Raw genomic sequence first — 57,671 nt, forward strand, 5'->3', positions numbered from 1 at the left:
TGAGACTAAAAAATTAACTACCTTTTCTGATTCACCTGATTTCACGCGCCACATTTGAAATTCGTCAATCACCAAAATACCAATATTGAAGCGAACAACAGCAGCTTGCATCTTCTCCAGCATTGTTGCTGGGCTTTCACGTCGCTCAAACCAAACGGTATTGGGCTTCTTAATAGCTTTGTTAAGCGCATTAAAAAAATTGATACAAAGTCTTTTGCTACTGCCATCGTGTGGAAAATTAATATACAAACTCGTGATTTGTGTAATATTCCATTTTTCATGATGCAGTACTTGAGGGTAATGTGATAACAAGCGCTTTAGGGAAGTTGTTTTTCCAAGACCCGCAACGCCGTAAACACTTCCAGACATCGGAGTATCAAATACTTTACTTGGCTCCAGACGCAAGGTCATATCGCCGTTAAGCATCTTTTCATAGTTTGCTTGCAGTAACTTGGGGTTTAGTTTCAAATTGGGATTTCGAGGAACATAACCTTGCTTGATTTTATTATCGATGAACACGGCCAAATCATGATGTTGAGGAAATCCCACAAATATCGCAGATAGTGCAGAAACTAACTCTGATGCTCGCACTCTGGCAGGAGCGCTACGCAAAACCGTTGTTGGAAAACAATTAAGTCGTTGTATTACTTCTGTTGCTGTACCAAGATTCGGTAAACACTCAATGAGTGGGTTCCCCTTATAGGAAGGTACATTTGTACTTCGGTAAGCAGCCTTAACACTACCTTCAATTTTACTACTCATCATCAATTCCATTTGTTTCATTTTTGACATCCTTGCCGTTTCTTAAGTTAAATAATTCATCTAATTCTGGATTACCAAACTCATCCTGAGTTGATAATTGACCAAGATCTGTTTCATCCAACAATACTTCAAATTGCTGTGGTGAAAAGTCTTCAATCAGTTTTTGTCGCTCTTCATTACGCGCTAACTCTTTGTTGCGCGGTATATCTCGCTTCGTCTGAGCAGCTGACTTTTTATTTGTTTGTTGTTTTTTTCGCTTTTCAGCATTTTTTTGTATGGAAAGTGCTTTTTCCTCAATTACTCGTCTTGCTTCCTCATAATTTTCAGTATTGTAAGCCGTATCTGCTTGCTTTGACGTTCGAAGCTGAACTTCTCGAAACGAGCAGTCTTTAAACTGGCGTGACTGCGGTTTTAAAAGGCAAGTAATCGTTTTTGTACAGCCGTCGGGCAAAATCAAATATATTTGATTAACTGTCATGGGATCAAAATGTACTTCAACCTTATCCGGACGTGCTCGATTGTTTCTTATTCGTATGAACCACGAGAGATTTTCAAGTTCTTCTGAAAAGTAAAATAGCTTTTTAAAGTACACACCTTTTTGACTTACGCTCGCAGTATCCTTCGGTAAAACTGCTATTTTTAAGTTTTCTTCATCAACTTTTGTTAATTGGCCTGAGCGATTTGCTATTCCCCAGTTCCACACATTTATTGGTGTCCGAGGTAGATCATCCGGCAAATCTTTTTCGCAATCATACTCCTTCATTATTCTGCAATTGTTTATCAGAATTATTTCCGATACGACAATTTCTTCAAACTCCGGAAGCGTAAGTACAGCATTAAGTCTACCGTCGATTGCGCCTGCTTTCTTGTTTGTCACTTTATTTGACTTGCCTGGATAACTGCCTGAAAACGGTTGTTGTATCAACCCTAGGTAGCGTTCACAGAATGGCTTCATGTCTGAGCGCCCACTGCCAGTGTTTTCCATTCGAATGCCTGTCGCCTCGACAAGATGACTTCCGCTTTCTCCGAAGAATTCAGCCTTATCGCTCAAAAGAGAAGATGGGAGTCCTGTGCCAGGCCATTTCGAACATATTTCGGGAGCTATATTGTATTTGTCTAACAAGTGAGTTTTGTCTTGGACTGCACTAAGAAGTGCAATACTGCCAGTACGATAAGAAGGCGCATGAAGCCCGATATAGTAGCCCGTTATAAGGTGAGAAAACACATCGACAACGATGTACACATGAGGCTTGCCTATTACGTTTGATGTGTCGTAAACAGAAACAAGGTGTACCTCAAACAATGTCGCATCGATTTCGTATTTATCAGCCTGGTCCGGAAACAGAAGCGGTTGCAGACCCTCTTAGAGTTCGTTTGTCCTTTTTATAAACCCTTGCATCAAATGTACCCCGCGTGTATTGCTCTACAGAGTAATGTTTTTGTAATAGGTTTTTTAAGCTATTTATCGATGGAATGTCATTACTGTCTTGGCTTGCTAAGTTTTCTTTACAATGTGTTACAAACCTTCTGTATGTATAAGCTAATGACTTTTTTTGCGCGAAGTAATGTACTGCTATTACTCGATGCATAATAGCTATGTGATCCGACGTTCTTATCGCATTTTGCTTTTTCCCATTCAGGTTTTTCGGCCCTGGTTTGCTTAATTTAAGATGCCTTATTTTTCCTTTAGCTCCACAATTTTCATACCTAGTAGCTAATGCTTCTAAGCATTGGCCATGGGTCCAATACAGCCTTAATAATCTATAAATATTAGCTTTCGATACACCTAATTGAGCAATTTGTCGGTTTACTAACTTCCCTCTATCAGCAGAAATTAAGTATCCGTCATCTTCAATAATTGGACGTATGATCTCAAACCGGCTGCGTGCTTCTGCCATTGCATCTTCGCGATTAGATAGCAAAATAGAAGGTACTGAGTATGAATGGGCTTCGAGAAAACTTATTTCTCCAGCAAGCATGTGTGATTCAAGCTCTACGCTATTAAAAGGACGGGGGAATCCTTTGTCTCTTCCAAGTTCAAATAGAAAAATTTGCTGGGAGTCGACATTAATTACTCGGTATTTTGTTGTGTTCCAATCCAATACGTCATTCTTAATAAAGATTGGTAGATTCGAAAATGAAGGTGCTGACAACGACATCATTTTGCCTAGCCCTTTGTGCCCGATATTTTTCGAAACCCAATATCACCTGCAAGTATGTCGAAAAATGGAATACTAAGATCGAATTGAGCTACTTTTTTACTGCACAGAAGTCGAATCTGGCCTAAGCTCGTGCCGGGCTCTTGATTTAGCTGTACGTCAATATCGGTGCATAGTTGTATAAGTCTCATGCTACCTTTTTGTTCCATTATAGGACTCCACCAATCAGCTAGTTGTTCCAAAACTTCCAAAGATGTGAGTTTTGAAAAACAAGAAGCAAACCATTTGATATTTTCAACTTTGATTTGGTCGTGAGAGTGTTCGGTGACAATTTGAAAAGGTACATTAAGGTCTTTCCAGTATTGCTCCTCGATGGCAAGTTTTTCTCGAACTCTTAATTTATCCAACTCACCTGAGGGCTTAACTTGAAGTGCTAAAAGTGGATGGGTTGATGATGACATGGAAACTAAAAAGTCAGTTGTCATGACAATGTTTTCACCTCTAACCGCAGGATGTCGAAATCCAAGAGTTTTAGCGATCTGCAATGTTGTCGTCAGGTCTAGTGGGAACTGCTCTCTGATGTCTACAACAGCTTCAGACCATTCGAGCAGTAAAAATGTTGATAACTCTAAGTCAGACATGCAATGTACTACTCGCCCAATCTTCGCTGACCACGGGCGGCTTGAGCGACCGGAGGATGGAACGTTATAAACCTGTAGCCAAGGTTTATAGTTTTCTAACCTACCTTGTCCTCGACCTCCTTTAAGCCACTTTGTATACACTTTTGCATTCTGATCGTATCGTCCCATGAACCCGACTCCCTTTTTTAAACTGACTGCATAATAATCAAATTATTTCGCAAGTCAATAGTCTAAGTAACTGATATAAAAGGGAAATAAATAAAATGATTGACAAAACTATCAGAATGAAGATTTTTGTTTATGGTTTATTTTTTTGAGAAATTCTAAATATCGGGCTATTACAGAGAGTATGAGGCCTACAAGGTATTTTTGTGTTTCCTATATCACATACTGCAAAAAAGTAGAAAAAATCGTAACGAAATTCAACTATTTTAAATTTGAGGCGACCGCATGCTCTCTGGAGTATAAAAAACAACCAAAAATGACGCTGTTGAATATATAGGACTTCTTAAACAGTACTCTAATTAAAGGTGCGGCAACAAGTCTGGCAAACAATCTTTGTGGCGACGTTGAATGCGTGTGATATCTTTAACGATCACTTCATTTCCAGTCAATATTGCAGCCATCACGGCAGTCATGGTCAATAAGCCATTGGATGATTTAATAATTTGTTCAACAAGTTGAATTGGATAGCCACTTCCATGGCGTTGGAGCGCATGAATACCACCATGAACATATGAGTTTAAGCCTTTCCACTGCACATCTCTGAATTCACTAAACATAGCCACAGCTTGCGCTGGTGCTTTGCCTTCTAGAGCTTTAATCATTTCTGCGTTATTTGGTTTTTGATCTGCGCTCTGTGAAAGCTCACTTAGGGTAGAAAAAGTATTTTCGACCTTCTGGTCACTCGCGGCATAAAATAACCAAGCTGCTCGCGTAAGTGCTTCAAACTGAGAACGAATAATACATATTGCTGAAGTATAGTTTCCGCACATAGCCAGTTGTCGCAAACTACTGGAGTGTTCCAGTGCGACTAAGCACATTATCCAACTCGCATTTACACGTTTACTATCACCAGCAGGTCCGAATTCAAAAATACGACTAAACTCGCTGTTTAGGCCTTCAGACTTTTCTAATAGTTCATCCACAATTTCCTACCTTTGAAATCAGTCTAATGTTGCTAACGTTTCTTGCACTTTGCTTGCGAAACAAACTGTTCGTCTTGAGCTATCCGTTTAACAAGCTCAGTTATTGCCTCTTCTGAATACTGATGTCGATTAGCCAATTTTCCAAAGTAATGGTACTTATTGTTATTTTTCTTCCACCCAAGCTTATTGATGCATGCTTGCAAACAATGTCTATTCAATGCAGGAGAGCCATGAACATCAGTCTTAGGCAACGCCCGACCTAGTTTATTAGCGTCGAAGTCTTTCGTTAAAGTATCATTCAAGAGCTTCAGCAAAACACCTTGGCTGTGAGGATGAGTCTTATCCGGATCAACTGGCTTTTCAATAACAAGTGCTTGTCTTAGCTTCTTCAAATCTTCAGTACTACCGTTAGCTTTTGCTATGACAATTTGTGCATCACCTTCTTCCTTTGCAAACACAAGTGACACCCTGAGCGGGATTGCAAAGGAGATGTCATCGGCAGCCTCGATTTCTGATTCTACTTCTTGTGCCAATTCAAGAATTTCATTGGCAGCTGACCCATATAGTGTTTTGAGCAGGGATGCCGGAGGTAGTTTAAATTCCCCGACTAGTGACATCATTCCTGTATGCTGGGACGAAATAAAAGCGGTATCTGTAAATGATTCAAATTCTGAAGAATAATTCAACACACCAGACTGGAATATGCGGGAAGCGATAGATTGGATTTCAGGCATCAGAAGGTGAGCCGCTTTGTCTCGCCAATCAGCAACGACTTCAATGTTTCGTCTTATATTGTTCTTAGGCTCATATAGGCGGTCTAAGCAAGCTCGAAGAGGAATAGTGCGACGCGTCCCTTTTTTTACATTTGGCTCGAAAATACTATCTTCACCGTCTCTCTCGATAAGCCTTGATTTACAAAGCTGCTCCCAAGCAGTACAAAACAGTAAAACAAATCCATCTAGCTTATTTTCCAAAGAGGGACGATTATAAAGCTCTAAAGCTAACATCATATTATCGCGAGACTTCTTCAAAAGCGCTTTCGCTAAATTTGATTTACATTTATGTCCTAACTCTTGATAGTGTTTACTTTGCGAAAGTCGCTTTTTAAACTCGACGAAATCAATGTCAGTTGTGTTTATTGCTTCGAGCTTATTTGCACCAATTTCAACTACAAATTGAGTGATCTGTCCTTTGCCAAAATAAGTGTTGAATGTAGCTGGCTTCCAACCTGTTGCGTCAATGACTTGTTGCTTTGTAAACTTTTTTCCATTCCGTTCACACTGTTGAAGAAAGTCGAAAAACTTTTCTTGTCCCTGTTTTTCTGCCATTCACTGTCCTTATAATATCTAAGTTAATTAAACCTAATTTATCTGTTATCTATTCTTCTTAAAATTCTCAGCTTGCATAAATATCTCTTGGTACACTTCATCTCGGCTTACTGGCGGATATTTAAACTTGGCTAGTAACATGATGAGGTCAACCTTCAGCTCTGCTTTAATGTCGTCGCGTTGGCTCCAGTCTGTGTATTTGGCTTTGTCGTCTACGACTTCTTTTACTGCTCTGGCGAGTTCTAGTAGTTGGTCTTCTGGGTAGCTAAAGTCATATTTCGCTGCCAAGCGTTTTAGGATGTCGTAAAAGGCTTTTTCTTCAAAGCTGATGTCTAAATCGTCGTGTGCGCCGTACTCTTCGCGCAAGTCGTCCATCATTTTGATTAGCTCGTCTGAAAAGTCTTCAAGTACGCCACTTACCAATACATCGTCTTCTTTGCGTTCGTTGTATTTATCTACCAGTGCTTTAAAGCGTTGACTAAAGTCTATGCCTTGAGCCAAGTTCACTTTTTTCATGTCGCCTATGGCTTTTGCCAGTAGTTTTTGTAGCATCATGATCTTGGTGTTGGGCTGCTTCATTTTGCTGATTTTGTTGATGTAGTCTTCATCAAAAATGTCTATCTCGCCCTGTGAGTCATCCATTTTTAGAATCTCTTCAACACCATCGCTTTTTAACGCTTCGGCTATCATCTCGCGCACTTTGGCATTCATTTGCGCAGTATCGGGGGCTTCACCTTTCGTTAGCTTGTAAATAATGGAGCGTACAGCCATATAAAAATGAATTTTATCTCGCTCTAATTGACTGATCTTTTCACTGCCACAGCAGACGTCGTAAGCGGCCTTTAAACGTTTGACTAGTGCCATAAAGCGCTTTTCACGTTTGCCTAACTGCAAAATAAATTCAGAGGCTTGGTTCAAGCAATTAAGCTGTGCTAGTGGCTCACCAGTAAAGTAAGCCGTGGAATCAAAGGTATGAAACACATGACCTAGCAACGCTAGATGGTCTTTTACCGTAACCACCGATTGATTGATATCTTCAAAATTGGTTTCGTCGGTTTTACTAAACTGGGCTAAGGCTTTATTCATTGCTGATTTAATGCCGATGTAATCCACCACTAAACCTTTGTGCTTACCTGCAAACTTGCGATTTACCCTTGAAATAGTTTGAATAAGATTATGTTTTTGTAGCGGCTTATCAATATAGATGGTATCCAAAAACGGTACATCAAAACCTGTAAGCCACATATCTACCACTATGGCTATTTTAAAGTTGGAGTGCTCAATCTTAAATTGCCTATCTAACTCTTTACGATAATCTTTGCTGCCTAGCAGATTAAACATCTCTTCTGGATCGTCTTTGCCTCGGGTGATCACTAGCTTCACCTGTTCTATAGGCATACCCAACTTACCTGCTTTTATGGCTAACTCTTTTTCATCATTGGTAAGCGTGGCAGCATGTTCCGATTCTTTTACTTCAAACCATTGTGGGCGTAAGGCTTTTATTTCTATATAGAGAGCATAGGCAATGTCACGCGAACTACATACAAACATAGCTTTACCACAAATGGTGGTGCCTTCTTCAATGCGGGTTTCGTAGTGTTTTACAAAATCTGCGGCTAAAGCCCTTAAGCGATCTGGGTCACCCAAGATAGAGTTCATTTTGGTTGTGGCTTTTTTGCTTTCTTCTATTTGGTGTTCGTTACTACCATCTTGCTCGCATTGTTTGTAGTAGGCCTCAATCTCTTCAAGCTTTTGATTATTTAGTACGATTTTGGCAGCACGGCCTTCATACACAATACGTACTGTAATTTCGTCTTTTACCGATTCGGTCATGGTATAGCTATCAACCACTTGGCCAAACACATCTAAGGTGGCGTCTATAGGAGTACCGGTAAAGCCTACATAAGTAGCATTAGGTAATGAGTCATGTAAATACTTAGCAAAACCGTAGGTGCGTTTAACGCCTTTTTCAGTAATACGTAGTTTTTGATCAAGGTTAATTTGGCTGCGATGGGCTTCGTCCGAAATACAAATTACATTGCTACGCTCGGTTAATAACTGCGTGTCTTCGGTAAATTTATGAATAGTGGTTAAAAACACCCCGCCGCTGTTACGGCCTTTTAGTAATTTGCGCAGCTCAGCGCGGCTTTCAACACTTACAATGTGATCATCACCAATATAGGTCTTGGCATTGGCAAATTGATTGGCCAGTTGGTCGTCTAAGTCAGTACGGTCGGTAACCAACACTATGGTTGGGCTTTCAAACTCAACGCTTTTCATCAACAAGCGCGATAAAAACTGCATGGTAAAACTTTTACCACAACCAGTAGCCCCAAAGTAAGTGCCACCTTTACCGTCTCGTTTTTCATCATCTGCACCAGCCATACCTGCTGGCAACTTGCGATGCAGCTTTATGTTTTCAAATAACTTTCTGGCCGCGTAATACTGAGGGTAACGACAAGTGATTTTTACCTCACCTTTGGTTTTATCCGGGAAGTAAATAAAGTTACGTAGCACATCACAAAGCCGTGACTTATCAAACAGTCCTTGCAGCATGGTATGAAGCGAATTGATGCCCTCTTCGGCCATAGGTTCGTTGCCTGTTACTTTACGCCACGCATAATAAAAGTCGTAACCCGCAAACACCGTACCCATTTTGTTGTTTACGCCATCGCTAATCACGCATAGTGCGTTGAATACAAACAACTGGGGGATATCACGGCGATAACGATTCGTTAACTGCTTGAATGCATCATGAATGCTGGCCTGCTCTTCACGAATTGCGCTTTTAAATTCGAACACTACCAAAGGCAAACCATTGATATAAATAATGCCATCGGGAATACGTTTGGGGTAATCGGGGTTCAAACTATCAATTTCGAGTTGGTTTATAATCTTATAAATGTTGTTATCTATATAACCGGGGCTTACCTCTTGTACTTTGCCGCCAACAACAATATCAGCCGCTTGCAATGCACTACGCACACCATCGTAATCAATCAGTTGGATATACAGATCTTTTTTGGAAGGCTGACCAGCCACAGCTTCGCGCTTTAATAAAAAGCCATCGCTTAGCCACTTACAAAAAGTTTTGTTGCTCTCGTATAAATCGCTGGCAGGTAGGGTTTCAAGCTGTTTAACAATATTATCTATTTCGCCCGTAGTGATATCGTCATTGGCGTATTTGGTAGATAGGTACTGGCGAAGATCAGCTTTAATTAAAACCTCGTCACCACTACTGCGTAATAGCTGGTCTCCAGTAACATGCGGATAACCCTGCTCAGTTAAGAGTTGGATGATGGCTGCTTCTAATTGTGCTTCGGTGAATTTCATAAGTTCCTTTTACGTACTCTTATGCGTCATTATCTATTGCTTCGAGCAATTCTAATTTTAATACTTCTGGATACTCATCATCCATAATCAAAGACGTTATTAGTTTTTGAAGTAATTCCTTGTTCACTTTATTTTCTGCAACCCAAACAACTATATTTTCCATTTCTAAAGCAAATTTTTGAACACAAAAGTCGTAACCATTGATTTCCAAAAAGTAAGCCCCTAAAACGAGACTGGAGCGTTTGTTGCCATCATTGAACGCATGAAATTTATTTATTGAAAAAACCAAGTGGGTCAGCTTATCTTCGAAGCAGGGGTAATAAAGGTCATTTTTAATGTGTTCTAAGACACTCTCTAATCGACCAATATCTTTTGTTCCAGCAAATCCACCTGAGGTTTCGATAATCCAATCATGAACTTCAATTGCATGCAAAGCATTAAAGTATAGAAAACTAATCCCCATACTATCTATCCTTCAAACGCTTAAGCATTGCCATTGTTTTTTCATCTGATAGTTGCCCTTCTAAGCTTTTGGTTTTTTCACCCAAAAAGCGTTCGAAGTCACCAGCAGGTACAGATTGTATATAATGTTCTAGTTTTTCATGTAGCGCATCTCTAAAGCCTAAATCTCGGCTAGCCATTCTTATACGGGCATCCTCAATAGCTGGCTTTAAAAATGGATTTTGTTCCGCATCATGTAATATGTCATCCAACTCCCTAGGTGATAGTTTACGACCCAGTTTTTCAGATTCGGATTGCATTTGTACCGCTAAACCATGCTCGAAACTAGCGATAGCCTTTAAGACTTCTGCATACATGGTATCTCTTGTTTTTTCTTTGTCAGCTAGTTTTAGTACTTTTTTGTATTCAATAGCATTCTCTAGAAAGACAGCTTTATAAATTTTATCAGTGTATACAGCATACTTGTGATTACCCATTTGCAGATAGTCACGCAAAGCATCAGTAAATTGTTTACGATAACTGTCTTCCTGATATGCAGCAGGCAAATAATCTTGATCTCGTTGATTTATGTACTTTGTCTTGCCACCTGATTTTTCAGCTATTACATCGATTACAATGTCTAACATTCGGCTACGAATTGCTTTAGCTCTGTCACTTTCCGTGACTAGCATCGCAATATTTAAAAGCGCTCGAAAAGTAAATACCCCTAAGCTTGGTGACTTAGGATTTATGTCGACGACATTAGTGTCGCCAACATACATTTTTTTCAGTGATTTCAAGGCCTGTCCCTTAAGGATCCTATAACCACTAACTTTCAATTCATCGCCATGACTGCTTAAATATCGATCAACAGTCCTTTCATCTATAGCTAATATTTCAGAAACTTGGTCTTTCGTGAACAAAGTTTCATTTTCAAGAGCTATTCCTCCTAACGCGAGGTTATCCTCTAACTTGGATAGTGCGTATGGATTGTTCAGCACATTATTTCGTGCTACAGGAGACTCAGTTAAATCCGTATTCATGGTCATCCTCCCTTAGAAGTTATTATTAAATGAGGTTCAGGCAAACGTTTCAAGATTTGACATCCTTTTCAAATCGTTACCTCACCTGAGATGAGTTTTGGTAACAAATAATCTCGGGTTACAGCTAAATGTCGCGAATTGATATTGTTTAACTCTTTCTTAGCAGTAAAGTTCTTTATGTAAAACTCAAATATAGGTTCAATAACACCACGTGAATTAATTACTTTATGTTTCAGTATTTTTGTTGGCGATGTATGTTTAACAGTCGTGCCAGTTGCTGTTGCAACTATAGAGCTGCGATACTCTCTCGAGCATAAACACCTATAAATAAATTCAGTTCCAAATTTTATTCTGTCTTTGAATTCTACTTTACCCAACCGTTGATTATGATGAAAAGTTAACCCAGCGACATATGGAACAATTGCAGGATAGCCTAATGCATCACCCGCTTTACTCAGATCTGTCATTGTTATAAATAAGTCACCTTCATTGAAAATGTAATTATCCATAACCGGACCATTATAAAACTTAAATTTATCGCCTTTAAAGCCTCCGCCAATAGCTACATTACCCGGTGTAAGTAAAACGTCATCAGTAGGTTCATTACAAAAATATTCACCTTTGTAAGCATAGCCATGTTTAACACCGATAAACTCTGCTAACTCAGAATACTCCCAACCTTTGGGTATCCAGCCTTGGATGCCGAGGGTGTTGTCGCAGCAGTGTTCGAATTCGCTGGGGAATAGGCGTTGGGTGGCTTCGTGGAGTGGTTTGATGTTGGGGTTTTGTTTTTGCAGAGCGTGGGCTTTTTTGCGTATCTCGACACGGTGTTGTAGTTGGTCGGGGATAGCGTTGCCAGCCGCAAGGGCGTTGTCGATAACCGGGTCAAAGTCCACAAACCAGCTTTTAAACAGCGCCTGCGCCATTTCTTCGAGGGTTTGGTTGGTTTGTTTGTTTTGTTCAATTCTTTCTTCTATGCGATTAAGAACTTTGGTGTTTTGTCTTTGTTGCTTCAATGGTAATAAAGCTATTTCAATGCTTTTAAAGGCCGAATGATTCAAGTCTTTTTGTACTGACCCTGAAGCAATATCATTCGCGAGTTTAACAATGTGTGGTTGCTTCAAAAACCAATAAAGATAATCAGGCTCAATAAAATCGCGGTTAGGTATAACTTTGAAACAATTATTATGTACTACGCCTACTTTTCCCCTAAAAACTAAACCTACTTGTCCTGTACGGGTAAATATTAATTCGTCTTTGCTTGCAATACATTTCTCAGGAGCGGTTTCTTCTTTTAAGTATTGTGAGTAGTTTCCACTAATTAAATCAGTTATTCTTAAAAGAGGTAATCCACTTTCAGACATTAAATGTTTCGATTTGGAGTTAACAGCAAAACCCTGTGACAAATTGACGACTTCACCAATTCGAATTTTATTTGCCATAACCTAACTCCTCAAGGCTCTGGCATATCAAATTATCCAATGCTTTCCCATCTGCCATTTGCTTAAAAAGTGTTTGAGATAGTTCATTCATCTTTTCTTCAAAAGGAATGCCATCATCAGCAATATCCGCAGCGCCCACATAGCGCCCCGGCGTAAGCACATAATCGTTTGCTTTAATATCTTCGAGAGTGGCTGACTTGCAGTAACCAGAAATATCTTCGTAAGCTCCGTCTTTGTCTTCGCCTCTCCATGCATGGTAAGTTCGAGCGATGTGGGCAATATCATCGGTGGTTAGTTCTTTATTTACCCTGCTTATCATTCTTCCCATTTCGCGGGCATCAATAAACAAAGTTTCACCTTGTCGGTTGCGTCTTTTAGCAAAGTCTTCGCTGGCATCAACTGCTTTTTTGTTTTTACTGATAAACCATAAACACACTGGGATTTGAGTGGTGTAAAACAGTTGGCCGGGTAAGGCAATCATACAGTCTACTAGGTCTTTTTCGATGATTTTTTTACGTATTTCGCCTTCGCCGCTGGTGTTAGAACTCATTGAACCGTTAGCTAGTACAAAACCTGCGGTGCCGTTTTCACTCAATTTACTGATCATGTGCATGATCCACGCATAGTTAGCGTTACCCGTTGGCGGCACATTAAAGCCAGCCCAGCGGGGGTCTGCAACTAATTCGTTTTCACCACGCCACTGCTTTTGATTAAATGGCGGGTTGGCCATAATGAAATCGGCTTTTAAATCGGGATGCTGATCTTTAAAAAAACTGTCGCCTGCCACTTCGCCCAAGTTAGCCGCTATTCCACGAACAGCTAAATTCATTTTGGCTAATTTGTAGGTAGTATTGGTGTACTCCTGCCCATAGATTGAGATATCTTTTTTATTACCCTTGTGGCTGTCGATAAATTTAAGCGACTGGACAAACATGCCGCCACTACCGCAGCATGGATCATATATTTTACCTTTGTATGGCTCAATCATTTCAGCTATTAAGGCAACAATGGATTTAGGCGTGTAGAACTCTCCTCCACCTTTGCCTTCACTGGCGGCAAATTTACCTAAAAAGTATTCATACACTCGGCCAACTAAGTCTTCCTCACTTTTTATGTCATCAGAGCTGCATTCGTTGGCACTGCTCTTGGAGGTATAAGTATCGATGTTATTAATAGTATCGATTAACGAACCAAGCTTACTTGGCACCAAACCTAAACGAGAAAAGTAGTTATCTGGCAATGCGCCTTTTAACGACGGGTTGTTCTTTTCGACAGTGTGCAGTGCAGAATCAATTTTGACTGCAATATCATCTTGCTTCATCTGTTGCTGGATATAAGACCAACGGGCTTGTTCAGGCAAAAAGAATACATTGTCTTTGGCATAAAACTCGATTTGCTCAACATAGTCACCCATGCCCTGATCAATCAAACTTTTACGCTGCGCTTCAAATTTGTCGCTAATGAATTTTAAGAAGATAAGACTAAGTACAACATGCTTGTACTCTGAAGATTCAACACTGCCGCGAAGTTTGTTAGCGGTATCCCATAAATGTTGTTCGAAACTGGTAGTTGATGATGAATTCGTGTTTTTAGCCATTTACTTCCATACCCCATGAGCAAATTAAGTTACTCAATTTCTTATTATTTTAACAAATAATCCTTTTACGCATTATTCCACTATTTTAGTGATTTGAGCAACCAATCCGACTAAAAGACAAAACCCGCAGAACTGCGGGTTAATGTTATTGGCTTAGTTTCAAACTTTAATGTCTAGTTTCAAACTTTAATATCCAGTTTCAAACATTAATGTACTCGCACAATAACATCTAAAACCTACACCATTTATTCCACAGTTACGGATTTTGCTAAGTTCCTTGGCTGATCTACATCTGTGCCTTTTATTACGGCCACGTAGTACGACAACAATTGTAGCGGGATCGTGTAGACGATAGGCGCTATGGCCGCTTCGCAGTGAGGTACGTTAATAACTCGCATGCTGTTGTCGCTTTGAAAGTTGGCTTGTTTGTCGGCAAATACATACATAATGCCGCCTCGGGCGCGTACTTCTTCTACGTTTGACTTGAGCTTCTCTAATAATTCATTGTTAGGTGCCACCACAATTACCGGCATTTCTTCGTCGATTAGGGCTAGTGGACCGTGCTTTAGTTCGCCTGATGCATAGGCTTCGGCGTGGATATACGAAATTTCTTTTAACTTAAGTGCGCCTTCCATTGCAATGGGGTATTGGTCGCCACGGCCTAAAAATAAGCTGTGGTGTTTGTCGGCAAATTCTTCGGCTAGGTCTTTAATGCCGTCGGTAAGTTGTAAGGTTTCTTCTAACTTTTCTGGTAGAGAGTGCAGTGCACTAACAATGCTGTCGTGGTCTGCTTGAGCCATGTTGTTATGTTGACCTAATGCTAGTGTTAGCATAAGAAAACCGGTCAGCTGAGTGGTGAAGGCTTTGGTCGATGCTACGCCTATTTCGGCGCCTGCTAGGGTCATAAAGGCTAAGTCAGATTCACGCACGAGTGAAGAGCCGGGGACATTACAAATGGTTAAACTTGCGGCGTAGCCTTGTTCTTTAGCTAGTCTAAGCGCAGCTAATGTATCGGCTGTTTCACCAGATTGAGAGATGGTAACAATTAAACTATTGGGGTGAACATAAGACTTTCTGTAACGAAATTCAGAGGCGATTTCGACATTGCAAGATACGTTGGCGTATTGCTCTAGCCAGTAACGGGCGGTCATGCCTGAGTGATAGCTGGTCCCGCAAGCAATAATTTGTACGTGTTTTATACCTGCTAGTAGTTCATCTGCACCGTGGCCAAAGATATTCGCGCTAATACCATCTTCACTTAGACGACCGTTTAGTGTGTTGCGTACTACTGCTGGTTGTTCGTGAATTTCTTTTAGCATGTAGTGGCGGTAACCACCTTTGTCGCCGGCATCGTGCTCAACGTTAGATTCGGTTATTTCCCGTTCTACAGGTTGTCCATTTGCAGCATACACTTTAATGCTGGTGCGAGTAATTTCGGCAACGTCGCCTTCTTCTAAAAACATAAAACGTCGGGTAACGGGTAACAGTGCCATTTGGTCAGACGCAATAAAGTTTTCGCCTATTCCTAGGCCAATTACCAATGGGCTACCAGAACGTGCCACTATGATGCGTTCTGGATTTTGTTTGTCCATGATCACTGTGCCGTAAGCTCCGCGAAATTTTTTCACAGACTGTTGTACGGCTGCTAGTAAGTCGTTGCATTGATCTAGTTCAAAATGCACTTGGTGAGCAATGGTTTCGGTGTCGGTGTCAGAGCTAAATCCGTAGCCTTTAGTGGTTAGCTCGCTACGTAAGCTTTGATAGTTTTCGATTATGCCGTTGTGGACTACGGCAATGCGTTCGGTAGAAAAATGTGGGTGAGCGTTAGCTTCGGTAACACCACCATGCGTTGCCCAGCGTGTGTGGGCTATGCCGGTAGTGCCTTTGATTGGTGTCTCATGTAGGGCGTCGGCCAGTTCTTTCACTTTACCAATTCGGCGCGTTCGGTTGAGGTTGCCTTGGTCGTCAAGCAATGCAACACCAGCTGAGTCGTAGCCTCGGTATTCGAGTCTTCTTAGTCCTTCAAGTAAAATCTCTACTACATTTCGTTCGGCTATGGCGCCAACTATCCCACACATATTCTTCTCTCCGAGTTTATTGGGTTGAGGCGCACATGACTGTGACACCTTGTTGTTCAATTCTTTGTTTACTGGCTAAATCTATTTGATCGTCGGTAATCAGTATCGAAATAGACTGCCAAGGTAATTCCACGTTAGGAATTTTTCGCTGTAATTTTTCTGATTCGGCCATCACTATAACTTGATTCGACACTTTTGCCATAACTCGACTTAAGTGGGTCAATTCGTTAAATGTGGTTGAGCCTTTTTCCACATCTAATCCGGCCGCTCCCAAAAATGCCTGGTCAAAATTATATGCGGCTAACATTTGCTCGGCCATTTGCCCTTGAAAGGAGTGTGACTGGCTATCCCAAGTACCACCTGTCATAAGCATTTTGGGTTCGTTTTCTAGTTCGAGCAATGAGGTTGACACATGCAATGAATTCGTCATCACGACTAGGCCTAGTTTACTTTTAAGCTCAGGAATTAATGCTGAGGTAGTGCTGCCGCTATCAATAATGATGCGGTTATGATCTTTAATTAGGGTTACGGCTAATTTGGCAATCGCTTTCTTTCGAATTGAAACCGTTTCACTTGATAATTCTGATGATTCGGTGGGCAATAAAACTGCGCCGCCATATTTTCTAAGTAGAAGGCCGTTGTTTTCTAATTCTGCGAGATCTTTACGTATTGTTACTTCTGAAGTGGCAAAGGCTTTGGATAGGGTGTCTACAGAAACTTCGCCTTCTTTATTTAGGCACTCAATTATTGCTCTGCGCCGTTGTTGGGTATTTCGTTTTTGCACTTTAATGATACTCTATCTTCCGAATCGAAAGGGATGTTACGGATTTGCTTGGCACTATTCAAGTATAAGTTACGATTCGTAAGTATTTAATTGTGTACCTGTGCGTGCTCACTAGCCCAAATGGGAGTTAGGTTAGTGCGGTAGGGAAATAGCGAGAAGGCCAACTATAGTAGTAGGGCTGCAAGATTACTTATGCAGCCCCTTAAAAGAGAGGATGTTAGTTTAGTGTTTATAATTTTTATGACTATTAACTAGTCTATAGAAAGACGCTTGCGTGTAGTCATTAGGATCGCCAGTGTTGTTTTGATTATACACTCCCGCTTTGAAATACATGTATTGGTCCTTCTTGTCGTAACCACTTTTCTCCATATTTACCACATGGGTTATATCTGGTTTGCCCACTCGGCTGATAGTAACGGTTAATGTGTGCCCTTTTACATCGATGATATAACTGAACTTTTCATTAAGTGCTACGCCGTCTTCGGGATCTTTGGCATTGCTGGCCCGAGACCCAACAAACTCGTAGTATTGATCGTCGCCACCTAGTGGTTCATGGGCTAAATATAGTGAACCTTTTGTATTATTGGGTAATTTGCGATAGTAGAGCCTAGCGGGTTCATCATCTTTGGCATGAATTTGGCCTACGATAACCCGTCCTACTTGCTTAGGATCGCCAGTAGTGGTGACCGCGTTGACCGCGAGCGTGGCTTCTAGCCTGCCGTCTATTCCTCCTACTTTTTTGTGTTCACGAGAAGACACAGTGCTAAATAACCAGTTGTTCTTGCTTAACCCTTTGGTTGCAACCGTTGTTTTTCCCCGTCGTAACATTTCTCTTAATTCGGTGCGCGAATATTTAGTGTTTTTAGAGGTTTTTGCGCCGCCGACATGACTCATAAAAACCATAGCACCATCTTGTCCGGTATAGAAAAAAGGCTTAATGGTGAATCCCTTAGCAAGATATTTTTCAGGCACGGTATCGGCTTTGCCGTCTTTATTGCTGTCGATTGGAATACTGATGTTCCAATCTGTTAAGTCGAAGTTACTGGATGGGGGTTGGGTAGGGTCGAGTGTGTTTGCTTGAGCGGTTGTGAACAAGCAAGTGGAAATGAGGGCAAGTGACATTTTCAAAAAGAGTTTAAGCATGTACAAATTCCTATATTGGTATTACCAATTTTTGAGTTTATTTCAGATAAATACCCTTTGGGGTTATATTTTTTATCTAAACTCAAGGTTGTTGTCATAAAAATGTTACGTATTGGTAAAGTGTGCTGGTATCTATTGTTGAATTATGATTACATTAGACCAAAGGGTGTTACAAATTGGTAATACAATAAAGTGATTTCTGGTAAAGGTTTGTAAGGTTCGATACTTACATAAAACGTATTCATAGAGAGAAGAATGATTATGAAGTTAAGAGTATTTACATTATGCGCAATATGCGCCGCTTTGACTGCTTGTAGTGATGACTCTGTTACTGGTGGGGCAGATAACACTGTAGGTTCGGTGGCTATTTCAGGCACAGCAGTAGTAGGTGAAACCTTGAGTGCGACTGTGACAGATGCCGATACGGCGAGTAATGTTTCATATCAGTGGTTAGCAGAGGGGGCTCCCATTGCTGGCGCGACTTCTTCTACTTATGTTTTAGCTAGCGCTCAAGTGGGCAATACTGTTTCGGTAAAAGCGGTGTATACCGATGAGCTAGGTTATACCGAAGGGCCATTATCAAGTGCCACTAGCACTGTTTATGGTGTGGCCAACAATACCTCAGGAGCGGTAACTATATCTGGTGATGCAGCGGTTGGTGAAACCTTAACTGCAGCTGTGACTGATGCAGAAGGCGTGACAGGTAATATCACCTACAGTTGGATGGCAGACGGGGTGGCTATTAGTGGTGCCACTTCTATGACTTATATACCAACGACCGACGATGTAGGTAAAACAATTACGGTCATGGCACATTATGCCGATGATGCAGCCTATGATGAATCAGTTACCTCAACTGCTACTTCCGCTGTGTTGCTCGCTTTGAACAAAGTGGGCGTGGTGGGGATAAGTGGTGAGTTAACCGTAGGTAAAACGCTAACCGCATCTATTACTGATGATAATGGTGTGTCTGGTACCACTGTTTATTCTTGGTTGGCGGATGGTGAGATAATTGACGGCGAAACAAGTGCCACTTTATTGCTAACTACCGCTATGAATGGTCTAGTGATTACGGTAACCGCCGTTTATACCGATGATGATGGGTTTGTTGAAAACCTAACCTCAAGTCCTACCGGTGCGGTGAGACTTGAAAATTCTGAGGCGACCTTTGCTGGCTTGTCAACTAATGTGACCAATAATCAAGGTACCCACACGGGCGTAATAACGGTGACTGACGTAGACCCTGGCGATGAGCTCTTAATTAGTCAAACGGATACCGCTACCAGCTATGGTACGTTCTCGATTCAGGAAAATGGTAGCTGGACTTATTCCCTTGATACCACAGACGCAACCATTGCAGGCTTAGCCAATGCCAGCGATTCTGTAGACGATGAAATAATTGTGGAATCACTTGATGGCACCATAGGCTTATTGGTCGTAACGATTACAGGTTCCACAGTGGTGAATACCAAAGCAGCTATAATTCGTGACACTCTTGGTGAAACGGTGCAAGGTACATCTAATGATGGAGATACCGGTGAGCTTAGATATGTTTTACCGGCAGCCCAACTGACCGGTAAATTGAGTGTTTCATTTAATAAAGCGGCGAATACAACCAACATCAACCCGCAAGATACTGATACCGATAATAAAGACGCCTACATTACGCTGTTCAACAGCGCCAATAGTACTTCTAGTAGCCGGGCGATTGCTGATTTGCGTATTCAAACGAACAAATTTGTACTGCGTGATCAAACCATAGATATAGCCAATGCTTTTAATCCTGATACATGGCAAAACGTGGAAATTACCTGTACAAGCGGCAGAAGATACAACTCCGCCGGTGATCACGGTTAAAATTGATGGTATTTCTGTCACCGCAGACGTTCTTACTTCAGGCGCGAATGCAATTGGAGGGGTTACCGCTGTCGCATTTAGGCTTGCCGATAATGATGCCGCGCTGTCACCTGACAGTACTTTTAAAATTGATGACGTTGCTATTTACTCTGATACTGCTGGCACGGTTTCGGTATTTACAGATGACTTCGAAAGCTATGCAGACGGTTACGATTTAGATCAGTCGCCCTACAGCTCAGCGACCTCAGAAGCGGTGGTTGAATTGAGAGCTGATGCCACAGGTGGTAATGGCTCGACATCAGGCCCAGGAGTGAGTGGTAATCAAATCGCTATAATTCGTGACACTCTTGGTGAAACGGTGCAGGGTACATCTAATGATGGAGATACCGGTGAGCTTAGATATGTTTTACCGGCAGCCCAACTGACCGGTAAATTGAGTGTTTCATTTAATAAAGCGGCGAATACAACCAACATCAACCCGCAAGATACTGATACCGATAATAAAGACGCTTACATTACGCTGTTTAACAGCGCCAATAGTACTTCTAGCAGCCGGGCGATTGCTGATTTACGTATTCAAACGAACAAGTTTGTACTGCGTGACCAAACCATAGATATAGCTAATGCTTTTAACCCTGATACATGGCAAGACGTGGAAATTACCTTAGCAAGCGGCAGATGATACAACTCCGCCGGTGATCACGGTTAAAATCGATGGTGTTTCTGTCACCGCAGACGTTCTTACTTCAGGCGCGAATGCAATTGGAGGGGTTACCGCTGTCGCATTTAGGCTTGCCGATAATGATGCTGCGCTGTCACCTGACAGTACTTTTAAAATTGATGACGTCGCTATTTACTCTGATACCGCTGGCACCGTTTCGGTATTTACAGATGACTTTGAAAGCTATACAGACGGCTACGATTTAGATCAGTCGCCTTATAGCTCAGCGACCTCGGAAGCGGTTGTAGGAACGGAACCCTAGCAAAGACAACTCACTCAGCTTGAAGATAGACTTCATACTGAGTGAGTGCCATGACTACATTTTGCAGACGTTAAAGCCCCTAAGTTTGATTTCTTAGGGGCTTTTTTTTGTTTTGTAAAATAATTTAGTGTCATTTTTAGTTGCTAGCACACTCACTTATATCGGACCAAATAAATCCAAGTAAGTGAGCTATATATGAAAAGACGTCAATTTTTTAAATTGGGTACTGCTGGTCTCGTATCGGCTGGACTATCTCCAGTATCTGCTGCCGCATCTTCTTGCCAAAGTACCGGTTTGGCCGAACGAGAATTAGATGATTGGTATCATTTAGGTACGGGCAAAAAAGGATTGCCCAAACGTTATGAAGAGCATGAATATGATTTGGTTGTATTAGGCGGGGGAGCCGCAGGTATTTGCGCTGCTGTGTCTGCTGCTAGGTTAGGTTCTAAAGTGGCATTGGTACAAGATAGGCCTGTTTTAGGTGGTAATGCGTCTAGCGAAATGCGTGTACATTTAAATGGTGTCAATCGTCTTAAAACTGGTTTGGCAGAGCGTGAAACCGGCATCATTGAAGAAATGCTGTTGCATAATCGATTTGAGAACCCCCAAGAATCTTTTCCTGTTTGGGATCATGTCTTGTACGACTTTGTTATACGTGAAAAAAACATTGAGCTTATGCTAAATACTCAAGCAATTGACGTCACTATGAAAGGTGAGCAAATTGCTTCTGTTAGATGTTGGCAATTGACCACTGAAAAAGAACTGATTTTACATGCTAAGTTATTTGTTGATTGTTCTGGTGATGGTTTGGTTGCAGCCAAGGCGGGGGCAGAATATCGCACGGGACGAGAAGGCAAAAGTGAGTTTAACGAAACCTTTGCACCCGACCAACCAGATGGTTGGCAAATGGGAGCGTCGTTGCTCATGTCAGCTAAAGATATGGGTAAACCTATTCCTTATACCGCCCCATCTTGGGCGATTAAATTTGATGCGGAAAATGCGCACAAAAGGCGAAAATTTAATGCCTATCATGAAGGAATATGGTGGATTGAAGTTGGCAGTGATGATGACATTATTGCTGATCAAGAAGTTAATCGACATAAACTAATGGGATATTTGCATGGCGTCTGGGATTACATCAAAAATTCAGGAAAGTTTCCCGAATCAAAAAATCTAGCCTTAGATTGGGTCGGCTCGTTACCTTCAAGACGAGAATCACGACGATTTATAGGTGATTATATTCATCATGAAAGAGATTTAACGGGGTTGACACACTTTGCAGACGCAGTCGCTTTTGGTGGTTGGGGGATAGATGAACATAACCCAGGGGGATGGAAAATATTCACTTAGCGCCGACAATTTTTCATGCGCATTTTGATGAAGTGTACCAAATTCCTTTCCGATCTTTATATTCCAAAAATGTTCCGAATTTACTCTTTGCAGGACGAAATGTTAGTCAAACACATATTGCCCTAGCGTCGTCGAGAATTATGGCTACCTGTGCATTGATGGGACAAGCTGTAGGTACGGCGGGACATTTGTGTGTGGAAAAGAATGTGTTACCCAGAAAAATATATCAATCACATATGAACGAATTACAAGAGCAGTTATTGAGGGACGATATGTTTATACCTAAGCGTCCGGCAAAAGATCCTGCTGATTTAGCCAGAAAAGCCGCAGCTTTGGTTGCCTCGTCTACACAATCGGGAGACGTTAATTTGTTAACCAATGGCTGGTCGCGAGATATAGATGGCAAAGTCCACCACTGGCAGTCAAAAGGATTACCAGCTGATGTGCAATTGGAATGGCTAGACCCAGTCAATATTTCACAGCTAGAAATCAAGTGCGATACCAATGTAAAGCGCAACATCATGATGAGAAAAGACTCCAAAGATGATGAACTTTATGCCAACAGTGTGCCGCAAGAAATGCTTAAGTCTTTACGTGTCGAAGCGAGAGTGAATGGACGTTGGCTGACTGTAGGAAAAATCACCCATAATCGCTCGCGACTAATCAAAGTGAAATTTGCTGCTATTAAAACCAGTGCAATTAAAATATCAGTGTTAGAAACCTACGGAAAACCTAGTGCAAAACTGTTTGAAATTAGGGCTTACGCTTAATGAAAGCTTTGTTTTTTATCTTGTTGGCTGTGATGTGTTTTATATTTCTCGCTGCTTATGATGATGCAGAGGTAAGGGTAATTAAACATCAAGTGAGTTTTGACCATCAAGGCAATAAAAGTGAGAAACCGATAGAGGCAAGCTTATTCGAAGTGAAAGCCGATAGCACAAATACAGAATTTTATATGGATGTAAATTCTGTTTTTTGCGGTGAAAACGTGTGTAAATTAGATAAGGTTAGAATGTTCTGGGATCCTTTGGGTAGATATAAAAAATATGAGCTTGCTGAAAATGTTCAACTAGAAAAGGGTAATGCAGAAGATTTTGCTACTGAGGATTATAAAAAGCTTGATGCTATTTTGCACAATGAACAGTCAGGGTTAGCAACGCTTTATCCTGCCGAATTGGTAAGTCAAAATCGTAGTGGTAATGCTGTTGATGCTTTATCAGGCGCAACAGTGAGTATTCACAAACAAGATACGGTGGAGGGCGCTATTTGGACATGCTATACCTTATGGCATTATGCCAACGGTGAGATAACACAGATTATTCGAGATATTAGCGGTAGGCAGAAAAACGTATCGGAACTGACCGCTTTATTAACAAGTGCAGATCTCTCGCAGCAAATATTTGCTATAGAACAACTAGCAAAGAAAAAAGAGTTCGATGACGAAACCCGGAGTAAGCTGCTTGATAAAAGCTTATTGAATCAAACGCTTTTGCAAACCCCCATTATTGATTATTTAGAAGGATTACCTAAACAGCAATATCAACAAGCGGTGTTGGGTTTATTAGCGCAAGACGATAACGCGTTATTGGTAAAAACCTTGGAATCAATACAAGAACAAAATTTGACTTCATCTAATGAAATGAGCCTAGCGTTAGTTGAGTTGCTAGCTAAAGCTGAAGATTTTCAAATATCGAATTTAATCTTAACCCTGTTAACTAGTTACTCTGTCTTATCAGAAGACGTTCTAATTAATTTAGTCGCGATTTTAAATGATCAGGACTTTCTTAAAGCGCGAGGGGTATATTGGTTGCTGAGCGGTTACCCGTTACCACAGGCAGAACAGCAAGTACTTAACTCATTTTCTCAGACTCACGCGGAGCGTCTTTAAGGTGGCATACAAGGATTTCAAACTTGAGTAGTTCATCAAGCGAATTGATAGATCTTGCTCAAAAGGGTGATAAACAAGCTTATTGTAAACTAGTGGCTATGAATCAGTCTCGATTAAGGGCTTTTATTGCCTCTAGGAGCCGCCATTTAAGGGATGTAGATGATATCGCGCAAGAAACCTTCATCTTGGCTTTCGATAAAATTGCGCAACTGAAAGATATATCTTTGTTCAACTCGTGGTTAGCCGGTATAGCTTTAAACAAGTTGCGTAACCATGAGCGAAAATTTAACCCAACAGAAGATAGCAATACTGATAATTTAGAAGCGTTAATTAATCAACAGATTGAAGCGTTGCCCCTTTGTGACTCATCTAATGACGCCATGGCGGCTTTAAATTTGTGTCTTACAGAATTAGATCACAAAGCTTATGAGTGCTTGAGTTTGTATTACTTCAAGAATTACTCGATACAACAACTAAGCCAGATGACCCAAGACAAACACTCCACTATCACCATGCGCTTATATCGTATTCGTGATGCCCTAAAAAAATGTGTGGCTAGACGCTTAGGAACGGATAATGAATAAACACAACAAAGCGTTAATTGCAGCCTATTTGGCTGGAGAAGATGTAGAAAAGGCATTACTTAAGGCAAGTGTAACATCAGCTGAATTAAGGCAGGTGTTGGCTGAAGATGTCGCGTTTGAAAGGTTGCTGAAACATAAACGGGAGGCGAAATCTGATAGTCAATTTATGGATGATTTTGTTGCCGCTTTTGATAAAGATGTAAGTCAGAAAGCAAATGTATTATATCCCTTATTTAACCGTAAACGTTTCGCACTATGTGCTTCTTTGGCTGCATTCTTCTTGGTATTAGTGTTGTCGTTAAGTGCCGATAAAAATATGGGAGAAATAGTTAATTCCGTCGGGGCTAGTTATCAGCAACGTGAATTAACTGACGGTTATCAGGTCAAGGCGGGTCGATTTAGCTTATCCACTGGTTATGCAGAATTAAAGTTGATTAATGGCGTGACATTAGTGCTAGAAGGGCCGTTAGAACTAGATATTACTAGTGCTGATAAAATAGAGCTTCTGCAAGGCCAGTTGGTAGCGAAAGTACCACAAAATGCTATAGGGTTTGAGGTCCTTACGCCTAGCTCTGAAATTATCGACTTAGGCACCGAATTTGCGGTGAAGGTAGATAAATCAGGTGATTCAGAGGTACATGTTTTAGAAGGAGAAATTAAAGTCAGAGCCAATAAAAGTGTGTCTTATGAACATCTTATTCAAAACCAAGGCCGTACATTTAGTGGCGATCAACAAGTGCAGATTATTAAAAGCCAGCCCCACCTTTTTATGCGCGTATTGCCATAGGTCATTCAATCGAGCAACCAGCTTATTTACATTGGTCGTTTGATAACGTGCAGGATCAACAATTTCTTTGTCAAGGACCCGGCATTGGAGGGGAATGTTTTAATGCTGAGTTCAAAACGTTGGATCAAGCTAAGATTGAACAAAGTTTGGTGGCTGGAAAATATGGCCAAGCCATGTCTTTTGATGGGATTAACAATTGGCTAGAAACTCAATTTAAAGGCATAGAAGGTAATAAACCTCGGACTGTCGCAATGTGGGTGAAAGTGCCTAAGAATTTTTCAGTTAACAATGGATATGGCATAGTCAGTTGGGGGCTACCAGAAGTGTTGTCTGCCTTGGCAAATCTCGCCTAATCCATCGGCCGAACTAGGCTTACTGGGGCGAATTAGAATCGGGACCAATCACGGTGAAATTATAGGTACCACAGATTTGCGAGACCAAAAGTGGCATCACGTCGCTGTTGTTTTATTTGGTGGGAAGCATGCCAACCTTGCTACCCATGTATTGATTTATATCGATGGGGTTTTAGAGCAAACTTCAGAAAAGTCGATCGCTAAAGTGTATACAAAGTTGCGAGATATCGATTCTCAACCCTTACGCATGGGGCGAAATATTGCTTATAAAAATTTGCATAACAAAGAGCAGAAACATCGATTTTTTAAGGGGCTGTCGATGAGGTGTATATATTCGATTCGGCTTTACCACATCGACAAATTTTAAATCTAATTAAGCATAACCAAATTCAGGTTAACGATTCAACAACCGCAACAAGAGAATAAATATAAGATGAAATGTATAGGTTTGTACCGATTAGGACTTAGTTTAATGGCGATTCTGCCTTTTGGTAGTTTGGGCGCTTCTGAGCCTGCCAAAATACCCGCAAACAAAACACCTCATGTGGTATTTATTTCAATTGATGATTTAAGACCAATGTTAGGTGTATATGGTGATAAGGTAGCTAAAACGCCACACTTAGATAAGTTAGCTTTGCAAGGCGTGACTTTTGATCGAGCATATGCTCAGTTTCCTATTTGTGGGCCATCTAGAGCCAGCGTTTTAACCGGTCTTCGGCCTAACACTGTGGGCGTAACGCATAACTACATCAAGTTTAGAGATAAAATTCCTGACATAGTGACCTTACCCCAATATTTTATTCAACAAGGTTATCACGCCGCCTATGTTGGTAAGATATTTCATCATGGTGATAAAGACGACAATAATTCATGGAATTGGCCTGTACAGCATAAGGCCCTAAAAGATGGCACGCCTCGTCCACAGACCTACGCAATTGCCGCTAATAGGCAGCAACAAGTGGATAATCGTCAAAAAATGGTAGCCAAATATGGTGAGCAGGCCAAATACGGTTTGGGTCGAGGTCCGGCCACAGAAGGTGCTGACGTAGCAGATAACCAATATATTGATGGCTTTAATACTGACTTGGCAATTGAAACTATTCGCCAAATGCGCAGTGCTTCTGACAAACCTATTTTCGTGGGCTTTGGGTTACATAAACCTCATTTGCCTTGGATTGCGCCTAAAAAATATTGGGATATGTACAATGTTGAAGATATTAAACAAGCCTCAATTACAGCCCCTCCTCTTAATGGCGCAAGTATGGGCCTGCATGCTTCGTTTGAACTAAGAACCTTTGCAGATGTGCCAAACTCAGAGCCTATTTCAGCGGAATTGGGGGTGAAGTTGAAACATGCTTATTTGGCCTGTGTTAGTTATATTGATGCGCAAGTAGGTAGACTAATAGAATCTTTAAAACAACAGGGGATGTTAGATAACACTATTTTTGTTGTGTGGAGTGATCACGGGTATCACTTAGGAGAAATGGGGATTTGGGGAAAAGCGAGCAATTACGAAATTGCGACCAGAGTACCGCTAATTTTCTCAACGCCAGATACTCGACATCGAGCAGCCGGCCAACATTCAAATGCTCTTGTAGAGCTGGTGGACATTTATCCTACCCTTGTTGAGTTGGCTGGGTTGCCTATGCCTAATGCGTTAGAAGGCAAAAGTATGGCTCAGCTACTGACCGCCCCGGGCTTACCTTGGAAGCCTGCTGTATTTAGTCAATTTCCTGCGCCAGCTTTGCGAGAGTGGGGGGCGTTTCCTTTAAGACTCATGGAATGAGAGAAACGTATTTTGGCGAGCTTATTGAGCGGGTTGAAAATAAGATCAAAAAACAGTTTCCTAAAAAATGGGACAGGGAGCTATTCGAGCGTCACTTAATGGGGTATTCGATGCGAACCGAGCAATATCGATTAATTGCTTGGCTGGACTCTAGGGATATTAGTAAGCCCGCTGTATACATTGAATTATATGACCATAATAACGATCAACAGGAGAGCAAAAACATTGCTGTAAACAAACCTGAACTAGTGAAGCGTTTGTTAGTTGAGCTCAAAGCCAGTTTAACACTCAAAAACAATGCCGCAGCTATTTAGTTGCGGCATTGATTGTAGGTTAAGTTTTATTTTTTAGTGGGGCGCTCCCAACCACCAATGTTACGCTGCTTTGCGCGGGCGATAGCAAGTTCGCCGTCTTCAATTGATTTAGTAATGATTGAACCTGCGCCGACAGTGGCGTTTTTTCCGATTGAGGCAGGTGCTACTAAGGACGAATTCGAGCCAATAAATGCACCGTCACCAATTTCTGTTTTGAATTTGTTCACGCCATCGTAATTGCAGGTGATAGTACCCGCACCAATGTTTGCGCCTTCGCCAACAACTGTGTCACCTAAATAGGTTAAGTGATTCGCTTTAGAACCCTTACCCAGTATGGTTTTTTTCATTTCAACAAAGTTACCTACCTTGGCGTTCTGATGCATAACTGCGCCTGAGCGCAAACGGGCGAATGGCCCAACGCTGCAGTTCTCTCCAACATCGGCTTGTTCGACAATTGAGTTGGCTTCAATAACTGCACCTTCGGCAATATTGCAGTCAATCAGAATACAGTTAGGGCCTATTTGCGCATTTGAGCCGATGCTAACGTTACCCTTTATCACGACGTTCACGTCAATATTGATGTCTTGACCGACGCTAAGCTCTCCGCGTAAGTCAAACCTGTGTGGATCATTTAAACTTACGCCTTGGGCCATCACTATTTGTGCTTGCTCGAACTGAAACGCTCGCTCGATTTTGGCTAGCTGCATGCGATTATTAATGCCTTCAACTTCTATTGCAGAGCTTGGATGTGACGCTTTAATGGTTTTACCTTCAGCGGCCGCCATTGCGATGACATCAGTTAAGTAAAACTCACCTTGGGCGTTATTACTGTTTAAATTACCTAGCCAACGTTTTAAGTCTTTACCAGACATGATCATCATGCCGGTATTGATTTCGTTGATTTGCTGTTGCTGTTCAGTGGCATCTTTGTGTTCTACGATGGCTGTTACTTGGTCGCCTTCTCGAATAATACGTCCCATGCCAGTTGGATCGTCCAAATGAACAGTTAGCAGGGCTAAATCGGCATTTTGTTTGATGGCAATAAGTTGTTCTAGTGTAGATGGTTTAATGAGTGGGGCATCGCCAACTAAAATTAACACATCTTCATTGTCTTCAATATTGGGAACCGCTTGCTGAACCGCATGCCCAGTGCCGAGCTGCTCAGCTTGCAAACACCAATTTAACGAATTGTGCTGTAAAGCACTTTGTAACTGCTCTGCGCCATGTCCGTATATAAGATTGATTGAACGAGCGCCAATGGTGTTCACTGTGTCAATGATGCGTTGCACCATGGGTTTACCACCAATTGGATGAAGTACTTTAGGAAGAGAAGATTTCATTCTCGTTCCTTTTCCTGCCGCTAGTATAACTACTGAAAATGCCATATATGTCCCTTGAGTAAATTGCTGGCGGTATTTTATACCAATCTAAAAGGGTAAGTCATGGTGGAATAAAAATTAACGTTAGAATTAACTAAAAAAGCCAAGGAAAAGCGTGTGTTTGCTTTACCTTGGCGTAGGTGAGAGCCTTATTTACCGTACCGTTTGGGGTACATGGTAGACGTGACATCTTTGACTGCTTGAATAAGTTCAGGATAGGGGATGTCGGTAACTGTGACAAATCCTATATTGGCATTTTCTCCGTCGAATGAGCGCCCAGTGATAGGTTCGTCTACATATTGAAACCAATGTGCGCCAACCATGTAAGGTTTATCAAGTACGCTGGCCATATACTTTCTGTACATATTGGCGCGTTCCGTTTGATTCGCAGCATGCACTATTCCATAGTTAAACAAGCCTGAATCGGTTGCTGTGCCAATATGGAATTCACCAATAGTAACAGGCAAGTCTACGTCTTCTAAAAATTTCCAGAAATGCTCTTGAACGCCTTCTTCGTATATATTAAAACTTAGTACATCTGAATATTTAAGAGATGCTTTAATGATCTCATCAGGCATTCCCCAGTTTGCCATTCTAGCCCCCATATATAAATGGTGAGGCAGTACTTGTTCTAGGGTGTTGTGCACTACGGTGAAGTATTGTTCACCGAGCATTTCTAGCATGGTTGATAAGTCTTGGATCAGCATGTCTGAATGCCCAGTAAAAGTTACGCCATTTTCTAGTTCGGACCAATCAGCTAACTCTGTATTCCAACTTTGATTGAGCTGTGCGATAGAAGAATATTTGCTTGTTAAAAACTTAGTAAAGGCCGATTTCGCAGGACTGTCGGTTACAGATTTTGACAACGCATCTAAAATCACTCCATAGCGAGCTTCGACAGATCCTTCGCGCTCACCCCAGCTTTTCTCGTTATCAATAAAAATCCCCACACACCAAGGTGAGCTTTTTACGTTTTCGGCAATTTCTTCAATAGTGGCGAAGGCTCGCTCAGTAAACACTGGATCGTAAGGGTCTGGCATTAATCCCCAGTGGTTAGTTTTACCCGACAAGGTTTTGAAGTTTCCTATGATCCAACCATTGGCAAAATAGGGAATGCGCTCTTCATGTTCATAAAATGCTGGATCAACCCAGTTACCAAATGAAGTAAATCCCCAATCACGCATGCGGTCTAACGTTACTTGGTGCCAGTCTTTTACATAAGACTCGGGCTCAGTTTCACCGTATCTTCGTTCTAAATTGGCACGATAGAAACTGTACGTTTCACCATGGGCTACTGGGCCTTTGTGGGTAGAACGTCGGTAACTGTAATGGTCAGCAAGTGGATCGTCATAACTAGGTAGCCACTCAAACATATTATTGCGAACTTCTGAGGTGACAAAACGAGTCTGCTTAACGGAGTCTGCAATTTTAATGATACCCATTGAGTCTTCAGGGGTCGTTTCGTCATCTCTTACTACACGAATTTCGGGAGCTTGATAGTCAATCCCGGTAATAGTTGTCAGGTTTGCCATGCGCACATTGGCTGGGCCGTGAGAAAAATACAAGTAACCATCAGGGTCTACCATCCACCACTTTCCGTCCACTTTTTCTGTACGAAAATAGCCTGTCGCTGCTAACTTGGGGCCCGCAGTATAGCCACCAAATCTTGAACGATCTGGCATGCCAGAGGACTTCGCTAGATCAGATAGCTCTTGTTGTGCAGCCGATTTTAGTTGCTCTTCAGAGTGCACTTTTAGGGCGGTATCTAACTTAGCGTTTTGGCCGAATTTATCTAGGATGCCTACTAACCAGTCGCTTTCAGTTTGTGGATTTTGACGTAGTCGAATGTTGTCAATGGCTACTTTTTTATCAACCAAAGTGCCTATTGTTGAAAAAGTTAAAGACTTGATGGTGTTTAGATTAACTTGCGAAGCTCGCCAAGAGCGCCAAACCATGTGGCTGTCTTTTGTTTTCCAAGGTGGCGCATCACCCCATAAACCTGTTGCGGTTTCTGCCTCAACACCTTTCAGAGGAAAATACACCGTACCAGAATAGTCAACGGGGAGACTAATTGAACGTTTTTGTATTTCCCCTTGCGGGTTTTCGAGTGACAAATACAAATGAATTGACTCATCGCCGGTATTGTCTACGTCAAATGCTAAATTGTAATTTTTGTAGGCTGCTAAGTCCCATGGCGTATTGGGTTGAATGCGCAGGGCAGAGATATTGTGCTCTGAAGAAAATTCAACTTCTAAGTTCTTTCCTTGCGCTTGATGTTTGGTTGAGAAATCTGCGCTAGCGGAAGAGAGCCAATCTAACTGTTGCGTAGAGTCAAAGTCGACTAAAGAGTGAACCACTACTTCGTTCGCGAAGGGATCGGTGCTGTTAGCATGGGGAGTTTGAGCTGAGTCATTTTTGCTACAACTTAACATAAGAGTGAGAGAGCAAGCCGTCACAACTTTTAGATTTGAGTATGGTGTCAATGGAGATTTCATGTTGATACATTCTCTTAAAAATTTTGAGTACTATTTAAGCATAAACTTGTTAACATTCATTGTAAACTGTTAACAATCCAAATTGACGAATTAATATCCCATCTTTTATATTTATCTGAAATTGCATAGAAAAAGTGACGAAATTAGCACGCAGAGATTACCCTAGAATGATTTCTCGGTTACTATTAGATTTGTTGGTGTTACAGATCCCACTGTAGCAATTTGTCAAATTGAATGTAGACAAAGTTAAAAGCAAGGCCGCCTGTGAATATATTCCGTACATTACACCGAAGCATATTGATGCTGTTTGCCGTAGTGGTAATCTCAATTGTTACATTAGTGCATTTTAGCGTGTCTAAAATTGTTGCCGAACAAAGTCGTGCGCAACAGCGCTCTTATTCACCTGCTTTAAAGTTGATTGTAGAGCAACTAATGCAGCCTTTGCATATATCAGAAACCTTGGCCGAAGCACAAGAACTCAAAAATCTAATGAGCCAGCCTCAAGGTAAAGAAGCTGAAATTTTTGCAATGTTGGCCCGTTTACACGATGAGTTTAATCTGAATTTTTTTATTGCCAGTGAAATTAATCGCATGCAATACAATTCTCAAGGTCGAAAAATTGAGCTTAGTGAAGAAAAGGTCAATTGGTACTTTAGGTACAAAGAGCAGCCAGAGAATGCCATGGCTGACATTGGTCAATGGCAAAATCCACAGTTTTATATTGATTTAAAGATTTACGACCAGAACAACAACTTCTTAGGAGTGTTTGGTGTGGGTAAGAGTTTAGTGGGTTTTACTGAAGTCTTTAATCAGTACAAAGAAGAGTATGGTTATGACTTTATTTTTGTTGACCAAAATAAAGACATTACACTTACCTCAGACGTTGAACTATTGGTAAAAGGTACAACCTTTAAGAACTTAGCTGACCTCCCTTGGTTCCAGTCTTTAAGTGAGGAACAGCAAGCTTCTTCACTTAATAATTTATTATTAGATATAGACGGTCAAGCCGCGTTGATAGCAGAATTGAATATTCAGCCCTTTGATTGGACGCTGTATATCATTACACCGTTAGAGTCTCGTCAAACTGAAATCAGCCGAGGCTTTATTATTAGTGTTGTAACCCTGCTAGGGGTTATTTTTGGCTTATTTTTATTAATTTATAACCTGCTTTATTACTTTAAGAAAGATATGCAAAAAATTAAGCAGATAGACATTTTAACCGAATTGTCTAACCGCAGTAATATGACATTGAAATTTGAAGAGTTGATGTATGAAAAGCAGTCGGTCAGTTTGGTGTTAATTGATTTAGATAACTTTAAGCCAATTAACGAAACTCACGGGAGAAAGGCGGGCGACATTGTGTTGCGCCAGATTGCTCAAATGTTGCAAAGAGAAGTTAGGTCTACTGACTTTCTTGGCCGCTGGGGCGGTGAAGAGTTTATTCTACTCATGCCTGATACCGGTCCCCACGAGGCGGTCGAGATATGCCAAGGTTTATGCAAGAAACTGTCGTCGATGACCATCACTACAGGCTCAACGTCTATTCAAATGACAGCCAGTTTTGGCGTATCTTTTACTGCTGTCTCGCGGACAATGAGCGAAGTCATTGCTGCTGCCGATGACGCGCTGTTTACCGCCAAGCGTGATGGTAGAAATGTAGTAAGAATGCAATTAATCAAATCAGACTAAACCTTTGTTAGGTTTAGTCAGCTTGATTACTCCTGTTGTTAACGCTACACCAAAAAGTACAAGTGAAGCGCCCACCGACATGCTTATGGTGACTTTTTCTTGTAAGAATATTACCCCCCACATCACCCCAAATACAGGGACTAAATAGGCGACAGTAATTGCTCGTTCTGCACCTACATTGGCAATTAACCTGAAATACAAAATGTAAGCAAAAGCCGTACAGAAAAGCGCTAATGCAACGACTTGTAGCCAGCTTTCGGTGCTGGGGTTAGTTTCTGGCCAAAAGAAAAAGCTAACAGGTAATAATGCTAAAACTGCAAAGTATTGGCTGCCAGCGGCAATGGTAAGTGAGCTAATGCCTTGCAGGTACTTTTTAGAATAACATGCGGCTAGGCCGTAAAGAAAAGTTGCGCTTAGCGCCGCTATGGTTGGAAGAAATACATTGCCAACGTCTTCACTGGTTTTGCTTAAGCTGAGCAACAGTACACCTGTAAAGCCTAGCCCTAATCCAAAAATAGCAATTCTGGGCAAGTTGTCTTTTAACCAAAAGAATCCGACTAATGCTCCAAACATGGGCGCAGTAGCGTTTAAAATAGAAGCGTAGCCAGCACCCAAGTGAAAGGTACTGTAACTAAACAAACAAAAAGGAATGGCAGTGTTGGTTAAACCTACAAATAAAATTGCTCGCCACTGAGATGTAAATTCAGGCAGTAATTTTTTGTAAATAAAAAAAGGCAGTAGCGCTAAAGCTGCAATTCCCGAGCGCAACGTTACTAACATGATAGGGCCAAATTCACCGGTTGTGGTGCGCATGAATAAAAAAGAAGCGCCCCAAACTGCCGACAAAATGAGTAGTTCTAAAAAGTGTTTAATTTGCATTGTTGCGTTGCCTAATTGATTGTTCTAGCGCTAGTAAATCCGCTTTAATTGTTGTTCCCCAAGCGTAACCAGTTAGACTGCCGTTGCTTCCTATAACTCGGTGACAGGGTACTACAATCGCAATAGGATTGCGTCCATTTGCTGCGCCTACTGCTCGCACCGCTTTAGGATTGTTAATCTGTTGGGCGATGTGTGCGTAGCTGCGGGTTTCGCCAATTGGAATTTGCCTAAGCTGTTGCCACACCTGTTGTTGAAAATGTGTTCCTTGTACGTCTAGGCTGATATCAAATTCTGCTCGGTTTCCCGCAAAATACTCAATGAGCTGCTTTGCTGTGTTTTTAGTATGCAAATTCGAAAGTGAAGGCTTACTTTCATCTTTGGCAAACGTAATGCTGGTTAATCCATGCTCGCTCGCTTGAAGTAGTAACAGGCCAAATGTCGTGGATAAATATTCTGAATAGTGCGTTGTGGTCATGTCATGTTCCAAAGCTGTAAGGTGAGATAGCTACGCCAAGGCTTGGCTAGTTCAGCATTAATTTTGAGCTGGCGTAATTGTTTTTTGATGATCAGGTCAGTGTCTAACCAAATATCTGGCTGAGAAAGTCCGCGCATTTGAGCATAGGCGATGGTCCAAGGACCGATACCTTTAATTTTTATCCAATCCTTTAGCGGCAAGTGCTGGTTTTTCAGTCATGTATTGAGCAAATGCAATTAATGTGTGTTTACGACTATTAGGGATTTTTAGAAAATGTAAATCACTATTTGCTACGGCTTGGGGAGTGACAAAATACAGTTCTTCATCAGGTTTTTGCGCTAAATTTTGGCACAGTTGAGTGAGTAAGTTTATAGCCGCTTTTACAGATATTTGTTGACCAAGAATGGCTCGACAACCTGCCTCAAACGTGTTCCACACTCCGGGTAACCGCATACCCTGTGTGATGTCTAGTGTGTTGATGCCCGCTGCAATTAACTGTTGTCGAATGTGTTGAGTGTCAGCTTTTACATCAAATATTCGCTCTATATTGCTGACAACTTTTTTTAAATAAGCTAGATCTTCCAGTTGAATTGTGACTTTTAGTTGATGTTTGCTTGGTTCAAAAACCACCCTAAAAAAACCTAAGCAGTTGTCAATTTGGAAACGACGTGAATAGCTATTCTCTGTGACCGCTTCTATGCCTGCTATGGCTCTGGCCTGCAAGAAGGTTTGAATATGTTGCCAATTGTATGGAGGACGAAATGCTAGATCCATGTGTATTTCTTTGGTCACGGTTATATTCGACCTGCGACGTATTTGGCTAGGCGTAAAATGGGTTATTTTCTTGAATTGTGTTTGCATACGCCGAGCACAGGAAAAACCACTGGCTAAGGCAATAGCCTCTATACTTAGCTGACTTTGATGTAGCAATTGCTTGGCAAATAATACCTTATTGAACAATTGGTATTGTTTCGGGCTCATGCCTAAATGTTGCTGAAATAACTGCCGAAAATACCGAGTCGACACCCCTAATTTTTCGGCTACTTGTTCTATACTCTTGTCCGGCAGTTCTCTTAACAATCGGGCGGCACGATTTACCGTGGTATTGACGCCTTGCCAGGCATAAGATTGTGGTGCACTGTCTGGTCGACAACGAAGGCAAGGTCTGTAGCCAGCTAGAATGGCCTGTTCTGCCAGCTGGAAGTATTCAACATTTTTTTCTAAGGGCGAATTCGCTGGGCATATAGGCCGACAAAAAATATGGGTAGTTTTAACCGCAATAAAGAACTTACCATCAAATCTATGGTCTTTTGTTAATCGTGCTTGCTGATATAGACTGTTCATTTAATTATCATTAAGAAGGTGATTCACTGCCTAGTTTAACGAGTTTGTCGATTAAAATGCGACAAAAGCGGAAGTTGATAGTGGATTTTATTTTTCCGATGCGATGATTATTACTTGGAATATACTTATACTCACAGCATAAGATATTAGGGGGAATGGATTTTTACTGTATCCCCTTTTATGTCTACTTATTAATCCGCTAAAAAGGTCATGATTATTTTTTTTGTTATTTCTATTTGCCGCTATTTTTGTTGTGCTCAATTATCGTTACGAGTCACCTATGATTAGGTATCTATTTCTGTGCTTAATAAGTGTTTACAGCACGAGTGGATTCGCGGCCGATCCTTGGTTTAAAGAGTTTGCGCAAAAAACACAGAAAAAAGCGCAATCTAAAAACTTACCAGGTTACACCTTTGCTTTTGTTGAAAAAGGTAAACCTGCTTCTGTAGTTGTGTACGGCAAAGATAAAAAAATTGGAACGCCAATAGACCAAGACACCGTATTTCGATTAGCGTCGGTCTCTAAAACATTTACCTCAATGTTGATCGCAAAATATGTCGACCACAAAGAACTGGCATGGGCTGATCCGGTTGCTGATTTTGCGCCCCAATTTGAGCTGGTGGAAAATGGTCGACCTTTGTTGTCGTTACAGCATGTTATTGGCCAATCAAGTGGCTATACACCCAATGCGTATGATAATTTAATAGAGGCTAATTACCCTGTAGAGCGAGTGCTCACTATGCTTGCAGGGCTTAAACCACTTTGTAACCCAGGTCAGTGTTACACATACCAAAATACGCTTTTTGCCGTTGTAGAAGAGTTTTTTATTCAACATAAGTCTAGTTATGCTGAAGCGTTACAGAATACATTAATTAAACCATTAAAAATGCCATTTGCGAGTGTGGGTAAAAGTGCCCTGCAAAGCGCTAAAAAATGGGCTAAGCCACATGTCGCCATATCAAAGAATGGGTGGCGGGCATCTTCGGTACGAGATGATTATTATCGATATTCTCCTGCAGCGGGTGTGAATGCCAGTATACGAGATATGATTATTTGGATGCGTGCATTACTAGGTGAATACCCAGATGTTGTGTCCCCAGCTCTGGTTAAACAGGTGACATCGCCACTGGTGAAAAGTAAAAAAGAACTGTATCGCCGGCATTGGCGGTCACATTTGAGTGATGCGCACTACGGCTTAGGATGGCGTGTATATGAATTCGATGGCGAAGCGTTAAATTATCACGGAGGTTGGGTGAAGGGGTATCGGGCCGATATTGCCTTTGCTCCTGAGTTTGGTGTCGGTTATATCATGTTAATGAACGCTGAATCTAATTTGATTAATGAATTAACCCCAGACTTTTGGCAGCGATATTTTAAGCATGCAAAACAAACTAAACTTAGCGCAGCTAACACTCAATAAAGCGCGCAGAGTTTTTTAACTGGCAGCGAGTAACTGGCTGCCAGATTAGATGGGGCTACTACACTTTTAGATAGGTGTACCCTTTTAAACAACTTTCGTAAAAGTCGGTCCATTTGACCCCTTCTCTAGGTTTCATCTCTCCACTTGCGACATGCGCGTCAATTGCCTTTTTAACGGTTTGAGCCATTGAGTTAGGGTGATACTGCATAATGGATAGTACGTCTTCAACGGACGAGCCATTTACCACTTCTTCTATATAAAAATCTTCAGGGTCATCGTCGTGACTAAAAATATGCACTTCGTTCAAACGACCGAATAGATTGTGCATATCACCCATTACATCCTGATAAGCGCCAGTTAAAAATAAGCCCAAGAAGTAATCTTCGTTGGGTTTAAGAGGATGCATGGACAACACATCAGAAATACCATTTTCTCCGATGAACTGGTCCAATTTTCCGTCGCTGTCACAGGTAATATCAACCAATGAACAATTAACTGTAGGTCGCTCATTCATTCTGGTGAGTGGCACTACCGGTAACAATTGATCAATCGCCCAGGTATCTGCAGCCGATTGGAAAACCGAGAAGTTACATAAGTACTGGGATGAAAGATTGTATTCTAACTCTTGCATTTCTTCTGGGACAAATTCAGCTGATTGAATTTTAAGCTGTACTTTTTCCATTATTTGCCAATATAGGGTTTCGATTTTGGCAAGTTCTTCTAAAGAAATAACTCTTAATTTAAACGCATCTAGTGCTTGTTCTTTAAACTGTGAGGCATCATTGAATATTTCTTGTAGGTTGTCGTGAGAATCAATGATGTCGGCTAACTCACGAATATTACTCACCAATATGTGCTCGTCTGCGACGGCATCGGTTTTAATTCCCGTACTGTGAGCTTTAATTTCTCCTACCACTTGGGTGATCACACAACTGTGATGAGCGGTAATTGCCCGCCCACTTTCGCTAACGATAGTAGGGTGCGGTACGTTTTCTAAGTCGCATACTTGCTTCATTCCAAAAACGATGTCGGCCACGTATTCACTCATATTGTAATTACGAGATGAATCGTTAGTTGATTGACTGCCGTCGTAGTCGATACCTAAACCGCCACCTACATCTACATAGTCTAATTCGAAGCCCATTTTGTACAATTCAGAATAAATCATGGCGCCTTCGTTGATCGACTCTTTTACTGAACGGATGTCGGTCAATTGACTGCCTATATGAAAATGTAACAGTTTTAAGCTATCGGTCATGCCGCGATCGGCTAGGTAACGGGCAGCGTTGATTATTTCACTGATGGTCAAGCCAAACTTGGCTCTTTCGCCCCCTGAACTAGCCCACTTTCCTCGGCCTTTCACGGTCATTTTAGAACGGACACCTACTAAAGGTTTGACCCCTAGTTCTTCGGCAATTTTGACTAATAAGACTAGCTCTGAGAACTTCTCTATGACCACTAGCGTTTTGCGACCAAGTTGCAAACTTAGCAAAGCAAGACGCATAAACTCTTGATCTTTATAGCCATTTAAAACGGTAAGCGAATCTGTATTGGTGTTGAGTGCCATCACCGTGAGCAACTCAGCCTTAGAGCCAGCTTCTAAACCATAGTTAAACGGTGCACCAGCATCAACTATTTCTTCAACGACTTCTCGCATTTGGTTAACTTTGATCGGGTAAACTCCCATGTACTGACCTTGATATTCAGCTTCTTCGATGGTTGCCCGGAAAGTTTGGTTTAGTTTTGCTACTTGAGAGCGCAGGATATCGTGAAATCTCACAACCACCGGAAATTGAATACCCTCTTGTTTGATCTCATCAACCACAGCTTTAAAGTCAATGCGCATTTCTGTATTGCTGGGATCAGGGGTGACAAATAAGTTGCCATTTTCACCAATGTCGAAATAGCCTTCACCCCAGCGCTTAACACGGTAAAGGTTCTCAGAATCGTTTACGGTCCAATTGTTTGTAGTTGCCATGCCAAATTCACTGTATAGGGGATTAAAAAACCGATGGATTATATTTGACTACATAACTTCAAGCTAGCAACTATTACCCATTTTTTCGATTATTTTATAGCGTTTACTTTGCTCACAATAACAGCAAAGATGCTGAGCCTAAAAATACAAAAAAACCAACAACATCTGTAACAGTTGTCAGTATTACCGAGCCAGCCAAGGCTGGATCAATGCCCATTTTGTCTAGCAAAACAGGGATGGCTATGCCAGCAATGGCTGCAATCACCATATTGAGAACAACCGCAAAAGCAATAATGGCTGAAAGCGCATTGTTTTCGAACCAAATGGAAGTAATAAAAGAAATAACCGCCGCCCACAATAAGCCATTAAAAAAAGCGACCAGTACTTCTTTATTACCGAGTGCTTGTAAATTGGACTTAGCTAGCTGACCTGTGGCTAATCCGCGTATTGTTAGAGTAAGGGTTTGGCTGCCTGTTATGCCGCCCATACTTGCCACTATTGGCATCAGTACTGCTAGGGTTACCACTTCGGCTAATACTTTATCAAATAGACCGATGACAATTGATGCGGCAAAAGCAGTGACTAAATTGATGCCTAGCCAAACAGCTCGTCGCCTAGAACTGGTAAAGACGGGAGCAAACAGATCTTCATCACTGACTCGACCCATGTGCGACATTTGACTTTCGTAGTACTCTTGATAAACATCAATGGCGTCTTTAATTGAAAAGCGGCCGAGTAATTTACCTTGGTTATTAATAACAGGTAGCATCGAGCGGCCACTGCTTTTTACCGCTTCAGAAGCTTCAAATAAATCTAAGTCGGCGGCAAGTACATGGTCTGAAAATTCAGCAACTTGCATAACGTCTTGTCCATCATCGCAATCGAACAATAGGTTAATATCGATTTGTCCGAGATAATGGCCTGACTCATCAATGACCAACACGCTGTCTGTGTAAGGTGGCAATTTTTCAACCTTTATCTCTTGTAATAAATCCTTGGTTAGTATGCCCTTGCTTACTGTGGAAACCTCATGGTTTACGTAGCGACCTAACTGTTCATCATTATAGTTGAGGGCCTCTTCTACTAAGCCAGTATCTTCTGGAGTTAGCTTTTGAATTAGGCTCTTAGCTATTTTGTTGGGTAGTACATCTAAAATTTCTACTAAATGTTCGGCGCTACTAGAACGAGCAACATCTTCAATGTTCTCTGCGCTAAGCAAAGAAACCAGTTGCTCTCTTGAGTCATCACGCATCGCCGCCAAAATGGGGGATTTTTTATCTTCGCTAAGAGTTTGCCAAAGCTCCAAACGCAATTGTTTGGGTAGACCTTCGAATATAAATGCCCAATCTTCTGAGCTGAATTCTCTGGCAATAATAGGAACCGCAATTTGACCTTCTTGCAGTCTATCTAATAACCATATAAAGGCCGACTCTCTTTGTTCATTGGTAACCATTTCGCCGTCCTTTTTTTGCTTAAAATAATTTATATACAATTGTAAATTAATTCGGTACTACTTGTATGTCCTTTAGAGCAGGTTTTTTAGGGATATTTTGAAGAACCATTGACTTGGTTGTTCAATTGGCTAACAACAAACTTTTATGAGTGAATTTTATGCAAGACAGAGAAGTAACTGGTACACCCAGCATTGATGATCCCGAGCATATTTTTGAGCTGCGATATTTAACCTTAGATGATTATGCTGACGTTAAAGAATTGATGGATGTGGTTTACGCGCAAGTTGGCGGCGCTTGGCCGTTAAAGAATTATCAAGCTCAATTAAGTACATTTCCCGAAGGGCAAATTTGTATCGAAGATAAAGGAAAAGTCATAGGAGCTGCTTTTTCTGTGATTGTTGATTATGACAAGTTTGGTGATAAACATACCTACGATGAAATCACCGGTGATGCTTACTTAACAACTCACGATCCAAACGGTGATGTACTGTATGGAGTGGATGTGTTTGTTTCTCCAGAATATCGAGGTTTACGTGTTGGCCGTAGATTGTACGAAGCGCGTAGAGAATTGTGTAAAAACTTAAACCTTAAGTCGATCATGGCAGGGGGACGAATTCCAAACTACTCGAAACATTCAGCCGACATGTCTCCCTATGAGTATATCGAAGCGGTTAAATCAAAAGATTTGTATGACCCGATATTAACCTTTCAAATTTCTAATGGATTTGAAGTAAAAGCAGATCATGCAAGCTTATTTGCCTGAAGATGAAGCATCTCAAGGTTACGCAACATTGTTGCAATGGCACAATATGTATTACAACGCCGACCCCGCTAAATTGTATGGCGGCCATAGAAACACCGCTAGGATTGGCTGTATTCAATGGCAAATGCGTTACTTTAACGATGTGCAAGAGTTGCTTCAGCAAGCAGAGTACTTTATCGACGCCTTGTCTGATTACCAATGTGATGTTGCGCTGTTTCCTGAATTTTTCAATGCGCCGCTAATGGGAATCGATCCTGCCGAAACGTCGATTGATGCTATTTGGAATTTAGCCACTTACAGTGAGAAAATTCTCACCGAAATATCTCGCTTGGCTGTATCTTACAATATCAACGTGATTGTAGGATCTATGCCTGTGGTTGAAGACGATGAATTGTATAATATTAGCTATCTATGTCATCGAGATGGACAAATTGATAGCCAGTATAAATTGCATCCAACGCCACATGAAAAGAAAGATTGGATTATGCAAGGTGGGCATAAATTACAGGCCTTTGATACTGACTTTGGCAAAATTGGTATTTTGATTTGTTACGATGTGGAATTCCCTGAGCTTGGTAGAATTTTAGCGGAGCAAGAAATTCAAGTTTTGTTTGTGCCATTTTGGACGGATACCAAGAATGGTTATTTACGAGTCAGACGTTGTGCGCAAGCTCGTGCCATCGAAAATGAATGTTATGTAGCTATTGCAGGTAGTGTGGGTAATTTGCCTAAGGTAGATAATGTAGATATTCAATATGGCCAGTCGGCTGTTTTTTCTCCGTCAGATTTTTCATTCCCCCATGACGCGATAGTTTCCGAAACCACACCTAACACTGAAATGACATTGATTGTTGATTTGGACTTTGACAAGTTAACACAGTTGCAAAATGAAGGCTCTGTTCGAAATTATCTTGATCGTAGACGAGATCTATACCGGGTAGATTGGATCGGTAAAAAGTAACTTAATTAATAGTAGGGCATAGTACTAAACTCAATTGAGTTGCAATTTTTGCGGTTCAATTGAGTTACCGAGCACAATTCATCTAAACATTCGCTGAGTGGTGATAGTCGTTAGGGATAGGAAAAAGCAGATAATGAAAGTTTGTATGTAATCACTTTTGTTTTAGGGTAATAAAAATGGCGTGGTAAGTTTTATTTTTGTCTATTATTATCGATTGTTATTAAATAAAGGCTTAGTCTATTTGATATTGAAAAACCTCTTCAATTGTTTGTCCAAACACCGTTGCAATTTTAAACGCTACTTCCAAAGTTGGTGAGTGCTTACAATTTTCTATGGCAATAATTGTTTGTCTAGATACACCAATAAGTTCAGCAAGTTCGTGTTGTGTCATCTCTTCGGCAAAAAATCTAAGCTCTCTTATTTTATTGTTGATAGGTAAAGTACGCATAAATTGTCTCTGTGTGTTCCTCTGTTTTGTGTAAAGCACTAGCTTTTCATTTGCGCTAGTGGGCTGTGAAAAATTAATCTGTCGCACTGCGATAACAATAAAAATCAAATTCAATTTCAGAGGCAATTTTTGTTGTTAACTTAGTGCAGTCAATTTTTTGTAAAGCCTAAAGTGTGCAGCCTAATCTGTCGTTCTCCATTGCATCTATAGTAATACTAAAACCGATTGTGCTTGTATTTTGACGAACGGAAACGCTCTACTTGTTGATTTAATTGATTAGATAAATAGCCCTTAGTTTCCACATCTGAATAACCAACACCGTAAGTTGTTTTATTTTATTGACTTATAGTATATAAAACTAGGCTTTATGTTAATTATAATTTACTTTGGGTATGAATTAGTATTCTAGATTTAAGGAATGTACAACAAATTGTCAGTGGTAGAATAAGCAGACTGAAACCCCCAATAATCTATAAACCATTTTACCTAGGATTACGTTGCGCTTTTCAACTTGTAATACCTGATAACTAAATCGCATTGGGGTAAGGTGTATCTTTCAATTCTAAACGTTATCTATAGGCCCATTGTTGACCAAGGTTTCAATCTCAATCAACCGCAAAAAGTTTAAAGAAACGTTTAAAAATATACTTTTTATTTGACTCGTTTAGATAAAAAAACGTTCGTTCTCTAAAGCAGATTCGAACAAATAATTAGAGCCCTATAGTCAAACTAAACGCAAAAATTTACTGACAATTTTGGAGTTCAGCTATATTTGCGCTTACGTAACTTTCCTAATTAACGCTTAGCACAATCAACACTAAGACTATAAATTAAAATTGCCACCAATGTAAGTGCTTGCAAACATAAATTTCCATCTTTATGGGGTTTATTGTAAAGAAGTAGATTGCTTACAGGTGGAATGGGTTGAATGGCTATCGGCCATTTGGAAATGCGCTTACTCTGTGTTGCTCGAATTCAAAGAAGTAGTGGCCTCTTTTTCAATAACGAGTTATTCATTCAAAATGCTCATTCAAGCCCTTAATTAAGCGCATGCAAACGCTCGTTGAGGCGAGACTTTTTATGACGGATTGGTATAAGGGGGCCTATGAGCGAGGAGCCTTAGCAGGTGCACTGACGTAAGCGAACCGATGCAAGCTTCACAAGTAGTTGGCCACTTGACTCAAGATGACTGTGGCTAGGGGCTAAAAAGAGATTAAGAGACTAGTGCAGGCTATTGTTCTTCTTTGAATATTACAACGCGGTTTCTGCCGCCGCCTTTTGCATAATATAATGCTTGGTCGGCTTGTAAAAATGCTTGCTCCAAACTTGTAGACTTTTTAATTCTGGTAACGCCGATACTTGCGGTGATTGTTGTTTTTTCACCAACATCGTAACTGGCGGACTCTATTGCTTTTCTAATTTTTTCAGCGAAAACAAATTGTTGTTCATTGTCTAAGCAGTGAAACAATACTACAAACTCTTCTCCACCCCAGCGAGCGACTAGGTCATATGAACGCTTACAACTGGTAATAATTTGTGCCACGTCTTTGAGTACGCTGTCACCAATGGCATGCCCAAAGCTGTCATTGATTTGTTTGAAATAATCTAAATCGAGCACTAATAGCGCATACTGCTGCAAAATACCTTGTTCTTGTAATTTCTTGGTAATTTGACTAATGCCTTCTCTATTCAAAATACAAGTTAGTTTGTCGGTTTCGGCTTTCATTTTATACAGTTGATTCTGTTCTGCCATTTTCGATAATAAGTTGCTTTCGGTTAGGTATTTTCTGTTAAGCACCGCATATTTATAAAGTATTTCGGCTAGTGCTAGAATTGCCCAAAAAATAATGATTGTGAAATATAAATGTTCTCTAGATACATAGGCGCCCTTTGCAGTAATCGAATGCAAACGAAATCTGTGTGTTCCTAAAGTAACGGGATGTGGAATGCCTAAGCCCATAGAAATGGTTTGAGAAACGTCAGGCATGACCAATTCTGGTGGAACCTGGAATTCATTAACCCACCAATCGGCGACTCGCAGTTGGTCAAAATAAATAGGCAATACTTGCTCATAAAACGTTGCTGCTTTGGTAACGTTATTGAACTTTCCGGTTTTTATCTCGTCCTCATCACTGCCATATTGGTAATAGTTGCGAATAAACAGGCTGATATATTTGGCATCTCCCACATATTCGAGATCGACTAGCAAGTAACTGTAGGAGGATAAATCTAATTGTTCATAAGGTGGGTGAGACCAAGAAATCGCAATATTGCAAAATGGGTACCCCTTATTTGTATTAAAGGTACAAGTCCACTCATATTTTTCTCTGTCTATCCAAGCGAATTCTGTGTCACTACCCGTATTATTATCGATAATGATATGGGTATTATTGCCGAGTTGGGGGTGCAATTGTAGGGTGCGAGTGGGTATGTAATCGTAAAAAATGACCAAAGCTATGGTGACCAAAAAGGCAATAAATTTTAACCAGCCTAGATTGGTTGTCACTGCCTTGATCATTTTTCTGCACTTAAAAAGGTTAACTTAAATTGATTATAGACAAATTCAATTTAATTTAACTGTCTAATTTCTATCCTTCTAAACTGCGTTGGGTGGGTTTCTGCTTGGACAGATATGTGCCCTTTGGTAATTTTTAATGGGTTGCCTTCATCAAGCCACTTTTTGCCCCACTTATCGCTTGGATCAATTTGTAATGCTGAATATTCAAACACTAACTCGTTATTAATAAAGTGTTTGATACTGCCATCGTCTCTTACTTCGGCTTCAAACCAAACCCATTGGTCGCCGTGATAGGTTTTAGAATTTGACTTTATACAATGTGTTTTTTGTAACTTTCCTTGCTGAACAATGTCAGTACTAGGTGAGCATAGGTTGCCAGTGTGCCGTTCATCTACTCCATTACCACCTAACAATTGTGCCTCGGCAGAAATAGGGAAGGGTTGATCTATACCCATATATTCAGCTGGGGGCGAATTCAACATCACGCCATTGTTTCGATAGGCCCAACTATAAGCAGGATCGTTGGTGACTTGCTCGCCAATAAAACGATATTCAACTCTAATCTTATAATTTGAATAAGATTTGTTGGTAAATAGATGACCAAACCTGCCATCTTCAAAGCCATCCCAATTATCGTAAGAAACGGTGAGTAAACCATCTTCAACTCTAAAGGTGTCTTTGTAATTAATGCCAGCGGCAAAACCGTTAAACTTTGGCGTCCAACCATCTAAATTTTTGCCATTGAAAAGGCTAACCCATTCATTAGCCGACTTATCGGTATTTTCAGCCATGTTTTGCGAGCTGCATGCACTAAGCGCTAAAGCAGAGCCAACAGTAAACAATACTGCTGATATGTGTTTTTTCATTGTTTCAACTTCCTATTTTTTAATGGTTGTTCAAATAAAAGGGCAGACGAGACTACAGCTCGCCCTTCTTAAACAATTTAACTGCGTAGTCTGCTGCTCTGGCAGATAGTGCCATGTAGGTTAATGATGGATTTTGACAGCCACCCGATGGCATACAAGCCCCATCAGTAATAAACAAATTTGGCACGTCATGAGCTTGGCACCACTCATTTAATACGGAAGTTTTAGGATCGCGCCCCATTCTGGCTGTGCCCATTTCGTGAATTCGATTGCCTTAGCAATGACAAATTTAGTTCTGCATCTGGGCCCTTATTTATTTTTACGGCTCCTGCCGCTTTTAGCATTTCATAGGCGTCTTTTTGCGCTTCGCGCATCATGATCTTTTCGTTTTCACCCATTTCACAATTAATATTGGCTAATGGTAGACCCCATTTGTCTTTTTGAGTTTTGTCTAAAGTAACGCGGTTTTCTGGGTTAGGAAGCACTTCGCCAAAAGCGTAAATTCCCACTTGCCAATTTCCAGGTTTGCGATTCGCTTGCTTGAAGTCTTCGCCAATACCTGTACCGATTGCCTGTCCAACCAATACGTTTGCCTCCGCCTTGGAAGCCAAATCCACGTAAGTAAGGTTTGTCTTGTTCTGTGATATTGGCATACCGTGGAATGTAGATACCTCCGGGGCGTCGACCATAATAGTACTGGTCTTCAAACCCTTCGAATTCCCCTGTAGCGGCCGCAGCACTAACATGGTCCATTAAATTGCGGCCCACTTGGTCTGAGCTATTGGCTAAGCCATTGGGGAAGCTTGCTGATTTCGATTGCAATAAAATCATGGTACTAGCGATGGTAGAAGCATTTAGAAAAACCAATCGAGCCGTATAGGTTTTAACTGCTTTGGTTTCAGCATCAATGACTTTTACGCCTGACAGGCGTTTGGTTTTTTCATCATATTCAAGAGAGTGCACTATAGCGTTGTTAACTATGGTGCAATTTCCGGTTTTCATGGCTGCCGGTAACGTGGCTGAATTAGAAGAAAAGTACGCGCCAAAACTACAACCTCTGTTGCAATGATTTCTTACTTGGCAAGGCCCACGACCTAATGCCATCTGTTCTTCGGTGGGTTTGGTGAGATGCGCTATTCTGGCGTTAATGACTTTTCGGGTCGGAAATTCTTTTTCTAAATTTTTCTTAAACTCTTTTTCGATACAAGTCATTTCAAAGGGCGGTTGAAAAATACTGTCGGGCAACTGTTCAAGCCCTTCCGCACTTCCAGAAATACCAGCAAACTTTTCTACATATTCATACCATGGCGCAAGATCATCGTATCGAATTGGCCAATCAGTTCCATGACCATCTTTTTTGTTGGCTTCAAAGTCTTGAGGACCTAAACGGTAAGATTGACGTCCCCATAAGAGTGAGCGTCCGCCGGTGTGATAGCCGCGGATCCAATCATAAGGCTTATCTTCTGGTGTTACATATGGGTGTTCACTGTCTTTTACCCAAAAATGTTTAGTACTGTCGCGCATGGCATATTTAACTGCTCTGTACTGAATTGGGTAGTCATTTTTTACTTCATCTTCTGGGATCTGATCGAGATTTGGTCTATCCCAAGGGCTAACAAAATCAGCATAATCCTTACTTGGCTCTATTTTTCTGCCTCGTTCCAAAACTAAAACTTTCAAGCCTTTTTCTGCTAATTCTTTGGCGCTCCAGCCACCACTCATTCCTGAGCCTACTACAATTGCATCATATTCTGTCATTCTAAAAACCTTCTAAACTTTACCGCTAACTAAATTATTTATTTGCTCAACTAGACTGCCCAAGTGCGTCCAACGTCTTCAAATGGAATGCAAGCTTCCCAACGCCTATAGGCACTAATTCATAACGTAGTTCTTGAGACGCACCTACTTCTGAAAAATAATAAAAACGTGCAATTAAAGACTTAATCGAACGATACCCCCAAGCTTTGTTCCCAGAAAAAGCGAGTTCATCTAGTTGTTTTAACGCCGAAAGTTGTCGTTTGACTGGGGCTGTCAAAAAGTTTTGATTTGCTAATTTGTCTAATGCTTGTTGGGTCTCTAACACTGCTAAGTGATGTTTCTCTTTTGATTCTTGCGATGCCCATTCGGCATGTAAAACATCCATCATATCTGGTGTACCTACAGTCAATGCGCCAGGCTGTTTCTGTATCAGGAATGATCAAGCCAGCCAAAAAACTAATTAGCTCAAATTCGTTGACAGAATAAAAGCGTTTACCTGGGGCCGTAGAGCCTTGACTTTGGGCGGTTTTTGATACCGATTTATCGAATTTTTCGACACAGCCAACCGTTGTCGCTGCGCCAACAGTGGCCATAATGCCAACCAATAGTTCTCGCCTGCTTAAACCTCGAGCCGCATTGTTTGGATTACCTGTATTATGTTCTTTTGGATTGGAGTTATTGTCCATGGGTTACCTTTAGAGTTTCCACAAGATAGCCATTTTGCTATCAGAGCTTAATTACACAAGTGGTTAACAATAATTATCTTTTATTTAAAAGCAAGATAACATTTATTTTTTACGTAAATTTATATGTGAAATTATTATTATTAATTTCTAGTTGCTTGAATAAAAGTCCTACTAACCCCTTGACCTTAGATTAAACTCTAAGGTTTATAATTCAATTCAAATAGGCATACTTGCCAAAGTGCATTGCGCTAGCGTTTAAAAATTCATTTTCTACCATGATAAAAAGAGAGCCCTACAAGTGAAAATAAGCGACTTAGCAGAAAGGTCTGGCATTAGTGCTCATACCTTAAGATATTATGAAAAGTCAGGATTACTTAAAGCGTCCTCGCGAGGGGCGAATAACTATAGGGTTTATTCTGAAGACGATTTAAATACGGCTAAATTTATTCAGCATTGTAAAAATTGTGGATTTACCCTTGCCGAAATCACCGCATTATTGGCGATCAAACACGACAAAAGCCAGCATGTATGTGCTGAAGCCAAGTCCATTACCGCCAATAAGTTAGATGAAATTGCACAACATATTGAACGCTTGAAGCTTATGCAAAACACCCTTAAGAAGTTGGCCCAATATTGTTGCGGTGGTCAAGAAAGTGCAGAGTATTGCTCTATTATTACCGCTTTAGAAGAAGGAAAATAAAATGGAGTTGCTTAGTAATTTTGTTGATTTGTTCACGGAATCAGCGCCATTCCTATTGTTAGGTATGTTGATGGCGGGCGTGATCAATCAATTGGTCCCTAAAACATGGATTGATAAAACGTTAGGTAGTAATAAATCTGTTACAACGGCAGCACTAATAGGTGCGCCTTTACCTCTTTGTTCCTGTTCGGTGATTCCGGTAGCGATGGGCATAAGACGCAGTGGAGCGAGTAAGGCGAGCACTGCTAGCTTTTTAGTGGCGACGCCCGAAACAGGTGTAGATTCAATCGGTGTCACTTATGCGCTGATGGGACCTATTATGGCTATTGTAAGACCTATTGCGGCAATTTTTTCAGCTATTGTCACCGGACTACTCATTGCGGTATTTGGTCAAGAGCAAGATTCAACTCCTCACCTTGCTAAGCCAGCATCGGTCAAATCATGTTGTAGTAAGAGCAAACCCCAAGCCAAAACATTACCTGAAAAAATAAAAACGGCTGTTGTTTTTGGTTACGGCCAACTGTTGAGAGATTTTATGGTTTGGTTTTTAATCGGTGTGTTTTTTGCCGCGTTGATCACAACTTACGTGCCCGATGACTTTCTAGCGCAATATGCACAAGGGGTTTTCGCTATGCTAGTTGCTGTGGTCATTTCAATTCCCATGTATATTTGTGCAACGGCATCTACCCCGATCGCGGTGGGGTTGTTGATGTCAGGTATCAGTCCTGGTGCAGCTTTAGTCTTTATGTTAACTGGACCTGCTACCAATATTGCTACCTTAATGATCATTAAGAATGAGTTGGGCAAGAGAGAACTCGCGCTCTACTTAGTAGGAATAGTATCGAGTGCTATACTTTGCGGCGTGGTGTTAGATTATTTGTTTAGTCAATTTGGCTGGCAACTGAATTTATATCATGGCGGGCATTCAGATATGTTGGGATTGTTGTATCAAGTGAGTGCGTTCGTACTGGCAGGCTTGATTATCTTTCAGATGTTTAAGAAGTATTGGCCAAAACGATCGCTAGTCAGCCAGCAAAAAGCCGTTCACAAATAGTTGTTTTCCAGCCTATTGTTAAGTGCTTCGCAGCTTTGCGAAGTACTTGGCCTCGATAGTTCGGTTGGCTATATAAAATATGGATAGTGATTTAGTGGCTACGCAACATTGAAAAAGCGCGGTTCGGCAATAAATGTAAATATCATTCACATAGTTTTTAATTAAATATACAAAAATATTGATTTTTTACTAACAATTTGTGGTTTAAGTCTATATTATCACTCATCTATTTTAACTGGTCTGCTCACCCGCTCTGTAGTTTGAATTTTGACCAGTTTGTTATTGTAGGTTTAGGAGATCATAATGAAATTCAATAAAATTATTTTGGGTGCAGGTTTGACTTTTTTGTCGCTCAATACCTTTGGCGCCGCTTTTCAATTAGCTGAACATAGTGCTTCAGGCCTTGGGCGTGCATTCGCAGGTGACGCTGCAATAGCAGAAAATGCATCAGTTGTCGCTCGTAATCCAGCGTTGATGTCGCAGTTTACAGAGAATCAATTATCCCTAGTGGGAACTTATATTAAACCAGATGTTAGCCTAGAGGGAGAAAGTGCACCTGCATATTCAAGTGCAGAAGCGCTAGACAATGACAGTATTGCGCTCAGGCGCTTTTGTGCCGGCAAGTTATTTAGTTATGCCTATTAATAGTAAGTGGGCGGTAGGTTTAGGTATGTTTTCTAACTTCGGTTTGGCCACAGAATTTGCAGATGACTATGCTGCAGGCCAATTGGCTGGTGAAACTGAAATACTAACGATTAATGTCAATACTAGCGTGTCCTATAAAGTTAATGAGCAATTCACCATTGCTGGTGGATTAAACTATGTTTATGCAGAAGCTGAACTCGTTCGCCACGCTGGGCCTGGATTGCCGGCTTTTTTACAAGCTAATTTTGGTTCAACCTTTGGTGTAACTAGTAGCACCGAAGCAGCAAAAATGGACGGAGATGACTCGGCTATCGGCTGGAATATTGGTCTTGCTTGGGATGTATCCGATCGCACTCGTTTTGGTTTAGCCTATCGCAGTTCTGTCGAACTAGACTTTGAAGGGGAATATAGTAATCAAATTCCAACGGATTTACAGGCTCTAGGAGGTCTAGGAGGAAGCTCGTTAGACGGTAGATTAGCCATTGAACTGCCTGCCATTACTGAGTTTTCTGGTACTCATCAGTTAGATGATAAATGGGGCTTACACTACAGTGTAATGTGGACTCAGTGGAGTAGCTTTGACAGGTTGGAAGCCTATGTTCCAGCAAGAGACGAGCCGGTTTTTGAAAAAGATGAAAACTTTAGTGATAGTTTCCGCTACGCAATAGGTGCCGATTATCAGTTAAATAGTGAAATAAAACTGCGTGCAGGTATCGCTTATGACAAATCACCTAGTGATCCAAATCATCAGTCTATCTCAATTCCAGACACTAACCGTTTATGGCTCAGTGCCGGTGCTGAATATACGTTGAGTGATGCGTCAACACTGGATTTTGGTTTGAGTATCTTACGTGGCGAGAACCGCAGCTTTGTAGAAGAGGATAACCTTGGTGGCGAATGGGGATTTGCTAGCGAAGGCAACGCAGCAATTTTTGCCGCCCAGTATAATTATTCTTTCTAGGGTGACTTAAGCTAGCCAAGTGAGTTAGCTGCCAAATGAATAAAAGCCAGCATTGCATGCTGGCTTTTTTGTTTTTCATTTAACGGCTGTTTGATTGACGGTCATTCACCAATTTGTTACATTTGCCTTACAAAACTAAACCGGTTTACTAGTTTGGCTAACCATAAATAACTTCCTGATTTCTTGTAAATACACTCACTTCGGTAACGAATAATATGACTAATATAAAAAACTTTTTCAAAACTCTATTGCCGGGGATCTTCTTATTCGGTTTTACGGTAGGCACTGGCAGTGTGACTGCGATGGCTAAAGCGGGGGCTGATTATGGTATGTCTCTGCTGTGGACCATTTTTATTTCCTGCGCTATCACTTATTTTCTAATTTCTTTGTTTGGCAAATTTACTTTAGTAACCGGTCTCACTGCATTGCAGTCTTTTAGAAAACATATTCATCCAGCGGTGAGTATTTTTTTATTGTCGCTCTCACGACCCAGATATGTGGCAGCGTGATTGGTGTGATGGGGATCTTAGCTGACGTTTGTTATGAGTGGTCGAAGCACTTTTTTGACGGCGGAATATCGCCAATTTATTTTGCGCTATTTTTTATCGCTTTTGTTTACATTATCTTCTTGATCGGCAAGACCGAAGTATTTGAAAAAGTATTAGCCATTTTTGTGGCGGTTATGGCGCTGTGTTTTTTAGCGAACTTTATTATTTTAATGCCACCGGCGATGGAAATTTTACAGGGTATGGTACCTAACGTACCAGACACCGCACCGGGCAAAAGTTCGTTTTTGGTGATTGCATCTATGGTGGGAACCACTGTTTTTTCTGGCCTGTTTATATTGCGAACTATTTTGGTAAAAGAAGCGGGTTGGACGATGGCGGATTTGAAAGTGCAAAATAGAGATGCACTTTTTGCCGCATTCTTGATGTTTATTGTCAGTACTTCCATCATGGCTGCCGCTGCAGGGTCATTATACATTCAAGGCATCACCTTGGTGAATGTGACTCAAATGATAAACTTGTTGGAACCTCTGGCGGGAGCGTCGGCAGTCGCAATCTTTACCATCGGATTGATTGCCGCAGGTGTGTCTTCACAGTTTCCTAATGTCGCTTTATTACCCTGGTTATTGGATGATTTCCATCAACGCAAAAGTAACCTTAAAAGACCTAGCTATAGAATAATGGCGTTGATTATTTCTTGTTTAGGTTTAATCGTGCCCATTTTTAATGCTAAACCTATCGCCGTAATGGTGAGCTCACAGGCCCTTGGCGCGTTAGTCTTACCGGCCACAGTGGGCTGTATTTTCTATATTGGGAATAAACAATCTTTAATGGCTGAGCATAAATTTTCTACTCTGATTAACGTTATTTTATCTATGATTTTCATTTTTGCCTTAGTGATGAGTTATATGAGCTTTAACGGCATTATTTCTACTTAGCAAGGGCTATAAGCATAGCTCAATTGGCTCTTGGGCCAATTATATTATTAATGAAGCGAGACATATATGAATCAAATTATTAAGTTTACCGCCAACCGTGTCTGGCGAACTTATCAAGGTGGCAAGTTACTCGACACCATCGAAGGTAAAGAAAACCCCAAAGATTCTAGTTTTCCTGAAGATTGGATTGGTTCTACCGTTGAAGCTCGCAATGTTGGCCGTGAGCATGTGTCAGAAGGATTAGCCATGGTTGAAAACGCAAGCGGAGAAATAGTAGCTTTTCGTGACTTATTAAAAAAGGACCAAAGGTTTTTCTTGGGCAAAAATGGTAACGCCGTGCGTTCGATGGATGATATTCCACTGGTCAAGTATTTAGACAGTTCAACTCGTTTGCATTTTCAAGCGCATCCTACACGAGAGTTTGCACAACAGCGCTTAGGCTTACCTAGAGGCAAAACCGAAGCTTATGTGATCCTTGAAACCAGAGAGGATGTGAAAGATCCATATATTTACGCAGGTTTTCAACGCTCACCTAGCCGCGAGCAACTAAAAAAGTGGATTGAAACCCAAGATATTCAGTCGATCGAAGGTTGTTTTGATCGCATTTCAGTTAAGCCTTGCGATGTGTTTTTGTTACCAGGTGGTCGTCCTCATGCGTTAGGGGAAGGTATTTTGATGTTAGAAATCATGGAGCCATCGGATTTAGCTGTGCGCTTTGAATTTGAGCGTTGTGGGTATGTTATACCTGAGCAAGCGAGGTTTATGGATAGAGGGATCGAAACTGCACTTGATGCGTTTAACTTTGAACCTGTGCCTCCAGAAAAAACAGACCAAGAGTTTAGGTGTTTGCCCACAATAATGTTGGATGATGGTCAAGGAAATCGCTTAGAGCAATTGATTGGGGCGGACAAAACGCCTTGTTTTACGGTCAGAAGAGCATCGGTTAACGGTCAGTTCACTCGTCAGGAAGATGCCTTCTTTTATGGTATTGTTACTCAAGGATCTGGCGCTATAGTGATTGATGGTGAAACTATCCAACTTAAACAATGGGAACGTTTTTTCTGTCCCGCTGGTGTAGCAGAATTCGCTTATATGTCAGAGACAGGCATGTCTATTTTAGAGTGCTATCCGGGTAATGTTTAAGTAGTTAATCTGAATCCTAGATAAGCCGAAGCTCTCGATAACGCTCTTTTTGTGTCTAGCGGCATGGGGTTGTCTAGCAATAATACGTTTTTAGGTACGACAATCCGCCTTGCTATACACGATAAATTTCGTCACCAAGTGGATATTTAGCTGAAGTTATTTGGATGAACTATATTAAATTATTGAACTATATAGATATTGTCTAGCTTGCGTGATACTTCTTATCCAGCACTCAGGTTAGATAGTTGTTAGATGGCCAATAGCTAGTGTAAAGAGTGATGATTACCAACTAGTGGTAATCATCATATTAAACCATTAAATTATAACGATATTGTTTAGCTTGAACGATATTGTTTAGCTTGAACGATACTGCTTATTTAGAAGCCAGGTTCAATAGCGTTAAACAAACCCCACCACGCTTACATCTCAGTGTAGTGGAATGTTCCTCTCCATGAGTATGTCTTGCTGCCAACTTTCAATTTATGTTGTTTAGAAGGCGCGGCGTTATTGTTCGATAAAATGAACAGCTTACTGTTGCCTTGCACATCGTTAATTGACACAGCCGTGTAATCGTTATTATCTAACTCAACCTTTAGTTCTGTGATGTGACTGTCAGAATTAACGGATAGCTCTGATACAGGGCTATAGCTGCCGTGTGGTTCAATTACAGAAGCAAAAACAGTATTGTCGCTGTCTTTTCTACGGATCATGAACGCTGCGTCTCTGCGTAAGTTGAAGTCTGGATCATCTGCGCCCAAGCGGGTTAGTAATAGCTCATCTGATACATCAGTTGCCGAAGTTAATGTGTAGTACTTGCCATTTCCCAACCAAGAAAATTGGGTGCTTGTAGTGGCTGGTTGACCTTTACCTTCAAGATACAAATGTTGATATCCATTTTTCTTACCAAGGGGTTTTAAGATAGCGGGTGAGTCGTAACTAAAGTTATTACTCAGCACTTGACCCATGTAATAAAATGGTAAGTCGTATTGATTCTTGTTGTCTGAATTAACCTTAAGAATATCTAACAAAAATGGTTTTTCAAAACCAGCGCTTTTTATTACCGCTAAGGTACGGTGCATGTGCGTACCAGGATACGCATTGGCTTCTGTCGCACTTACAACTTGCACATTTTCATTTGCATCATCATACAAATATAACTCTGAGTGATGTTGACTGCCAATTTCGTACTTTCCAGCAAAATGCATTTGTTCGTTTTGCGATAAAGTGTTGTGTGCGATGGTGGTCTTGGCCCACGTTTTATTTTCTTTCAGGTAATTACCGCCGCCCTTCTGCCCAATATTCACGAATCGAGCTAAACCATAATCTTGCAGCACTTCATCGCCTTTCTCGTAAAGAGAATAAGAAAGCTTGTCGTAGTGCCCGTGACTTAAACCTTGCGCGGCATATTTAAATACTGCCGTTAAGTCTTCATTGCCATAGCGAAGTACGGCTACACCACCTTGTTGGCCATCGGGGCCATCAGATAAGTTAATAGATGATTTCGCAAAAGGTTGAGTCTTACCATCTCGAATGCCCATCGCTACTAATAAGCCCGCTTCGTTCAACAGAACGTTGTTTTGTTTCTCGGCAATGCTTAGTAGAGCTGGATCTTGTTTACCATATTGATAGGCAATATCTACAGCTGTGACTAATGATGCTGTGTAATAAGACATGCCCTTTTGGCCGTCATTTAAAGGGAAAAACTCGCCATCCGCATCGGACAAATTAAGCAAGGCGTCGACACCTTTAAGCAATACGTTATCTTTATGTTCAAATACCTGCATTTCAGGTTTAACGTTGTGCATGGCCAAACCAAATATTAAAAACGGATACATGGCATAGCGCTGATAATAAGGGCCTTCTGTATAGTAACCATCGGGTGAGAAAGGGTCTTCTAAATTTGCTAAGAAACCTGCTTTTTGTCCCTCTACTTTAATGAATCCACCGTCATTGTCGCGACCACCTATTTCAAGACCATCGTCTTCTATACCGTACAATGCTCTTTGCAATAACTCTTCATCGTTCATAACGAGTGCAATCATCCCGACAGCTGCATTACCCCACGTGCTGTGGTTGTGTACGCGATTATAAAACTGTGGATTGCCGATAGAAATGAAGTCGGCGAAAGGGCGAAACAGGTTGTTTTCTAACGTATCACGCTCTTGTTTGGTTAGAGTGTCATAAATAGCATCGTAAGCTTGGCTCATATAAACCAACCAATTACTATCGTTCAGACATTGCCAGAATAACTTGCCTCGGGCATAAGAGCGTTCTTGGGGATGAACCGGCAAGGTTTTATACATTGCCTCATATTGAAACAACATGTCTTTAATATACTTTGCATATTTTTCATCTTCTAATATTTGATATAAGGCGCCAGCTTTTTGCGCAATGATGAAATTTAGTTTATGTCTTTGATGGGTATAGCCACCTGAGAAATCTTTGGGAATAGGAGTATCAATGCCTAGAGCTATTTCGGCGTCGACTTCTTTTTGCACGCTTGCCACTGAAGCATCAAATAAAGGCACTGTGCCTAGGTTTTTTCTGACTTTCTCGATACCTGCTTTGGTCATTATCAGATTGGGATGCTCCTGAGAATGAACCGTAATAGGTAAGCTAATTGTTGCTGCCATTAGCAATAAGGCGGTGAATTTGATTTTGCTCATTAGCAGTTGCTCCGGTTTTTGATGTTTAAAAGTCTATAATTGGGTTAACAAATGCTAACCCCAGCATATAGCTGGGGTTAGTTTTTTACTTTTGAATAACGCTAGGTGTCCCTGTCACGTTACGCTAATACCTTAGAAACGGTA

At 41.0% G+C, this 57,671-nt stretch carries 45 protein-coding genes and 3 pseudogenes (2 of these 48 only partly in view); 20 read left to right on the forward strand and 28 right to left on the reverse strand.

Annotated elements, in window-relative coordinates; all coding sequences use genetic code 11:
- The 14 genes from RS130_RS07325 to RS130_RS07390 form a co-directional block, all read right to left on the reverse strand.
- Positions 1-783, reverse strand: partial view of an ATP-binding protein gene (locus RS130_RS07325; RefSeq protein ID WP_316025408.1) — the 5' portion only. It extends 807 nt beyond the left edge of the window; the window shows 783 of its 1,590 coding nt (coding positions 1-783); the start codon lies at positions 781-783; its stop codon lies off the left edge, out of view.
- The gene (locus tag RS130_RS07330; protein ID WP_487369321.1) at positions 755-2,065 is read right to left on the reverse strand and encodes a Mu transposase C-terminal domain-containing protein; all 1,311 of its coding nucleotides are present in this window, start codon (positions 2,063-2,065) and stop codon (positions 755-757) included. Before RS130_RS07330 ends, RS130_RS07325 begins: the two co-directional genes overlap by 29 nt.
- A 22-nt stretch (positions 2,066-2,087) precedes the next feature.
- Entirely contained in the window at positions 2,088-2,924 is an 837-nt protein-coding gene (locus tag RS130_RS07335; protein WP_316025410.1) for a hypothetical protein, read from the reverse strand.
- Between the two features lie 5 nt (positions 2,925-2,929).
- Positions 2,930-3,730 (reverse strand): TnsA endonuclease N-terminal domain-containing protein, encoded by an 801-nt coding sequence (locus RS130_RS07340; protein ID WP_316025411.1) that lies wholly within the window; start codon positions 3,728-3,730, stop codon positions 2,930-2,932.
- 356 nt (positions 3,731-4,086) lie between these two features.
- Complete coding sequence (locus tag RS130_RS07345) at positions 4,087-4,710, reverse strand: DUF6988 family protein (protein ID WP_316025412.1); 624 nt, start codon at positions 4,708-4,710, stop codon at positions 4,087-4,089.
- A gap of 32 nt (positions 4,711-4,742) precedes the next feature.
- A complete protein-coding gene (locus tag RS130_RS07350) occupies positions 4,743-6,038 on the reverse strand; it encodes a DUF3644 domain-containing protein (protein ID WP_316025413.1) in 1,296 nt (431 codons plus the stop codon).
- A 45-nt stretch (positions 6,039-6,083) separates the two neighbouring features.
- Positions 6,084-9,371 carry a type I restriction endonuclease subunit R gene (locus RS130_RS07355; RefSeq protein WP_316025414.1) on the reverse strand — a complete coding sequence of 1,096 codons (3,288 nt, stop codon included), beginning with the start codon at positions 9,369-9,371 and terminating at the stop codon, positions 6,084-6,086.
- A 19-nt stretch (positions 9,372-9,390) separates the two neighbouring features.
- Positions 9,391-9,834, reverse strand: coding sequence for a type II toxin-antitoxin system death-on-curing family toxin (locus RS130_RS07360; RefSeq protein WP_316025415.1), 444 nt, complete (start codon positions 9,832-9,834; stop codon positions 9,391-9,393).
- 1 nt (position 9,835) lies between these two features.
- The gene (locus RS130_RS07365) at positions 9,836-10,855 is read right to left on the reverse strand and encodes a DNA-binding protein (RefSeq protein ID WP_316025416.1); all 1,020 of its coding nucleotides are present in this window, start codon (positions 10,853-10,855) and stop codon (positions 9,836-9,838) included.
- A gap of 68 nt (positions 10,856-10,923) precedes the next feature.
- A complete protein-coding gene (locus RS130_RS07370; protein ID WP_316025417.1) occupies positions 10,924-12,297 on the reverse strand; it encodes a restriction endonuclease subunit S in 1,374 nt (457 codons plus the stop codon).
- Positions 12,287-13,894, reverse strand: coding sequence for a class I SAM-dependent DNA methyltransferase (locus tag RS130_RS07375; RefSeq protein ID WP_316025418.1), 1,608 nt, complete (start codon positions 13,892-13,894; stop codon positions 12,287-12,289). The genes RS130_RS07370 and RS130_RS07375 overlap by 11 nt, the downstream gene beginning before the upstream one ends.
- 245 nt (positions 13,895-14,139) lie before the next feature.
- On the reverse strand, positions 14,140-15,972 hold the full coding sequence (gene glmS / locus RS130_RS07380) for a glutamine--fructose-6-phosphate transaminase (isomerizing) (RefSeq protein ID WP_316025419.1): 1,833 nt from the start codon (positions 15,970-15,972) through the stop codon (positions 14,140-14,142).
- A 16-nt stretch (positions 15,973-15,988) separates the two neighbouring features.
- Positions 15,989-16,756, reverse strand: a complete 768-nt coding sequence (locus tag RS130_RS07385) for a DeoR/GlpR family DNA-binding transcription regulator (protein ID WP_316025420.1) — start codon at positions 16,754-16,756, stop codon at positions 15,989-15,991.
- 222 nt (positions 16,757-16,978) lie between these two features.
- Positions 16,979-17,899 carry a polysaccharide lyase family 7 protein gene (locus RS130_RS07390; protein WP_316025421.1) on the reverse strand — a complete coding sequence of 307 codons (921 nt, stop codon included), beginning with the start codon at positions 17,897-17,899 and terminating at the stop codon, positions 16,979-16,981.
- A gap of 261 nt (positions 17,900-18,160) precedes the next feature.
- On the opposite strand from RS130_RS07390, the gene RS130_RS07395 reads away from it, so the two are divergent.
- The 11 genes from RS130_RS07395 to RS130_RS07445 all read left to right on the forward strand — a co-directional run bounded on the left by RS130_RS07395 (position 18,161) and on the right by RS130_RS07445 (position 27,801).
- Positions 18,161-19,756: a VCBS domain-containing protein gene (locus tag RS130_RS07395; protein ID WP_316025422.1), complete on the forward strand. Its 1,596-nt coding sequence runs from the start codon at positions 18,161-18,163 to the stop codon at positions 19,754-19,756.
- The gene (locus RS130_RS07400; protein ID WP_316025423.1) at positions 19,671-20,438 is read left to right on the forward strand and encodes a hypothetical protein; all 768 of its coding nucleotides are present in this window, start codon (positions 19,671-19,673) and stop codon (positions 20,436-20,438) included. The genes RS130_RS07395 and RS130_RS07400 overlap by 86 nt, the downstream gene beginning before the upstream one ends.
- A gap of 13 nt (positions 20,439-20,451) precedes the next feature.
- A complete protein-coding gene (locus RS130_RS07405) occupies positions 20,452-20,739 on the forward strand; it encodes a hypothetical protein (protein ID WP_316025424.1) in 288 nt (95 codons plus the stop codon).
- A gap of 195 nt (positions 20,740-20,934) precedes the next feature.
- Positions 20,935-22,089: an FAD-dependent oxidoreductase gene (locus RS130_RS07410; RefSeq protein ID WP_316025425.1), complete on the forward strand. Its 1,155-nt coding sequence runs from the start codon at positions 20,935-20,937 to the stop codon at positions 22,087-22,089.
- A complete protein-coding gene (locus RS130_RS07415) occupies positions 22,071-22,859 on the forward strand; it encodes an FAD-dependent oxidoreductase (protein WP_316025426.1) in 789 nt (262 codons plus the stop codon). The genes RS130_RS07410 and RS130_RS07415 overlap by 19 nt, the downstream gene beginning before the upstream one ends.
- The gene (locus tag RS130_RS07420) at positions 22,859-23,977 is read left to right on the forward strand and encodes a hypothetical protein (protein ID WP_316025427.1); all 1,119 of its coding nucleotides are present in this window, start codon (positions 22,859-22,861) and stop codon (positions 23,975-23,977) included. Before RS130_RS07415 ends, RS130_RS07420 begins: the two co-directional genes overlap by 1 nt.
- A 23-nt stretch (positions 23,978-24,000) precedes the next feature.
- Positions 24,001-24,561, forward strand: coding sequence for an RNA polymerase sigma factor (locus RS130_RS07425; protein WP_316025428.1), 561 nt, complete (start codon positions 24,001-24,003; stop codon positions 24,559-24,561).
- Complete coding sequence (locus RS130_RS07430; RefSeq protein WP_316025429.1) at positions 24,554-25,348, forward strand: FecR domain-containing protein; 795 nt, start codon at positions 24,554-24,556, stop codon at positions 25,346-25,348. Before RS130_RS07425 ends, RS130_RS07430 begins: the two co-directional genes overlap by 8 nt.
- Positions 25,349-25,395: 47 nt before the next feature.
- Positions 25,396-25,701 (forward strand): hypothetical protein, encoded by a 306-nt coding sequence (locus RS130_RS07435; RefSeq protein ID WP_316025430.1) that lies wholly within the window; start codon positions 25,396-25,398, stop codon positions 25,699-25,701.
- 433 nt (positions 25,702-26,134) lie between these two features.
- Entirely contained in the window at positions 26,135-27,487 is a 1,353-nt protein-coding gene (locus RS130_RS07440) for a sulfatase (protein ID WP_316025431.1), read from the forward strand.
- On the forward strand, positions 27,484-27,801 hold the full coding sequence (locus tag RS130_RS07445) for a hypothetical protein (protein WP_316025432.1): 318 nt from the start codon (positions 27,484-27,486) through the stop codon (positions 27,799-27,801). The genes RS130_RS07440 and RS130_RS07445 overlap by 4 nt, the downstream gene beginning before the upstream one ends.
- A gap of 26 nt (positions 27,802-27,827) precedes the next feature.
- Here RS130_RS07445 and glmU read toward each other — a convergent pair whose 3' ends face one another.
- Both glmU and RS130_RS07455 read right to left on the reverse strand, forming a co-directional pair.
- On the reverse strand, positions 27,828-29,186 hold the full coding sequence (gene glmU, locus RS130_RS07450) for a bifunctional UDP-N-acetylglucosamine diphosphorylase/glucosamine-1-phosphate N-acetyltransferase GlmU (protein WP_316025433.1): 1,359 nt from the start codon (positions 29,184-29,186) through the stop codon (positions 27,828-27,830).
- 143 nt (positions 29,187-29,329) lie between these two features.
- Entirely contained in the window at positions 29,330-31,675 is a 2,346-nt protein-coding gene (locus RS130_RS07455) for an agarase (protein ID WP_316025434.1), read from the reverse strand.
- A gap of 264 nt (positions 31,676-31,939) precedes the next feature.
- Here RS130_RS07455 and RS130_RS07460 point away from each other — a divergent pair, with 264 nt between their 5' ends.
- Complete coding sequence (locus RS130_RS07460; RefSeq protein ID WP_316025435.1) at positions 31,940-33,364, forward strand: sensor domain-containing diguanylate cyclase; 1,425 nt, start codon at positions 31,940-31,942, stop codon at positions 33,362-33,364.
- Here RS130_RS07460 and RS130_RS07465 read toward each other — a convergent pair.
- The 3 genes from RS130_RS07465 to RS130_RS07475 form a co-directional block, all read right to left on the reverse strand.
- The gene (locus RS130_RS07465) at positions 33,356-34,243 is read right to left on the reverse strand and encodes a DMT family transporter (protein WP_316025436.1); all 888 of its coding nucleotides are present in this window, start codon (positions 34,241-34,243) and stop codon (positions 33,356-33,358) included. The genes RS130_RS07460 and RS130_RS07465 overlap by 9 nt on opposite strands.
- The gene (locus RS130_RS07470; protein ID WP_316025437.1) at positions 34,233-34,718 is read right to left on the reverse strand and encodes a methylated-DNA--[protein]-cysteine S-methyltransferase; all 486 of its coding nucleotides are present in this window, start codon (positions 34,716-34,718) and stop codon (positions 34,233-34,235) included. Before RS130_RS07470 ends, RS130_RS07465 begins: the two co-directional genes overlap by 11 nt.
- A 171-nt stretch (positions 34,719-34,889) precedes the next feature.
- Positions 34,890-36,062: a bifunctional transcriptional activator/DNA repair enzyme AdaA gene (locus RS130_RS07475; RefSeq protein WP_316025438.1), complete on the reverse strand. Its 1,173-nt coding sequence runs from the start codon at positions 36,060-36,062 to the stop codon at positions 34,890-34,892.
- A 280-nt stretch (positions 36,063-36,342) separates the two neighbouring features.
- Here RS130_RS07475 and RS130_RS07480 point away from each other — a divergent pair, with 280 nt between their 5' ends.
- On the forward strand, positions 36,343-37,482 hold the full coding sequence (locus RS130_RS07480) for a serine hydrolase domain-containing protein (RefSeq protein ID WP_316025439.1): 1,140 nt from the start codon (positions 36,343-36,345) through the stop codon (positions 37,480-37,482).
- Between the two features lie 58 nt (positions 37,483-37,540).
- On the opposite strand, the gene speA is transcribed toward RS130_RS07480, so the two are convergent.
- Together speA and RS130_RS07490 are read right to left on the reverse strand one after the other, a co-directional pair.
- Positions 37,541-39,460 carry a biosynthetic arginine decarboxylase gene (speA, locus tag RS130_RS07485; RefSeq protein WP_316025440.1) on the reverse strand — a complete coding sequence of 640 codons (1,920 nt, stop codon included), beginning with the start codon at positions 39,458-39,460 and terminating at the stop codon, positions 37,541-37,543.
- A 112-nt stretch (positions 39,461-39,572) separates the two neighbouring features.
- On the reverse strand, positions 39,573-40,913 hold the full coding sequence (locus RS130_RS07490; RefSeq protein ID WP_316025441.1) for a magnesium transporter: 1,341 nt from the start codon (positions 40,911-40,913) through the stop codon (positions 39,573-39,575).
- A gap of 158 nt (positions 40,914-41,071) precedes the next feature.
- Between RS130_RS07490 and RS130_RS07495 the strand changes: the two are divergent.
- Positions 41,072-42,638: pseudogene (locus RS130_RS07495) on the forward strand (GNAT family N-acetyltransferase).
- Positions 42,639-42,870: 232 nt separating this feature from the next.
- On the opposite strand, the gene RS130_RS07500 reads toward RS130_RS07495, so the two are convergent.
- The 5 genes and pseudogenes from RS130_RS07500 to RS130_RS07520 all read right to left on the reverse strand — a co-directional run bounded on the left by RS130_RS07500 (position 42,871) and on the right by RS130_RS07520 (position 48,661).
- Positions 42,871-43,086, reverse strand: a complete 216-nt coding sequence (locus tag RS130_RS07500) for a helix-turn-helix transcriptional regulator (protein WP_316025442.1) — start codon at positions 43,084-43,086, stop codon at positions 42,871-42,873.
- 1,231 nt (positions 43,087-44,317) lie between these two features.
- Positions 44,318-45,604: a GGDEF domain-containing protein gene (locus tag RS130_RS07505; protein ID WP_316025443.1), complete on the reverse strand. Its 1,287-nt coding sequence runs from the start codon at positions 45,602-45,604 to the stop codon at positions 44,318-44,320.
- A 50-nt stretch (positions 45,605-45,654) separates the two neighbouring features.
- Positions 45,655-46,470, reverse strand: a complete 816-nt coding sequence (locus RS130_RS07510; protein WP_316025444.1) for a 3-keto-disaccharide hydrolase — start codon at positions 46,468-46,470, stop codon at positions 45,655-45,657.
- A gap of 52 nt (positions 46,471-46,522) precedes the next feature.
- Positions 46,523-48,228, reverse strand: a pseudogene (locus RS130_RS07515) (GMC oxidoreductase).
- A gap of 46 nt (positions 48,229-48,274) precedes the next feature.
- A complete protein-coding gene (locus tag RS130_RS07520; protein WP_316027995.1) occupies positions 48,275-48,661 on the reverse strand; it encodes a gluconate 2-dehydrogenase subunit 3 family protein in 387 nt (128 codons plus the stop codon).
- Positions 48,662-49,212: 551 nt separating this feature from the next.
- On the opposite strand from RS130_RS07520, the gene zntR reads away from it, so the two are divergent.
- The 6 genes and pseudogenes from zntR to RS130_RS07550 all read left to right on the forward strand — a co-directional run bounded on the left by zntR (position 49,213) and on the right by RS130_RS07550 (position 54,861).
- The gene (gene zntR, locus RS130_RS07525; RefSeq protein WP_316025445.1) at positions 49,213-49,614 is read left to right on the forward strand and encodes a Zn(2+)-responsive transcriptional regulator; all 402 of its coding nucleotides are present in this window, start codon (positions 49,213-49,215) and stop codon (positions 49,612-49,614) included.
- Position 49,615: 1 nt separating this feature from the next.
- Positions 49,616-50,668, forward strand: coding sequence for an SO_0444 family Cu/Zn efflux transporter (locus tag RS130_RS07530; protein WP_316025446.1), 1,053 nt, complete (start codon positions 49,616-49,618; stop codon positions 50,666-50,668).
- A 303-nt stretch (positions 50,669-50,971) separates the two neighbouring features.
- Positions 50,972-52,274: pseudogene (locus tag RS130_RS07535) on the forward strand (outer membrane protein transport protein).
- 215 nt (positions 52,275-52,489) lie between these two features.
- Positions 52,490-52,783: a divalent metal cation transporter gene (locus RS130_RS07540; protein ID WP_316025447.1), complete on the forward strand. Its 294-nt coding sequence runs from the start codon at positions 52,490-52,492 to the stop codon at positions 52,781-52,783.
- Positions 52,780-53,718 carry an NRAMP family divalent metal transporter gene (locus RS130_RS07545; protein ID WP_316025448.1) on the forward strand — a complete coding sequence of 313 codons (939 nt, stop codon included), beginning with the start codon at positions 52,780-52,782 and terminating at the stop codon, positions 53,716-53,718. The genes RS130_RS07540 and RS130_RS07545 overlap by 4 nt, the downstream gene beginning before the upstream one ends.
- Before the next feature lie 66 nt (positions 53,719-53,784).
- A complete protein-coding gene (locus RS130_RS07550; RefSeq protein WP_316025449.1) occupies positions 53,785-54,861 on the forward strand; it encodes a class I mannose-6-phosphate isomerase in 1,077 nt (358 codons plus the stop codon).
- Between the two features lie 419 nt (positions 54,862-55,280).
- On the opposite strand, the gene RS130_RS07555 is transcribed toward RS130_RS07550, so the two are convergent.
- A complete protein-coding gene (locus RS130_RS07555; protein ID WP_316025450.1) occupies positions 55,281-57,527 on the reverse strand; it encodes a heparinase II/III domain-containing protein in 2,247 nt (748 codons plus the stop codon).
- 132 nt (positions 57,528-57,659) lie between these two features.
- Positions 57,660-57,671: the 3' portion of a TonB-dependent receptor gene (locus RS130_RS07560; protein ID WP_428982741.1), read on the reverse strand. It continues 3,045 nt past the right edge of the window; only the last 12 of its 3,057 coding nucleotides appear in the window; its start codon lies beyond the right edge, outside the window; it ends in the stop codon at positions 57,660-57,662.

This window comes from Paraglaciecola aquimarina (assembly GCF_032464635.1).
Taxonomy (GTDB): domain Bacteria; phylum Pseudomonadota; class Gammaproteobacteria; order Enterobacterales; family Alteromonadaceae; genus Paraglaciecola; species Paraglaciecola aquimarina.

Excerpts from the sequence above, each read along its gene's own strand:
- RS130_RS07400 (WP_316025423.1), top strand. The coding sequence starts at position 19,671 with ATGCTTTTAATCCTGATACATGGCAAAACGTGGAAATTACCTGTACAA.
- RS130_RS07370 (WP_316025417.1), bottom strand. The coding sequence starts at position 12,297 with ATGGCAAATAAAATTCGAATTGGTGAAGTCGTCAATTTGTCACAGGGT.
- glmS (WP_316025419.1), bottom strand. The coding sequence starts at position 15,972 with ATGTGTGGGATAGTTGGCGCCATAGCCGAACGAAATGTAGTAGAGATT.
- RS130_RS07415 (WP_316025426.1), top strand. The coding sequence starts at position 22,071 with ATGGAAAATATTCACTTAGCGCCGACAATTTTTCATGCGCATTTTGAT.
- RS130_RS07350 (WP_316025413.1), bottom strand. The coding sequence starts at position 6,038 with ATGGCAGAAAAACAGGGACAAGAAAAGTTTTTCGACTTTCTTCAACAG.
- RS130_RS07550 (WP_316025449.1), top strand. The coding sequence starts at position 53,785 with ATGAATCAAATTATTAAGTTTACCGCCAACCGTGTCTGGCGAACTTAT.
- RS130_RS07555 (WP_316025450.1), bottom strand. The coding sequence starts at position 57,527 with ATGAGCAAAATCAAATTCACCGCCTTATTGCTAATGGCAGCAACAATT.
- RS130_RS07420 (WP_316025427.1), top strand. The coding sequence starts at position 22,859 with ATGAAAGCTTTGTTTTTTATCTTGTTGGCTGTGATGTGTTTTATATTT.
- RS130_RS07505 (WP_316025443.1), bottom strand. The coding sequence starts at position 45,604 with ATGATCAAGGCAGTGACAACCAATCTAGGCTGGTTAAAATTTATTGCC.
- RS130_RS07470 (WP_316025437.1), bottom strand. The coding sequence starts at position 34,718 with ATGACCACAACGCACTATTCAGAATATTTATCCACGACATTTGGCCTG.
- RS130_RS07375 (WP_316025418.1), bottom strand. The coding sequence starts at position 13,894 with ATGGCTAAAAACACGAATTCATCATCAACTACCAGTTTCGAACAACAT.
- RS130_RS07500 (WP_316025442.1), bottom strand. The coding sequence starts at position 43,086 with ATGCGTACTTTACCTATCAACAATAAAATAAGAGAGCTTAGATTTTTT.
- RS130_RS07475 (WP_316025438.1), bottom strand. The coding sequence starts at position 36,062 with ATGAACAGTCTATATCAGCAAGCACGATTAACAAAAGACCATAGATTT.
- RS130_RS07395 (WP_316025422.1), top strand. The coding sequence starts at position 18,161 with ATGAAGTTAAGAGTATTTACATTATGCGCAATATGCGCCGCTTTGACT.
- RS130_RS07480 (WP_316025439.1), top strand. The coding sequence starts at position 36,343 with ATGATTAGGTATCTATTTCTGTGCTTAATAAGTGTTTACAGCACGAGT.
- RS130_RS07490 (WP_316025441.1), bottom strand. The coding sequence starts at position 40,913 with ATGGTTACCAATGAACAAAGAGAGTCGGCCTTTATATGGTTATTAGAT.
- RS130_RS07365 (WP_316025416.1), bottom strand. The coding sequence starts at position 10,855 with ATGAATACGGATTTAACTGAGTCTCCTGTAGCACGAAATAATGTGCTG.
- RS130_RS07335 (WP_316025410.1), bottom strand. The coding sequence starts at position 2,924 with ATGATGTCGTTGTCAGCACCTTCATTTTCGAATCTACCAATCTTTATT.
- speA (WP_316025440.1), bottom strand. The coding sequence starts at position 39,460 with ATGGCAACTACAAACAATTGGACCGTAAACGATTCTGAGAACCTTTAC.
- RS130_RS07530 (WP_316025446.1), top strand. The coding sequence starts at position 49,616 with ATGGAGTTGCTTAGTAATTTTGTTGATTTGTTCACGGAATCAGCGCCA.
- RS130_RS07355 (WP_316025414.1), bottom strand. The coding sequence starts at position 9,371 with ATGAAATTCACCGAAGCACAATTAGAAGCAGCCATCATCCAACTCTTA.
- RS130_RS07410 (WP_316025425.1), top strand. The coding sequence starts at position 20,935 with ATGAAAAGACGTCAATTTTTTAAATTGGGTACTGCTGGTCTCGTATCG.
- RS130_RS07390 (WP_316025421.1), bottom strand. The coding sequence starts at position 17,899 with ATGCTTAAACTCTTTTTGAAAATGTCACTTGCCCTCATTTCCACTTGC.
- glmU (WP_316025433.1), bottom strand. The coding sequence starts at position 29,186 with ATGGCATTTTCAGTAGTTATACTAGCGGCAGGAAAAGGAACGAGAATG.
- RS130_RS07455 (WP_316025434.1), bottom strand. The coding sequence starts at position 31,675 with ATGAAATCTCCATTGACACCATACTCAAATCTAAAAGTTGTGACGGCT.
- RS130_RS07430 (WP_316025429.1), top strand. The coding sequence starts at position 24,554 with ATGAATAAACACAACAAAGCGTTAATTGCAGCCTATTTGGCTGGAGAA.
- RS130_RS07360 (WP_316025415.1), bottom strand. The coding sequence starts at position 9,834 with ATGGGGATTAGTTTTCTATACTTTAATGCTTTGCATGCAATTGAAGTT.
- RS130_RS07445 (WP_316025432.1), top strand. The coding sequence starts at position 27,484 with ATGAGAGAAACGTATTTTGGCGAGCTTATTGAGCGGGTTGAAAATAAG.
- RS130_RS07440 (WP_316025431.1), top strand. The coding sequence starts at position 26,135 with ATGAAATGTATAGGTTTGTACCGATTAGGACTTAGTTTAATGGCGATT.
- RS130_RS07340 (WP_316025411.1), bottom strand. The coding sequence starts at position 3,730 with ATGGGACGATACGATCAGAATGCAAAAGTGTATACAAAGTGGCTTAAA.
- RS130_RS07540 (WP_316025447.1), top strand. The coding sequence starts at position 52,490 with ATGACTAATATAAAAAACTTTTTCAAAACTCTATTGCCGGGGATCTTC.
- RS130_RS07465 (WP_316025436.1), bottom strand. The coding sequence starts at position 34,243 with ATGCAAATTAAACACTTTTTAGAACTACTCATTTTGTCGGCAGTTTGG.
- RS130_RS07510 (WP_316025444.1), bottom strand. The coding sequence starts at position 46,470 with ATGAAAAAACACATATCAGCAGTATTGTTTACTGTTGGCTCTGCTTTA.